Raw genomic sequence first — 57,671 nt, 5'->3', positions numbered from 1 at the left:
CATCACGGTGACGACCAACGGCCTGTCGATGACCAGCAGGATTTCCCCATCAAAGGGATGACCTGTCGCCACAGCCAGAACTGCCGGAGAGGGAAGCCCCTCGATCACCTGCGCCATGGGTAGGTAATCCAACTGCTGAAACGAGGCCTCACAGACCGCGTAGGTCATGTCAGGCAGCATCACGGACATGTTGGCCACCAACCGTTCTCCGATGATGTCGAGCATCGGCAGGCGATCAAAAGTGAAATCCGACAGCCGAATGATCTCATCAATCAAACTGACGTTTTCGGGACTGATACTCTGAGCAGAGAGGCGCTTGTTCACAACATCAATCCCTATTGCAAAATCAGTTCTTTGATCAGGATCTCCTGCGGCAGGTCATTCCCGACCGCAGCGCGTGCGCGTTTCAGCAGTTCCGCCTTGATGTAGAGGATGCCCGCCATCCCCTGCACATCAGACGCCGTCAAACCGCGCAGATAGGCATTGAACAGATCCCGCATAAATGGCTCGCGCTGCTCGATCAGCTCACTTGCGCCGGGTTCGGTCCGGTAGGCCATGACGATGTTCACCTTGAGGAAGGATTTGACCGGCCTGCCGAAACTGTCAAAACCGTCCACGTTTGTGATCAGGTCGCCGAACTCCATCAACCCTTTCTCACCATCATTCTTGCCCTTGGCCTTGTCGTCCTTTTTGCCGTGACCATCATCCTTGTCCGCCTTGGCGTGGTCATCCCCGCCGCCATGGCCATCATCGGCGTAGTCGTCCTTGGCCTTGTCCTTGCCACCGTGGTCATCACCGTGACCGTCATCGGCCATCTTCTCCGTCTGCTCTTCACCGTCCTTGTATTCGACCTCGAACGCTTCGCTGTCTTCGACGTAAGCCATACGCGCCAGAAAAAAGCCGCCGCCAAGGGAAGCGATGCACAGGCCAACTGCCATCAGGATCATCTTGCGGGAGCCGCCGGATTTCTTCTCCGCGTCGCCGCCGTCGTCCTTCTTGGGCTTTGGATTCTCTTTGGGTTTCTTGGCCATATCTCTTCCGAGGTGATCACTTAAGAATAATCCGCAAAAAAGTAAGAAAACACAAGATTAGTTTTGATCAATACTTGCGTTTCTTCTTCCGAATGTGATGTATTGAGTCAAATATCGGAGAACATGGTGCAAGAACTGTTTGAGAACTTCAAGAATCTTGGGCGGCAAAGGTTACTTATCCTTGGCGGCACAACATTTGGGGTGCTTCTGGCGATGCTGCTGGGGATTGGCGCGGTGACGCGCCCGGACTATGCGCCGATCTATTCCAACCTCTCCGTCTCGTCCGCATCCTCGATTGAAGCCGCGCTGACCTCTGCCGGGTTCAACGTTCAGGTGGGGCCCGACGGCACCACCATCTCTGTCCCGCAATCCGACAAGGCGCGCGCGCGCATGGTTCTGGCGGAAACCGGAATGCCCATTGATGGCGATCCGGGTTGGGAGCTGTTTGACCAGCAAGGTGGGATGGCGATGAATTCCTTCCTGCAAAAGATCAACCGGGTCCGGGCCATGGAAGGCGAGCTTGCCCGGTCGATCCAGACACTGGACGGGATCGCCTCTGCGCGGGTGCATCTGGTCCTGCCGGATCGGGAGCCCTTCACCCGCGAAGCACCGACCCCCCGCGCATCCGTCATCCTGCGCCCGCAGGCCGGTCGCGCCGTCAGCCGCAAGGAAGCGATTGCTGTGCGCAATCTGGTCGCCTCAGCCGTTGCTGAGCTGGACCTGACCCGTGTGACCGTCTTGTCCGCCAGCGGTGAAACGATCCTGTCCGAAGACCCCGGCGGGCCGGGTCAGGGCAACATGCAAACCGCCAAATCCGCAATCGAAGACCGCCTCTCCCGCGAGATCGAGAATATCCTGACCGCCCGCGTCGGGGCGGGGAACGCGCGGGTACACGTGAACGTCGAACTGACCACACAGCGCGAAGTGATTGTTGAGCAGTCCTATAACCCCGATCAGCAGGTTGTCCGCTCCACCGAAACCAAGACCGAGGATCAGACCGACACAGGTGAACAAGGCAATGTGGGCGTCGAAAACAACATTCCCGCAGCACTTGCCGACCCGGAAGGTGGATCAACGTCAAACCGCAGTGAAGCGGATGAAATCGTCCAGTATGAGATTGGCAACACCCGCCGGGAGATTGTCCGCGAAGCCGGTGAAGTGCGCCGCATGACCGTCGCTGTCCTGGTGAACGGGATCTACGCCGTCGAAGACACCGCCGTGAACTATTCAGAGCGCACACCAGAAGAAATGGATCGACTTGCTGAACTGGTGAAATCCGCGGTGGGCTTTCAGGAAGCGCGCGGTGATACCATCTCTGTCGATAGCATGCGGTTCATGGATTACTCCATGGATCTGGGCAGCCCGATTGAACAGAGCATGACAGACCGGCTGGCAGAAAGCGCCGTGCCCATCATCCGTGGCCTGCTGGCGCTGCTGATTGTGGGTCTGGTGATGATCCTGGGCGTGCGCCCCCTGCTGAAGCGTTTGAGCGAACCTGCCGCCATCGCGCAAGACGATGAAGCACCCGTACCGGCCCTGCCCGATGGCGAAACGCCATCTGCCATCCCGCAACCATTGGGCCAGCAACCGAACCCCATGCCCGCACCCGTCCCCGCAAGCACCTTTGCTCCGAACCAGCCCCCGATGTTCGAGGCGGAAGAAGTTGAGTACATCCAGAAGCAGGGCATTCGCGGCAATCTCCACAAGCGCAAGATCGACAACATCCAAAAACTTGCGGATGACAAGCCGGACGAAGTTCTGCGCGTCCTGCGGTCATGGTTGCGGGTTGAGGCCGAAGCATGACCGATCTGTTTCAACGCAATTTCGACGCAGAGATGAACGGCCTTGTCAGTCACGCCGATACCCCCTCTGCACGCTCGGATATTGAGCTCCAGCTGTTGATCGAAGAAGCCCGCCGCGAAGGGGTGGAGATCGGCAAAGCCGAAGGACGCCGGGAGGCCGAAGCCGCCTTTCAGCAAACACTCGCGGCAAGCGCATCCCAGGAACGCGCCGCCATTCAGGAACAGCTGAAAATCCTGCTGAGCAAGGAAACACACACCCGCGCCCAGATGGAACGCGACATCATTGAGATGTTCCTTGGCATCTCGGAACGTCTGATCCCCGAACTGCTGGACCGCTACGGCCCCGATCTGGCGGTTGAGACCATCCGCCAGAGCATCGAACGCACGCGCAGCGCACAGGTTCTTACCGTGCGCGCCAGTCCTGAGGTCACAGACGTTCTGGCACGGGAGAAAGTCGATTGGCTCTATGAGGACGCGCGCGGCGTCGACATCAACATCGTCAGCGACACCAGCATGGTTCGCGGCGCCGTGGAGGTCGCATGGGATGGTGGGCGCCTTGAGTACAACCTTGAAGCCGCCTGCGATGCCATTTTCGCAGCCCTCCAGGATGCGGCTGACGCTTTGAACGAAACCCACAGTGAGGCGAAATAGATGGACGAACCAGAACATGACGTCGCGGACGCTGATCAGGAACAGATGATCCCAGCAGGCAGCGAGCCTGTGCCGAAAGACCCAAAGCAAAAGGCAGCAGCCGACACCGACGCAAAGAGCATGGATGCGATCTTTGGCGTCAAACTCAATGTGCGCGTGGTGCTGGGTACAAGCCGGATGCAGATCTCTGAACTGCTGAACCTGACCAAAGGGTCGGTGATTGAGCTGGACCGCCGCGTCGGCGAACCCGTTGAGATTATGATCAACGACCGTACCGTCGCCCGTGGCGATCTTGTGCGCGTTCAGGAAGACATGCTGGGCGTTGCCCTGCGCGAAATCATCAAAGACTTCGTCTCCGAAAGCTGAACCAGAATGCTGCGCCGTCCCCCTTTCCGGTTTGCGGTATGGCTGCCTGCCCTTGCAGGGGTGTTGGTGCTGATCGCACAACCCGGCGCAGCGCAGGACCTGGATGTTGGCGGGCTGATCCGGGATCTGTCCACCCAGTTTGGCGATGTAGAACCCGGAAGCGACCAAAGCGCGACCCTCTCCAGCCGTCTGATCCAGCTTTTTGCGATCATCACACTGCTTGGTGTGGCGCCGGGATTGCTGGTGGTGATGACCAGCTTCACCCGCTTTGTCATCGTCTTTTCCATGCTTCGCCTTGCATTGGGCCTGAACCAGACGCCGCCCAACATCGTGCTCAACGCGATGGCGATCTTCATGACGTTTTTTGTCATGCAGCCGGTGTTTGAGGATGCGTGGGATTCTGGTGTGAAACCGTTGATGGACAATTCCATCACCGAAGAGCAGGCCGTCACGGCAATCTCAGAACCCTTCCGGACATTCATGTTGGTCAACACACGCGACAAGGACCTGCAATTGTTTCAGGACATAGCCGCAGAAACCGATGCGGCCCCGGCCGATGTGGATGCCGAACCCAGCTGGCGCGTGCTGGTGCCTGCTTTCATGATTTCCGAACTTCGCCGGGCTTTCACCATCGGGTTCCTGATCTACCTGCCCTTTGTTGCGATCGATCTGATCGTCGCATCCGTTTTGATGAGCGCCGGTATGATGATGTTGCCACCTGTTCTGGTGTCTTTGCCCTTCAAGGTGATCTTCTTTGTGTTGATCGACGGCTGGTACATGCTGGCCGGGTCGCTCATTCAATCCTATCTTTCGGGATAAAGATCAAAATGTCGATATTCTTGTATTAACACAGCTTAAAACCATCTATCCTTGCTACCATAGACCAACAGGCAAATCACACCGCAATCCATGAACCAATTCGTTCCCTTCAAGAAGAACCGCCGCCTGACCGGGGCGCAGAAGTCAGCGATCCTGTTTCTGTGTATCGGGGAAGAGCGCGGCGGTGCGCTGATGCAGCAGCTGGACGTTGCGGAAATTCGCAAAATTACCTCTGCCATCACCACCATGGGCGAAATTGACGCCAAGGTTGTCGAAGACATCATGGAAGAATTCGACATCAAGGTAAATTCACCCAGCGGCGTTTTCGGCAACATCGAAGCCGCGAAGGGGCTGCTCCAGAAGTTTCTGCCAGAGGAACGGGTGACAGAAATCCTTGCGGAGATTGACGGTCATACCACCGACAACGTCTGGGACGACGTCTCGAAGCTGGATGAAAAGCAACTGACTGAAATCCTGCGCAAGGAACGCAATCAGACCGTCGCGGTGATCCTCACGCGCATCAGTTCCGACGCAGCCGCAAAGGTGCTCCCGCTTTTGGGTCCTGAACGTGCAGCCGAAGTTGTGGCGCGGGTGATGGAGATTGACAGCCTGCCGACAGACGCGATCAACAACATCGAAAACTCCCTGCGGGACGATGTCCTTGGCAAAGTCGGACGCGGGTCCGAAGGGCGCGTTGAAGGGCAGTTGGTTTCGATCTTCAACAAGTTGGATGAGGATCTGTTCAGCAGCATTTCCCGCGATCTGGAACAACGCGATCCGGAACGGTTCGGGGCGATCAAGCAAAAGATGTTCGTCTTTGATGATCTGATGAAGTTCAAGGAAAACATGCTTGCCAAGATTATGCGCGAAGTCGGCGGTACAACCCTGCCGCTCGCATTGAGAGGCGCAAAAAAGGAAGTGCGGGAGCATTTCCTCGGCTCCCTCCCCTCCCGTTCCCGCGACATGTTGCAGGAAGAGATGGATCAGATGGGACCGGTCCGGTCAAAGGACGTCAGACAAGCGCAATCCGAATTGGTCGAGGCCGCATTGCGGCTGCTTGCAGATGGCACTGTTGAATTGCCTCTGGAAGATGAGGATCTGCTTGAAGATTAGGGTCAGGACCCATTAATCCTGCACCACTGGTTTGACAGATTTTTCTCGTGACGAGGCGCGGCTGCGCAGGAACTCTTGTTGAATTTCAAGCAGATGCAACGAAGCTCACGGGGAAAATCCGTCAAATCCTACGGACGACAAAACCGCTTCATTTCAGAGGCTTGAGCCATTTGCAATTAACCCGTTAGTCGCTGCATGTCTCAAACCACTGAACTTTCGCGGTTTTGACGCCAGTGGCGCAGGATTAAAGGGTCCTGACCCCAGGTCAGCGGTACAGCGATGCCGCTGAAAATGTGACCGAGGGCACGTTCAATGCAATCGGCACGAACTGGGCACCGAAACTTGCAGAACTCAGGATGTTCAGCGCCGCACTTGATGCCAGCGCCTGTTGCGGGTTCTGGACCTCGGACAGCGCGATAAACCGGGAGACGAGGTCTTCACGCACTGCCGGATCGGACAGTGTTTCAAGGTCGAACTTCTCTGACATGCGGCGTTGCTGAACTTCGACATCCAGACCCGACAAAGCCGACGGCAACCCAAGGGCAATCTGGAAAAACTGCGTCAATTCAGGGTTCCGCAGAACCTGGAACCAGTTCTCAAGATCTTCCGCAGCATCCCGAAACTCCAGAACGCGACCCACGGCCACGTTCTCTGCCTCATATCCGGAAATGAACTGTCTGTTGTAGAACCGATTAACGATGTCTTCGGCAAACTCTTCGGTCGTGAAATCAGGCGTCTGCGGGCCCTCTGTTGTGGTGAAACCCAGGGCCAGGTGCATCTCTCGAAACCGGATATCCGTCAGCCGGTTCAGCAAGGACGATGGTTCTTCCGGATCGCTTTCAAGGATTTTCCGGATCATGCCCTTGCCGAATATCTGGTCCTCAAGATCAAAAGCCCGCATCACGAAGCTGTAGACTTCGAAATCAGCGATCAGTTCTTCGGGCGTGGTGATGCCGCCAATCCGCTCGCGGAAGGCTTCCTCACCACGCTGGTTCTGTGCATCACTGCGCAACAGCTCCATCTGGCGGTCCCGCGTTGCATCCACAACGCGCAACGCAATTTGCCCACCAAGTCCCGATACACTGATCATCGTCCTGCTCCCTACTCCGCAGCCGTCACGACCTGCCGACTGTTGAGCATGTCAAAAAGCTTGGCTTCATAGTCCATCAGCGGCCGCAGAGCGCGCATCGCCTTGTAGAAGTCTTCATGCGACACATGCGACGCCGCTTCAAAGATGTGCTGAGACATTTCATCATGAAAAACGGGAACAAGCTGCCCCAGTTTCTTTTGGATGATCGGCACAAGCTTCTCTCTGACGCCACTGTCCAGAAGGGCTGTCTGAATGAAGAAATAGACTTCCTTAACAGGGGTACGGGCCTCTGAATCGTTCAGAAGATCGCGCTGCCGCACGATATCACCTTGGCTTTCGATCAGAATGGTCTGGCGTCGATCTGAATTTCGGATCACACACCCGTTGATCAAAACCACTTCGTTGGGTTTTAGGGTAAGATTAAGTGGCATATCGAACTACTCCACCGCGCTGTAGGCTTGACCAGCAAGCCCATCAATGATGCTCCGGTTGACGTCGATCAGCGGGCGGATGTTCTTGCCCCCTGACATGACACCTTGCGAGTGGTTCTCCACCCAGAATGCCAAAGACACCAGCGCACCGCGCAGTGTTTCAGGCAAGCCATTCTCCTTTTCAAGGAGATCGGATTTGAAGGTCATCCAGACCATCTGGTTTTTCCAGACAGTATGGCGCAGACCATTCGCCAAAAGCTCCAGCCGCTCAATCCGGCGGTCGCTTTTGTCAAAATCTTCGAACTTCTGTTCTAGTTCGGCCGTCACTTGCACAAGAATACGACGCTCAATCTGTCTTGGCGCCTCTGTGTGCGAGATCGTCCGCTTGTACGCGGTTACGCTCATTCTCGTCACCTGTATGTTTTTTCTGCCTCGCAACAGACATTACAGAGACCCGGTTAACGCCCGTTTAACGATTTTTAATAAGTGGATAATGAGAGAAAATTTGGTCGCTTCACACGCAACAGTTGCCAAAGCGCAACAAGTATCAGGAGCAGATCAGATTATAACACTCTGATCTTACTAAATATTACAGATGCCGATTCTCTTGAAACAATTACGTCAGTTGATGGGGGTTTGCTGTAGCGCGCGCCCTGTTGATGTCGCAGAAATCAGGGGTTTCGGAAGGTCAGCAGGCGCTTTGGCCCCTGAATCCATCATCGAAAGCTCAAGCAGGATACGGCCAACGGTACGTCCCAGCTCTTCTGTTGATCCACGGGTCTCACCGGGGCTGCTAATGCGTTCAACCAACACCACGGTCGTCTCGTCGATCTCGATTCCCATTTCTTCCAGAAGCACGTCAGCCAGACTGGCGCCAGGGAGGATTTCATACCCGCCATAGCTGACAAAGGGCTCGGATCGCGCGGTTGAGGACGTATCAACCAGAGACAGTACCGGAGCTGCAAGCAAAGACGTCAACAGATACGAAATCGGGGACCCGTTCAGGTTGGTCCGCTCTTCCAAAGCGTCGCTCCATATCTGCTCAAGTAGGGTATCCATTATCTGATAGTCCTTGCTTCTTTTTTTGTTTCTCAGCGCGCGAACAGCCCACCCGCTACAATCACAGGTTAGTAATTGGTTAAGCTAAGGGAAACGAAAGAATTGTTAATTATTGGATTCTCTCCAATGGGTGCAAGGACAGGACTCTGCATAGCTTTTGCGGACGGCACCCGACAACTCTCTCGATAACTTCCCGGTATTTATGTCATTTTTGGGGCAACATGTTGTGGCACGTTAAACCAATCTTCCACCATATGGTCACTCGCCCGAAATATGGGGGCACTTATCCACCGGACGCGTTTACAAATCTTCCCTTCAGGTTAAAGAATGGGGCAAAGCGCGTTTTGACGACCCAACGTCAGCCTGACTGCAATCACAGGTAGTTGGTCGATCTGCCGAAAGTTTGGATCAGTCATCCACGGAAGAGAACAGGTTGGAACCGTTGGTCGACAGCCGATATCCACGCGACCGAATGGTTGCAACCGTCAGGTTTGACCCAAACGCCGCAAGCAGTTTCTTGCGAATCTTCGCCATGTGGACATCAAATTTTCGGTCGCCATGTCGCCAGGGACGCGCGTCCAACGCCAAGCTCAACTCATCCCGCGTCACGATACGGCCGTCCTTCGCCATCAGGATCCGGACAATCTGCGCTTCAGCCGTCGTCAAATCCGCGAGGTCCGCCACATAAGACTCAGCCTCCCAATCGGCAGACAAATCAATTGTCCTGGATGGATCCCACTTATGTCCAAGATGGTGTCGCAACCTCAGCGCGATCTCTTTCAGGTCGGCCGGCCAATGTACAACGTCCGCGGCGCCAGCCTCGTACATCTGCGCGCCCAGGTCTGGAAGATCCTTGAGCACCGCAATGACGAGTGTCGGCATCCCTTTGTCCCGCACAGCTGACACTTGCGACAACGCAGACTGGTTGTGAGGATCAGCATAGGCAAAAAACACATCTGGCGCGGGTGCGAAATACGGTTCTAGATCCACAAACGCATCGTCCGTTTCCGTGACGACCTTGCAGTCACACTGCAACACCACCCGCAACAGGTAGCCCAGCGACGTCACAACCGCCGGATCATGCGACAGAATCACACAAGAACAACTACAAGGATTCACTGACATAATGCTGGCCAAACGAGGAGGCTTTTCTCCGAAACAATCGAAGATGAGCCATTCAGAACCAAAGCATATCCATGTTTACAATGGTTAACAACTGGTTCAAGATGATAAAATTATTGGGAAATATCCAGCATTTCTCTCGCCTTACCCACGAACTCTCACAAAAAACCACACCTCAGCCCATTCATTTACAATAATTTAAACTTGGCTGACTATCTATGGTTTTGAGTTAAGCAGAAAGCTTGACCAAGTATAAGTTGAGTTAGCAGGCAAGATGGCATCTACAAACCACCCGAACACATCACGAAATATCGCCTTTGAGGCGGCAGTTCGGCTCGATTCGCTCGTGCGTCAGGACGCACTCGATCCCTACTCCCGTGCCATTTTGGAAAGCGCCCATTCTTTCCTTCAGGAACAGGATTTCATCCAACAGCCCCGACCAGACGACGACAAGGACAAGATGACAAACGACCAGTTGTGCAAACTTCTGTCGTGACAAAACCAGGGGCACGTCCAACACGGGAACCACCAATCTTGTCAAAAGTAAGCGCTTTTTCGCTAACCATGCGCGCCATGGTCGAAATTTCGCCGATACAACAACTAACAGACCTTTCTTCTTGTCATTGAGGATTTTCGTCTCAATAGTCGCTCCAGATCATGAATAGTGCATATCTCATGACGCCTCTGTTTATGTTTCGCACTTGTAGTTGAACGAGGAAGTAAAGATGAAGAATGTTGCTCAGTCAGCGATGTCAGAAGCGATGATACGCATCGTATCAGCCTATGCGTCTCGGGAAAGCGCGACGGTCAAGGATATCCTTGAACTCATCCGAAGCCTCGATGGTCATGTTGAACAGGATCTCGGCAGTGCCACCTTGATCGACATGGCCGCAGGGTCACAATCTGCGAAACCGCTTACCATTACACCCGCTGTTCCGATCGAAGACTCAGTCACAGACGAAACCGTGGTCTGCCTGTGCTGTGGTCGGTCATTCACCATGTTGAAACGGCACCTGAAAGCGGAACATGGGCTCACCGAAGAGCAGTATCGTCTCAAGCTCGGCCTTCCCGAAGACCATCCGCTTGTTGCGCCCAACTATTCTGTGCGTAAGGCAGAATATGCCAAGCGTATTGGTCTGGGCCGCTACACACGCGCTGCTGGCGTGACCGAAGCGGACAGCTCGTCCGCCTGAAAACTGCGTCACACTAAAATCACAATCCAGCCCTCCAGCAAACGCAATCCATCGCAATAACTTGCCTAAACCGGTGCTGCAGAAGCGCGCCGAATGAACGATCGATAGATTCGACGGACATGAGGCAGAGCAGATGGCAGCAGCAGAGCAGCCGAAGATTTTCAAGAAGGTCGAAGTCATTGAGGGCGGCGGTCACCATGGTGGTGGCTGGAAAGTTGCCTATGCGGACTTCATGACCGCGATGATGGCGTTCTTCCTCTTGATGTGGATCCTGGCCAGCTCTGACGAGCAGGCGCTTAAGGGGATCGCACAATACTTTACAGATGCAACGCTTCCAGGCGGAAGTGGTGTCCTTGATGGCGCAACCATCGGACCGCCAGGCACCCTGTCTGCGTCAAATGGATCAATCGTTGCGCGCGGCTCAGAGCTGGGCGCGATTGACGATCCGACGCCCGCAACCTGGGAAATCCGGGATGTCACACCAAATGACGAGCCAAATGAAGCCGCGGCGACCAGCCATGATGGCGTGAAACAGGCGCCCTCCGCTGGCAGCACGCAGGAAACAGACCAAAAGATGGAAGATGCGGTTGAAGGCATGTCAGGTGCCGCCGCAGGCCAGTCGGAAGACAGCATAGACGGTGCTGAATCGCTGCATGCCGCCGATGACGCCAAATTCGAAGAGCTTCAGAACGAGATCTTGCAAGCCATTCAAGCCAGTCCTGAGCTGGATCAGTTGCAGCAAAGCGTGATTTTCGAGGAAACCCCCGAAGGCCTGCACATCCAGATCATCGATCAGGAAGGGCAACCAATGTTCCAGAGCGGGCGCGCCGAAATGATTGGCAGCACAGAAGTACTGATGACCAACCTTGGTGAGTCGCTTGCCGATCTGCCGAACAAGATCGTCATTTCAGGCCATACGGATGCTGTGCCCTTCGCCGACAGCACTGCCTATGACAACTGGGATCTGTCGTCGGACCGCGCAAATGCGACGCGGCGGGTATTTCTGGGGACGGGCGTCACGCAAGACCGCATCGTGCGCGTGTCTGGCCTTGCCGATACTGATTTGCTTGTACCGGATGACCCAAAGGACCCATCAAACCGCCGCATCTCCATCATGGTGCAGTACAACACATCCGCAAACAGCGGCCCGGTGGCTGAAGACACGGCGATGGCAACGGAAGAACCCGCAACTGAGGCACAAGCTGTTGATATAAAAACGGAAAAGACAGTCTCGACTGAAACTGAAGTGAAAATCGAAACCGCTCCGGCTGTCGTGCCAACCGCTGACAAGGAGGTCTTCAACAACCTCCGCAACGCGCTCCGCTAAGCGAAAGGTTATCCAGTCAATGCTGCAAAACCCACCTTCCGCACCGATGCGAACTTCGCCCGCTTTGCATTCTCGGCAGAGCGGCGCAGGAAATCCGGCACAACCGGTCGTCGACCGGTCTTGGTCAACACTTCCTGAACTTCATCGCTCAGCGGGGCGTCCTCCGAAGGCGCGTCGTGGCCAAGCATCCGCAGCGGATCCAACCCTTCCTCCAGCGCATAGGTGTAGTTCACCGCGTAGTCATGCGCCTCTTCCAGGATATCGGGATTGCAGCTTACCAAAGCCATCAACCGCCGTTCGTCGGAATAGAGGAACTGCCGCGTTTCAAATCCATCAACGCGGGGGACAAAGAGCGTCTCCTCCGTTGGCCAGCCAAGCACCGCAATCAGATGCCTGGCAATGGCGGGACGCTCCTGCCGGTGAAACACCACCATGGAGCAATCGCCGGACGGGTCCAGACAGACAGCAAGGCAGATATCCTGGGGCCAGGACGCGAAGATGTGCTTCACGTCCGTCCCATCCACCAAAACAACAAGTCTACTGCCTGACTTATCCATGTTGTCACATCCCCAAATCAACAACTGATTGCATTTTAGTCCCAAACCCCAAAATTAGAAGCGGTTTTTCATTTGTAAGTTGATTTTTATACTTCACCTACACAGAATTACCGAAAAACGAGCACAAAAAGCAAGAGCAGCAGGAAACACCGAAAATGACGATTCTTATTGGATTTGCCGTCGTAATGGGCATGGTTTTTGGCGGCTATATGCTGTCAGGCGGCGAGATGGGCATCATCATGCACGCCTTGCCTTTCGAAGGCATGATGATCGGCGGCGCCGCCCTTGGCTCCTTCATCGCGGCAAACTCATTTGCCAATATTCTGGGCGCTGGCAAGTCGTTGCTGAAGGCCTTCAAAGGCCCCAAGTGGAAGAGCAAAGACTACATCGATCTGTTGAACCTGATGTTCACTCTGGCAAAGATCTACCGGACAGATGGCATGCTTGCCTTGGATGAACACATTGAAAATCCGACGGAAAGCTCGATTTTCTCGGAATACCCGAAGATTCAGAAGGATCACTTTGCAATCGATCTGATCACCGATAGCTTCCGTTTGCTGGCCTTGCAGTTTGACGACCCCTACCAGTTCGAAGATGTCATCAACCGCAAGCTCAAAAAGCACCATCACGAAGCGCTGGTCGCACCGCATGGTCTGACCGTTGTCGGTGACGCGCTTCCGGCGATCGGGATTGTTGCGGCCGTTTTGGGCGTGATCAAAACGATGGCCTCCATTGATAAACCCCCTGCCGTTCTGGGCCTGATGATCGGGGGCGCGCTTGTGGGTACTTTCCTTGGCGTTTTCCTTGCCTATCTTTTTGTCGCACCCATTGCGAACCGGCTGGAAGCCATTGAAGAGCAGGACGGCATCTTCTACGCTGTGATCCGCGACATCTTCATCGCGATCCTGCACAATCATTCGCCCACAATCTGCACAGAGATCGGGCGTGGCTCTATCCCGACGCTGTTGCAGCCTTCCTTCTATGAGATGGAAGAAGCGCGGCAGTCCATCCCTCAGGCGGCGTAACCTATGTCTTCAACCCGGCGGCTCGCATCTCTCAATCTGGTCCACCGGGTGAAGACCCATACGCTTGAAACCATTGGCGCCGAATTGTCCGAACTGCGTGCGCAGCAGGCGGATATCACGGCAGAACAATCCGCCTTGTCAGAACAGGTGGCATTCGAGGCGGCAAACACCACCTCGGACAGCTACGCCTTCCTGTCCGGCTACCTCCAGTCAGCGGACCGTCGCCAGCAACACCTGGCAGCACAGCTCGCTGAGCTGGAGGACAGGGCAAGCGCGATAGAGGGACAGCTGCTTGAGGCGTTCAGAGACGTCAAGACGAATGAAGCGGTGAAGGGCCAGACCGTTCAGGAGATCAAGCAACACGCAGAGCGGAGCGAAGTTCAGGAATTGGATGACGCCAACCGCGCGCTCTATCTGCTTAAGAAGTCCGGCAAGACCTGAAGCACCTGACCCGCGACAGAGCCATCACATCCTCCAGCGTATTTTTGAACATGCCGTTGTGGGATGGTGAAGCAGCATCTTTGTCCAACCTCTGGCGTCAGGACGCACGGCGCGCGCTGCGTCCTCCTCCACTTGAGAATTTTGATACCACGCCGGCCGCGGATTTCGCAGCTTCATGGCGTTGAACAAATACGGTCAGCGGCCAGCTTTCCGGGAAACCACGGCCTTTGATCGGAGCAAGCAGCGTGACAGACGCATCATTCATCAGGCCATATTTTGCGATGGCATCACCCTTCTTGGCCATGCCGGTATCCTTTGAAAAGACATGGTTTGCCACCGCAGGTTTGTTCTGCTTTTTCAGGATTTCCGCGAGTTCATAGTCATCTGTGACGCTGAGCACGGATATCTTTTCAGCGCTCTTGCGCACGATCAGATCGTCACAATCCGCGATCCAGGCTCCAAGCGTATCAGACGCGGTGACAAACGCCCCCTTTGGCCCGTTGGGATTGGAGAACTCCACAATCGCAATTTCGCAATTCTCCATGTCGCCGTTTTCAAGCAGTTGGGACAAGAGCCCCCGATCCTGCATGTTGATCCAGTTGAGCACGGTGGAATTGCCCATCACACCTTTCCCGTTGGCGACCTGCTGCGCGGTAATGTGGTTCTGCTCTACCTTAACGTCGTCGGCTGCATCACCGAGCCTTGCAACCAGACGTTCAATCGCTGTCTTCGGAATGGTGGAAGCCGCAGAGACAACCTCAGGCACCATCTGAATTGCATTTGCGGACGGCAGGACATCCCCGTTGGCTGTGCGTGGGATCGGGATTACCTCTTCGCCTTCAACCTTTGGCAGATCCACAAAGAACTCGGTGCCTTCACCTTCGACACTGTTGAAATGCACATCCCCCTGATGGCTCTCAACAATCAGTTTGACGATGGACAGACCCAGACCGGTACCGCCTTTTGCCCGCGTGTCAGAGCTGTCTGCCTGCGTGAACTTGTCGAAGATCTGTGCCTGCGCCGCTTCCGGAATGCCGCTGCCTGTGTCGCGGATGCTGATCCGCAACCGGTCGTCCATCTCCTCTAGCCCCACGTGGACAACTTCGCCCTTTTCAGAGAATTTTGCGGCGTTCGACATCAGATTGTCCATCACCTGCGTCAGACGCATCCGGTCCCCGAACGTCATGTAGTTCGTCCCACCGGGTTTTTCTTCGCGCGCAACAGTGACGCCAAGTGTGTCCGCATAATACTGGTTGGATTCCAGCGCCGTTTCCACAAGTTCGTTCAGGTCAAAATTGGACATCGTGAATGTCATCTTGCCCGCTTCGATCTTTTCAAGGTCGAGAATGTCATTGATCAGCGTGATCAAGCGGTCGCAGTTTGTGGATGCAATGCCCACCAGCCCTTTCATCTTTTCCGGCACATCCCCGACCATGCCAGAGGTCACCAGACCAAAGGCGCCTTTCATGGAGGTCAGCGGCGTGCGCAATTCATGGCTGATGGTCGCAATGAACTCCGTCTTGGCTTTCTCGATCAACTTCCGCTCAGAGATGTCGCGATAGATCGCAATCAACCGGGGCTCATCATCCTCCGGCTGCACGTATTCAAGGCTGATCTCAAACGTGACGTCGTTCTTGGCTTCCGCTTCCCATGTCACGCGCCGCTGCGGCCCTTCGATCACCGCTTCACAACAAAGTTTCAGCGAGTCGTAGTCTTCCTCAGTGATGAAGTCTTTCGCGGTCTTGCCCTTCCAATCCTTCCCGAACCGGTTCCAGAACAAGGTGTTGGATGCTGCGACATTTGCATAGAGGATATCAAGCGTCTCCGGCCGCAGAACAACAACCTGATCTTCCGACAGCTCCAGCGCATTGTTGAAACGTTCCTCCGAAACACCTGAACGGGTTTCCGTCACATCGGAGGCAACGATTGCAATCTCGCTCAGTTTGTCAGAGGCGCTGGTGACGGGAATAAACGTACATTGAACCCAAGCCGCGCTGCCATCCCCCTTGGTTAGCTGCAATGCCCCTTGCCATGGGACGCAGGAATTCATGGATTTCATGATTTCCTGCTCAAGCTGCTCATGCTCTGTATCCCGCAGGATTTCCGTCAGGGGGCGTTTCACCAGCCCCGTCCGATCCCGGCCCAGCGTATCCAGCATCCGCTGATTGACGTGTGAAATATTACCGTCCTGCGTCAGCATGCAGAACACCGTGTGGTCCTCAACCGCATTGCGGTAGAACTGCTTTGAGCGAACCTCGGACTTCAGAACATCCTTGCGCGCTTCGGCCAGTTTGGCGTTGCGGCGCAGCTCAAACACCAGGAAAACCAATGAGAAAAAGAGCACGGCACCAAGGCCAATGAACGGCCATCTGTAGGCGTTGAAAATCCGCGCCGCGGCCTGGCGCAGATAGTTTTCATAAGGACGTGCACGCAATGAGATCAGCAATTCATGCACCGCCTGATAGTTCTGCGGGGCTTGCCAGACTTTCCCGCCCGTCGCCTGCACTTCAGGGCTTGTGACATCCAGATCAAGGTAGGCGTTGATGACAAGGGCCAAAGCCTCATCCGGCACATTTGGCATCGCGGCCAAGGCCCAATCGGGGTAAAGCGGTGTGCTGACCATGAACGGAAAATCGACATGCGACATCGGCGCGACAGCACGGAATTCCGCGAGGTCGACAACACCGGCTACCGCGAGCCGTTCCAGCAGACCTGCGCGGACCACGCCTGCATCCACCAAGCCTTCCTGCACGGCATAAACAACTTCCCGCTGGTTCCCGCCAGAAAACATGAGATCTGACAGAGCGCTTGACGGCTCCATCCGGTACTTGCGAAATTCCTGTTTGGCGACTTTCCACCCTGTCAGTTCATTCTCATCAACGGCCATCAAACTTTTGCCACGCAGGTCTTCGATGGACCGGATGGCACTGTCAGCGCGGGTAAAGATCAGCGCACCGGTCTGATCATAGCTCCGCCCTTCCCACATGTGTGCCATCGACAGAATGGCCCGCGCCCCTTCTTCGACCTCAGCAGCGACAAAGGATGCCGGATCACCCACGAAGATATCAATCCGGCCATCCGACAGATGTTGCAAAAACGCGGTATCCGCGATCGGTGTCATGCTGAAGCGATAAGGCACACCTTGGGCGGCGGCATTTTCATTCAGGACCGCCACCATGGGCGACCAATCCTCCAGCGTGCGGGTCACACCTTCCTCGGACATGATGCCGAACTGAATGTTCTCGACCGTTTGCGTCTCAGCGGTCTGGGCCATCGGCAACGTCACAAAGAACGCTGTCGCGACAACCTGCAAAAGCAATCGCGGCAACCACTCTGTCGAGGTACTTATGAAGGACCGGAACGCCATTTCAGATCAGGCAGCCGCCAGTCTTTCCTCGATCTGGTCGAGGAGAAGCACAAGGTAGGCTTCGACGTTTTCAGTATCCAGCGGGCCCTGGGCCTCGATCACCAGATCTGCCTGCTCCTCAAGCTTGGCCGCGATCTGCCCAAGCTCCGCAAACCCAAAACAACCGGCCTGACCATGCAGCTTATGCGCAATATTGCGGATGCCGGTCACGGGCTCTTTGAAGTCCTCATTCTCGTACAGATCATCCAGCAAACCATCAAGCTCTGACACACGTTCGGGAAGCTGCGCAATGAACCTGTCACGGATGCGCGCGATACCGGCTTCAAAGGAATGCGCCGCTTCGTCACTCTTGGTGAATTCACTCATTTTCGTCTCCAACCTCTTGTCTTTAGTTTTTAAGCCGTTGTCCCGGCCTTTTTCTTTTTGAATTTCCTGCGTCAGGGGGTTTGGCGTTTCGCCAGCCTCCCCTTACCGCCGCGTGTCGTCGGCGCCTGTATCCTCTGCCAAAGCCCGCGTCGCTTGCTCTGCGTCGAAGGGGTCTGGGGGGGATTGCTGAACTGCATCACAAACAGTTTCGACAGCTTGGCTGATCTCTCACCATGCTGCTGTTTCATCTTTTTCAGGGCGCGGTCGGCGAATTGCGGGTCCCCTGCCAGCGAGCGGGGCTTTGGCGTCTCATAGGGATGGACCACAACAAGACGATCACGGCGCAGATCCTGCTGCCAGTGCCGATCCCCCATGCGCAGCGCATCTGCCAGCTCACTTTGCAAGTCCTCAGGCGCAAGGGTCCGTTCGGCGTCACACAGGCACAGGAATTGCCCGTCCCCGACGTAAGAGACAACAGCCTGCGTCCCGATCAGGGATTCAAAAAGGATCTCCGCAACATCGCCCAGCGCCGTTTCAAATTCCGCTGGCGTTAGCCGATCAAACAGATCGCGCAAAGCGCCTACCGTGATCGCCACAGCGACCGCCGAAAACGCCCCTTGGGACTGTACCACTCTGGCGTAGTTCAGCAGGGCCTGCCGGTCGACAAACCCGCTGATCTTGCGGTTGAGGATCTTGGGGTCTCCGAATGTTGCCGCGACGGGCACAGGCACCTTGCCAGTGGTGGGAAGCACCGTGGCAGGCTGTTCTGCACGGCGCACTTGCGCGATAAGCGCGCGAACATCAAAGGGTTTGGTCGTGTAGTCGGTCGCACCCGCGACAAACGCAGCTTCGATGTATGTCATGTCGGTCATGGCGGTGATCATGATGATCGGCGTCTTCGCATACCCCGGCAGACCACGCACCTGGCGACACAGCTCAATCCCGTCCAGCACAGGCATCTGTATATCCAGCAGCAGGAAATCAAACCGCTGCGGGCTTTTCTCAATCGCGCGCAGGGCTTCTGCACCATTGGACGTCAGGACAATATCTTCGAAGCCATAGGCCACGAAAATCTCAACCAACAGATCAAGAATGATCGGATCGTCGTCAGCGATCAGCAGTTTCATGGATGCTCCGGCCTCTTGCCGAAAATACCCCTTCCGAAAGCTGTGGTGGGGTATGTTACGTTCGCCTTCTGGCGAAAGTGCCGCAGCACAAAAGCAGCGGACTTCGGATTTTTCCAACCTCATGGCTACGCGACCAATTGGAATTGTTCAACAAATCCTTCCGGATGCCTGTGTTTTGTTTCCCAGATGCAGACAATGCTGCAACACTTGGTATCGAAGGTCCCTTGAATAAAGGTCTTTCAGGTCTTGCTAAACCTTCAAGACCTTGATCATTTTCTTGGCCGCCTTGCGCCCGCTGTTCAGGGCCCCATCCACCAATGCAGACCGCGATCCGCCCATCGCCTCACCTGCGAAAAAGACTTTCTCTGCGATCGGCCTTGCCAGTTTCTTCCGCACCCCATGGGTGCCGGGACGGATCGCAGCATAGGCGCCATGGGTCAGCGGGTTCGTCGCCCAATCCGTGGCCAACCCTTTGACAAAGTGCTTGCGCACAGCGCTGCCAAGCTGTTTTTCCATCTCTTCCAGCGCGAAGGCAACTGTGGCGTCCGGTCCTTCCCGCGACAATTCCCAGCCGAAGGCACCCCCGATATTGCCAAAGACATAATCATACCCGAAGGGCCAGGAGATCAGGAAACACGCCCGTGTCGGAGACGTATCCGGGATGTCATAGCTCATCCACTCGTTCTCCTTCAGCCCAAGGCGTGCGCCATCAAAAAGCAGGGGCACTTTTACCAGCAATCCCATCGGCAGATCATGAACCGCCTGTTGTTTCTCGACCGGCAGTTCAGGAATGAAACTGATCCCCCCTGCGGCCAAGACACCGGTGGAAACAGTCACCAGACACGCCCGCGCCCGGATCGTGCCCTTGCTGGTTTCAACCGAAACGCCCGATCCACTGTAGTCCACCCTATGCACTTTTGAATTCAAGGCGATCGGGATGCCCTCCGCCAATGTCGCAACGACAGTTCCAAGCCCCTCTGCCACGATGTAGCTGGGCTGATCATTGGCGGACAGGTAGTCATCGAGGGTTGAGATATCCTCAAAATCCATGCCGTAATCCATCGGCCCCATCCACGCTTTTGCCGCACCAAGAAAGGGCAGACCTTTGGGGAGCACGGTGCTTCCGGGCACGTCATGCCCCTTCTTGCCGGCCTTGTTCATCGCCTTTTCGACCTGTTCACCTGCGCGCTCATAAGCGTAAAGTTCCGCCGGCGTGGCCTTCCTGCCCTCTATGAAAAGCGCCGTGTCCGCTTCCGTATGATCAACCAGACTAAATCCACGGTTCCGGGCGATTTTGGTGAATTTGTTCTTATTAGAGCCTGATATCCAGGAACACCCCATGTCCACGGGAACACCGAAACTGTCCGATTGCGTCCATGCACGCCCGCCCACCCGGTTTGCCGCTTCAACGATCAGAACGGAGTGACCGCCTTTCATCAGACGCCGTGCCGCGCCAAGTCCGGCCGCACCTGCACCAATGATGACGACGTCGGGATTTGACGGGAAAGGGGGCTGTGTGGTCATGGTAATCTCCGAACCGTGGGATCAAGCGGCGGGCGGCCGACAGGAAGACACCAAAAGCCGCGTGCCAGCGCTGACCGACCACGAAAGGCTGTGTCCCGGCGACAGATAAAAGCTCTCACCTGCCACAAACCTGTGCGCAGGATCGTCAGAGAACGCCACATCACCTGCCACCACATGCACGATCTGACGATCGGCAGACGGCGCTGGCCCCTGCGAACCTTTCGGGAAAGTCTCTGTATAGACAGACATTCTGGCGTCATGGTTCAGAAAGTGCACCTCCCGCGATGACACCGCAGGTGTTGCTGTGCGCGCTGTGTCGGTCAGATCTTCTTTGGTCAGCTTCGTAATGCGCGACAGGGAGGGGTTGTTGGCCGTGCCGGGTGCCGCGCCATCAAGGATCATGAAGATCTTGCGCACGGTTTCGGGCATCTTCCACTGACACTCAAACCCTTTGGGAATAACAAATGCCTCACCAGCGGAAACGACAACCTCTTCCCCCTCCGGCATGACCATCACAACCGTCCCTTCGAGAAGCAGCATGAATTCATCGACAGAGTAGGGCCCCGGCTTGTCATCAAACGCGGTGCAATCCCAGACACCGGCAGAGTAGTCCTCTCCCGCATCTTCGTCATATAGATGCCCTTTCTGAACCGGCGCACCAGCGGCCAGGTCAGCAGGGTTCATTTCGGGCCATAGGGTGAGCCCATGACCCTCCGGCCCATTCGTTTCGATTCGTTTCAGGGCAGAAAAATCGCTCATTCTGATGGCTCCTTAAAGTTTGCTTTGCTATCCAGCAAGTAGTTTCCAGACTTTTAATACTTACCATTCAATATCTTAGAGGAAATCAGGACATCCACGGCCTGCAGATTTCTGAAGAACACATTGGCAGGAGCTTGACGTGCAAAGCGACCATGCGCAATTGTGAATGAATGCTTGTTCAGCGGATTTCTTGTCTTAACGTCGATGTCACACGGCAAGGTGCCGATGTGCTTGACCGATTGGTATGGCTGACATGGCGCGACGACTCTCCTATCATCCCTAAAAATGACTAGGAGAATACAATGAGCGCGCAGCAAGCCCAGAAACAACCCCGCACAGCGCCAAAGGAAGTACGTCAACAGCAACTGATCGATGCCACGATCAACGTCCTTGCGGAAAAGAGCATTTCAGGCACGACCATGGCAGACGTCACCGGTCATGCAGGCTTGTCGATGGGGATTGTCAGCCTGCACTTCAAATCCAAGGACAACCTGCTGACGTCCTCGCTCAGACACCTTGCAATGGAATTGCGGGACGCCTGGCTCGTGATCTTTCGCGATCCAACACTGACCGTCCCGCAAAAGCTGATGGGCATCGCGACCGCCAGCTTCGATCCCGAGATTTGCTCGCCCAAGAAAATAGCCGTCTGGTTCGCCTTCTTCGGCGAAGCCAGATACCGCAAAGTCTACCGCGAAATGGCTGAAGAGTTTGATGACGAACGCTCAGACGCCCTCGAAGAACTCTGCACGGCGCTGATTGAGGAAGGCGGATACACGGATGTCCGCGCCGAAGATCTCGCCACCACCATGGAATGCCTCTGCGATGGGATGTGGCTGAACATGATCCTCTATCCTGAATGGATCACGCCGGACTATGCCGAGGCGCAGATGACCAATCTGCTGGTTCGGCATTTCCCCAAACACTTCGACGCGCCCCGGCATCTGCCAAAACCGTGTGGGCCGACATGAACCACAGAAAACCCTGGCGGCACGACGTTCTGGCGGACATGACCGCAACACGTGCATCATCCCGCAAAACACAAGCAGGCCCCCTTGGCGACCGCGTGGCACGCGGTCTGAACGACGCATTGTGCAACGCAAGGCATCAAGACAAACGCAAGGTTGACCCATGACAAAACAAGACAGCAGCATCCGCCCCGGCGCGCGCGATCCCCGTTATGATGTGCTGTTTGAACCTGTCAAAATCGGCCCTGTTACGGCCCGAAACCGCTTTTATCAGGTGCCCCACTGCAACGGCATGGGCCATCAATACCCGTCTTCGATGGCGGAAATGCGCGGGGTCAAAGCCGAAGGCGGCTGGGGTGTGGTCTGCACCGAACAGGTAGAGATCCACCATTCGTCCGAGCTGAGCCCCGTGATCGAAGGCCGCCTCTGGGACGACGCTGATCTGCCCACATTCCAGCGCATGACCGACAAGATCCACGAACACGGCGGTCTGGCCGGGATCGAACCCTGCTATGACGGCCTCGCCACGCCCAACCGCTACAGCCGCGAGATCCCCATGGCGCCTTCCGCGCGCCCGGTCGCCTATATGGACCCGGTGCAGGCCCGCGTCATGGACAAGACCGACATCCGCAATGTGCGTCGGTGGTACGTTAACGCTGCCAAACGCGCAAAACAGGCTGGGTTCGACATCATTTATGTCTATGCCGGACATGACCTGAACGCCCTGTCCCACTTCCTCTCCCGCCGCTGGAACACCCGTGGCGATGAATACGGCGGCAGCCTTGAGAACCGCGTGCGCCTGCTGCGCGAAGTGCTGATCGACACCAAGGAAGCCGTTGGCGACACCTGCGGCATCGCGATCCGCTTTGGCGTTGAGGAACTGCAAGGCAAGGACGGCCTGACGTCCGACGGAGAGGGCCGCGACGTGGTCGAAATGCTCGCCGACATCCCCGACCTCTGGGATGTGAACGTCAGCGATTGGGACAACGATTCCATGACGTCCCGCTTCGCCGATGAGGGATTTCAGGACAGCCATGTCGCCTTTGTCAAAAAGGTTACGAACAAACCCGTGGTTGGCGTGGGCCGCTACACCTCTCCCGACAACATGGTGCGGCTGATCAAATCCGGGCAGCTGGATCTCATCGGCGCCGCGCGTCCCTCCATCGCGGATCCCTTCCTGCCCAAGAAGATCGAGGAAGGCCGCATTGAGGACATCCGCGAGTGCATCGGCTGCAACATCTGCGTCACCGCCGATTTCACCATGACCCCCCTGCGCTGCACGCAGAACCCGACGATGGGAGAGGAATGGCGCAAGGGCTGGCATCCTGAGCGGATCGACGCGAAACACGCCGATGAAAGCGTGCTGATCGTCGGCGCAGGCCCTGCCGGGCTGGAAGCCGCCCGCGCCTTGGGTCAACGCGGCTATGACGTGACACTGGCGGAAGCGACCGGCGCAGTCGGTGGACGTGTGGCCCGCGAAGGCGCGCTGCCCGGCCTCGCTGCATGGCGGCGTGTGGCTGACTACCGCAGCTATCAAATCAGCCAAATGCCCAATGTAGAGACGTATCTGGAAAGCAATCTGACCGCCGATCAGGTGCTGGAATTCGGCGCCGATCACGTGGTTATCGCCACGGGCGCCACATGGTGCGACAGCGGCGTCGGCCGCGAGAACTTCGCGCCAATCCCCCGCGACAAAGGCGCGCCCGTGATGACCGTCGACGGCATCATGGCCGGGGAAGAAACCAAAGGCCCCGTTGTCATCTTCGACGACGATCATTTCTACATGGGTGGTGTGCTGGCGGAGCTGATCCGCGGCAAAGGCCATTACGTGACCCTTGTCACCCCTGCCGCTGACGTCTCCCATTGGACCCACAACACCCTTGAACAGACCCGCATTCAAAAACGCCTGATGGAGATGGACGTCAAGATTGTGCCCCTGCACAACGTCAGTCATATCGGCACGGACAGTGTCACGCTTGAGTGCGGCTACACTGAGCGCGAACATGACATCCCCTGCGGCACCTTCATTCCCGTCACCATGCGGCAGACCGTTGATGGCCTTTTCCATGGCGTGCAGAAGCTGATCACCGACACCGGCCCCAGTCTCACCCGCATCGGCGATTGCTTCGGCCCGGGCACCATCGCCGCCGCTGTCTACGCCGGGCACCGTTACGCCCGTGAGCTGGGCACTGAACCCACCGACGCCACCCCGTTCCGCCGCGAACTGCCGCAACTTGCCCCGCGTTAGAGCCTGTTTGGAGACCCCTGAATGACCCGCGATCCCCGCTACGACATCCTGTTCGACCCTGTCAAAATCGGCCCCGTAACAGCAAAGAACCGGTTCTTTCAGGTCCCCCACTGCACTGGCATGGGCTATCTGCGGCCCAACACCCTTGCCGCCATGCGCGGGGTCAAGGCAGAGGGCGGTTGGGGCGTGGTCTGTACCGAATACAACTCCATCCACCCCACGTCCGACGACGCACCCGGCGTGCACGCCACCCTCTGGGATGAAAGTGACATCCGTGCAAATCGCCTGATGACCGACAAGGTCCACGAACACGGCGCGCTTGCGGGTGCCGAACTCTGGTACGGCGGCGCGCGCAGCCCAAACCTCTATTCCCGCATGCCCGCGATGGACCTGGGCCACCTGCCCAACCTCGCCGGACACCCGTTCCAGACGCGCGCCATGGACAAGACCGACATCCGCAACCTACGCCGCTGGCACCGCAACGCCGCGATCCGCGCAAAGAAGGCCGGGTTCGACGTGGTCTATGTCTATGCGACCCACGGCTACCTCCTCGCCAATTTTCTCGATCCCACGATCAATACCAGAACTGACGAATACGGCGGCAGTCTGGAAAACCGCACGCGGCTGGTGCGGGAATTGATCGAGGAAACCAAAGAAGCCGTGGGCGACACATGCGCTGTCGCCGTGCGCTTCAAGGCGGATGAGACCATCGGCGAAGACGGTGTGCCTGAACATGGCGAGCGGCGTGAGATGTTCGAGATGATGGCGAACATGCCAGACCTCTGGGACATCAACATTGCCGATTACACACTTGAAATGGGCATGTCCCGTTTCGTCAAAGAAGCCGCGTTAGAGCCTTATATGAGCTGGGTGAAGTCCGTCACCGACGTGCCTGTCGTCACCGTTGGCCGCTTCACGTCGCCCGACACAATGGTCAGCCAGATCAAACGCGGCATCACTGATTTCATCGGTGCCGCCCGCCCCTCCATCGCCGACCCCTACATTCCCAACAAGATCATGGAAGGCCGCCCCGAGGACATCCGCGAGTGTATCGGCTGCAACATCTGCTACTCTGGCGATAGTCTTGGCGTGCCGATCCGCTGCACCCAGAACCCGACAATGGGAGAAGAATGGCGCAAGGGCTGGCATCCGGAGAAGGTCGCTGAAAACGGCTCTGACACGCGCGTTCTGATCGTTGGCGCTGGCCCTTCCGGCTTGGAAGCCGCCCGTGCAGCAGGGCGCCGCGGTTATGACGTCATGCTCGCCGAGGCCACCCGCGAATTGGGCGGTCGCGTCACCCGCGAAGCAACCCTGCCGGGGATGAGCGAATACATCCGCGTGCGCGACTACCGCGAAGGCCAGTTGCACAAACTACCCAACGTGGAGGTTTTCCGCGAAAGCAGGCTCACTGCCGAAGATGTCTTTGCCACCGAAGCCGATCACGTCGCCATCGCGACCGGGGCCACATGGAAGCGCGAGCGGTTTGACGGCAAAACATTCGTGCCCGTGACCACCGGGAACGCAACCGTGCTGACCCCCGATGACATCATGTCAGGCGATCTGCCCACCGGGTCCTGCGTCGTCTTTGACGGGGACAACTACTACATGGGTGGGCTGATGGCCGAAACGCTGGCGGATGCCGGATGCGACGTCACCTATGTCACGGAGGAAGACAGTGTCTCCGCCTGGGCCGGCAACACCTCAGAACGCTGGCGCATCCGCACGCAGATGATGGAAAAGGGCGTGAAGATCATCACCGCACACGCCCTGACCGCCTTTGACGGCACGACGGCAACGCTTACATGCAGCTACACAGGTCAAACGCAGGACATCGTCTCTAACAACGCTGTTCTGGCCACCCAGCGCACCCCGAACGATGGGCTCTACCACGATATCCTCGCCACTGTTGACGGTGATGCCAGCAAACTGCCTTTCACCCTGACCCGCATCGGCGATTGCGAAGCCCCCTCCATCGTTGCGGCCGCCGTCTATGCCGGTCACCTCTACGCGACGGAGATCGACGAAGCGCAGACCAAGGATCTTGATGAACCGCTGACATTCGACCGCATGGACGTTGGTGCCGCTCTGCCCGTGACCTTCACCATGGAGGATCCTGCAAATCAGGCGCAGCCCGATCCCGCATATCTCAAAACCCTGCTGGACTACTATGAAGAGGAAATCGGCGGTGTCGCCTATTACGAAGCGCTGGCCGATCTTTGCACAACGCCCGAACACAAGGAAAAGATGATCCTGCTGGCCCGTGTCGAACAACACACCGCCGACATCGTCAAACCGCTGATCGACCGCTACGGCATGACACCGCGCGATGCCGATATCCTCTGCGCCGAAGGGATCGCCGTCGCCCGCAAGGGACCGCAGGACTACGATGGCATGATCGCCGAAATGCGCCGCATTTTCCCCGGCTACATCGCCGATTTTGAACGGCTTGAACGCATGGCCCCGCCGCAAGACATGCCGATCCTCAAACGCATGACCGAACATGAGGTGGTCGCCGTGGCCTTCCTCGAACTCGAAGCAAAGGGCGATTCTGACGCGTTAGAGCCGCTTTATCGTTTCCTCGCCGCACCTGCGGCCACCACACAGGCCGCCTGACGCTGATGATCCAGAACGAACGCAAACCCCTTGCTGACAGCCTCTGGATCGCGACGGCAAACCCATCACCCGTGCGCCCTGCGCTCTCCGGGCAAGCAGAAGCCGACACCGTCATCATCGGTGGCGGGTTTACCGGCCTGTCCGCTGCCGTGCATCTGGCCGAAACCGGGCAATCCGTCATCCTGCTCGAAGCTGAAACCCCCGGCTGGGGTGCATCCGGGCGCAACGGCGGGCAAGTCAATCCCGGCCTCAAGGCCAACCCCGAAGAGACCGAAGCACGCTTCGGCGATGATCTGGGCAAACGCATGGTGGCCCTGTCGGGTGGTGCGGGCAAACTGGTTTTCGATCTGATCGCCAAGCACAACATCCAGTGCGATGCCGCGAACTGCGGCTGGATCCGGTCAGCCACCAACGCCAAGACCCTGCGCGACTTGCAGATCATCGGCCGCCAGTGGCGCGCCCGCGATCATGCGGTGGATGAGGTCAGCGCCGAGGAAATGGCGCATCTGCTGGGATATGACGGATACGTCGGCGGCCTCATCGACCGGCGCGGCGGTAACATCCATCCGCTGAACTTCGCCCTGGGTCTTGCGGCTGCCGCCGAAAAGGCGGGCGCGCGCATCCATGGCAACAGCCGCGTTACAGGTGTCGATGCAACGCCGGACCATGTCACTGTTTCAACCATGGGCGGACAGGTCACGGCCAGGCGCGCGATGATCTGCACCAACGCCTACACCGGCGATCTGGAGAACCCGCTGGGCAAGACGGTTGTACCCGTCACCTCAGTTCAGGTGGCAACAGAACCGCTTTCTCAAAACGTCGCGAAATCCATTCTGCCCGAAGGCCATTCCCCCACAGACACCCGCCGCCTGATCTTTTACTTCCGCAAAGACGCCGCAGGCCGATTCATCATGGGCGGGCGTGGTGCGATGGGCGACGGTGGTATCCTCAAACGGCAGGCGGGCCTGCGCGCGGCGGCGCGCAAAATCTACCCTCAGATCGGCGATGCCGCATGGACCCACGCCTGGGGTGGCAATGTCGCCATGACCCGTGACCATGCGCCGGGCCTGCACCAGATCGCACCCAATGTCGTCGCCGCCCTTGGCTACAACGGGCGCGGGGTGGGGATGGCCACCGCCATGGGCACCGTTCTGGCCAAATCGGCCGACGGCTGTCCCGAGGCAGAGCTTGATTTCCCCATGACGCCCGCCACACCAATCCCGTTCCACCGCTTCCGCAACCTTGGCGTTGGCACCACGGTGGCAACCTTCCGGGTACTGGATCGTCTGGGCCTCTGACCCCGCCGGCACCAGATTGTGCCAATGACCCTGCGTCGCTTTGCGGCTCAAAGGGCTTGCGCCATTGGCACGCCCCGCATTCCTGCTACTCTGCCCCCAACACAAAAATCGGGAGCACGCGATGAGCACGGAAAACACCCCCATGGAAATGAACAACCTCCAGATGTCGGAAAAGGCGCGCCCCCTTCTGGCGGCTGTCATCAAACACATCCGGGAAAACGTCGATCCCATCACCGATGAATTCTACGCCCTCGGCGAAGGCCGGGAGGATCGGTGGTCCTATGCCCCCGGTCAATTGGAACTGCTGGACGGCGCCAAACAGAAGGCACGTGATGCGGGTCTGTGGAACTTCTTCCTGCCCAATGCGGAAACCGGCGAAGGGCTGGCGAACCTCGACTACGCCTATATCGCCGCCGAGCTGGGCAAGAACCCTTTGGCGTCTGAAACGCTGAACTGCTCCGCCCCCGACACCGGCAACATGGAAGTTCTCGAACGGATCGGCACGCCAGAGCAGAAGGAGCAATGGCTCAAACCCCTGCTGGCTGGTGAAATTCGTTCCGCTTTCGCCATGACAGAGCCTGATGTGGCCTCTTCCGACGCCAAGAACATCTCCACTTCCGCCGTTCTGGAAAACGGCGAATGGGTCATCAACGGTGAGAAATTCTATATCTCCGGCGCGGGTGACCCACGTTGCAAGATCATGATCGTGATGGTCAAAACCTCCCCCGAGGCGGAATCCTTCCGCCAGCAAAGCCAGATCCTTGTCCCCATGGACGCACCGGGTGTCGAAATCCTCGGCCCCATGCACGTCTTCGGCCACGACGACGCCCCGCATGGCCACATGCACATCCGTTTCACAGATGTCCGCGTGCCCGAAAGCAACATCCTCTGGGGCGAAGGGCGCGGGTTCGAGATCAGCCAGGTTCGCCTTGGACCGGGGCGCATCCATCACTGCATGCGCTCCATCGGGCAGGCGGAAAAGGCGCTGGACCTGATGATCGAACGCGGGTTGGAGCGTGAAGCCTTCGGCAAGAAGATCGTTGCCTTGGGCAAGAACATGGAAACGATCAGCCGCGCCAAGATCGAGATCGAAGCGATGCGCCTGATGGTCCTGAAGGCCGCCAAAGCCATGGATGTGCTGGGCAACAAGGAGGCGCGCATCTGGGTCAGCATGATCAAGGCCAAAGTGCCGGAGCAGGTGTGCAACATCATCGATGACGCGATGCAGATCTTTGGCGCTGCCGGCATCAGCCAATGGTCGCCCCTCTCGGGTATGTATACCGCCCAGCGCACCCTGCGTTATGCCGATGGCCCGGATGAAGTGCACCACCACGTCATTGCCCGCGCCGAAGTGCAGGCGTTTCAGGCGTCCAACACCCGTGGATCAAAATCCGGCACCGCAGGCAAACCGCGCGGTGGGCAATGAGCCTGTTTGATCTGACTGGCAAAACCGCGCTGCTGACCGGGGCGTCGCGCGGCATGGGCCTCGCCATGGCCACGGCGCTGGCTGATCACGGCGCAACCGTTGTGATCTCCGCCCGTGGGCAGGACGCGCTGGATGAGGCTGCCGCTGGCATCAACGCACGCGGCAAGGGCAAGGCCTATGCCTTTGCCGCCAACGTCGGCGAGAAGGCACAATTGGAAGAACTGGTGACGAAGGCCCGCAACCATGCAGGCCCCATCGACATCCTGTTCGGCAACGCGGGCGTCAATCCGCACTACGGCCCCACGATGGAAATCCCCGACGCGGCGTATGAGAAAACCATGTCCGCCAACGTGCAATCCAATCTCTGGCTCGCGCGGCTCTGTGCGCCTGATATGGCAGAACGGGGCGGTGGGTCGATGGTGTTCACCTCCTCCATCGGGGCCTTCAAATCCACCGAAGTGCTGGGCACCTACGGGGTCTCGAAACTCGCTCTGATCGGGCTGGTCCGCAACCTTGCCACTGAACTGGGACCATCAGGCATCCGCGTCAATGCGCTCTGCCCCGGTCTGGTGCGCACCGAATTCGCCCGCGCCCTGTGGGACAACCCCGAAGCCGAAGCCCGCGCAAAGAAGGACATCCCCCTGCGCCGTCTGGGCGAAGCGGATGACTTCGAAGGCATCGCCGTGTTCCTTGCCTCCGGCGCAAGCACATACATGACTGGGCAGGCTTTGACCGTCTGCGGTGGCTCCAGCATGTGGGCCTGACTGACCCATCCCACTTGCCCGAATGGCGCCGCAGATGAACCAACATTCCGCCGCAGTTCCATGCCAAGCCCGTTTGTATGGAACAGAACGCAGATCCTTTCATGCAAGGCGCGCCGCAACTCTTCAATAAATGGGGGTTCTGGGCATTGCTCTTCGGTGCCACGGCGCTGATCCTCGTCTTCGCGCAGATGGCCCTTCCGATGTTTGAGGCAAAACCCTCAGCCGGAGCGCAGATCGGTGAGATCGCCGGAGACATCAAACGCTCCGCCTGGCGCACCTTCCTTGGACTGCCCAAACCGGAACCTGAGGTCGTCGCAACACCGATCTGGGCCTATCTCGCGATGGCCGCGCCGGTGATGGGCATCCTCGCCATTTGCCTTTCTGTGATCTCTGCGATCCTGCGGGAAAACTGGCGCTTTGCCACCTATGCAACGTCATTTGGCGTCGCAGCCATCGTGTTCCAGATGTTCTGGTGGGTCGCACTTTTGATCGCGGGTGTCGCACTGCTTGTCTCCATCATTGAGAACATGGGCGACATCTTCAGCTTTTAGGTCAACGCCCCGTGCACCAGCGCCTTGAGCTGCGGACGGTTGGGATAGGAGCTGCTGGGCGATAGCTGTGTGAAGAACACCACGCTCAAGTCTTCCACCGGATCAACCCAGAAAAACGTCGATGCCATCCCGCCCCAGCCGAAATCGCCCACCGACCCCGGACAGCGCGCAATCGCCGGGTCCAGCACCACCGCACCGCCAATGCCAAACCCCATCCCGTCCATCGGCAGTTCGGCAAAGCTGCTTGGCCCCATGGAGGCGATGTCCCCCGGCAGATGGTTGCGCATCATGAACGAAAGCGTTGAGGGCGATACCAGCCCCGCGCCGCCTGACCGCAGCGCCTCGGCAAACTTCATGTAGTCGTCGATTGTACCCACCAGACCACCGCCGCCTGAGTGCATCTGCGTGGTCAGAAAAGGCGACGTGCCCGGCGCATCATCCAGCCGCAGGGTGTCATCGCCAAACCCGGTGCCGTTCAAATCAAACGAGTTACCGGCCAGCGGTGTATAAAGCGCCGCAAACCGATCCCGCGCGCCCTCCGGCACGGCAAAGTGTATGTCGTCCATCCCCAAAGGCCCGAGGATCTCATCAACCAGAAACGCCTCCAGCGTCTTGCCTGACGCCACCTCGATCACCCGCCCGATCACGTCGATCCCGACGGAATACTCCCACCGCTCTCCCGGCGCGAAGGCCAGCGGCAGCGCCGCCACCTGATCCACCTGATCGGCCAACACCCGCTTGCCCGGTCCGAACACCAACCGCTGCTCCGCCATCGCGGCGCCCAGCACGCCGGGATTGAACGGATAGCTCAAACCGGAAGTATGGGTCAGCAGCTGGTGCAACGTCGGCACTGCACAGGGCGCGGTCTGCGTAATGTCCTCCGCCCCCGGCACCAGACAGCGCGCATCGGCAAAGCCGGGGATGAACGCGGAAACAGGCGTGTCCAAATGGAACAGCCCCCGCTCCACCAGCATCATCAACGCAAGCGAGGTGATGGGTTTGGTCATGGAATAGATCCGCGCCACCGTATCGCGCTCCCACGGCGCACCCGTCGCCAGATCCCGCAAGCCGCACTGCTGGTAGTAAACCTCAGTCCCGCCCTGCCGGATCAGCGTCGCACAGCCCGCAAAACGCCGCGCTTCGATATGGCTTTCCATCCATGTCGTGATCCGTTTCAGGCGGTCGTTGTCCATGTCTCAGCCCCTTTTCAGGGCGTCCAGCCCGTGCTGCGCAAAAACAGGCACGTACTGCCCCAACTGCTTCGCACGCTCAGGGTTGGAGGCATTGCCATCCAGCGCCCGTTTCAACACCCCCTGAATGATCGCCGCCATGCGGAAGAAACAGAACGCCAGATAATAGCCGAAGTGGTCAATCTCGCTCAGCCCCCGCCGCGCGCAATAAGCCTCGATAAAGGCGCGGTCACTGGGCAATCCCAGCGCCTCACGGTCCAGCCCTCCCATGCCGCGCCCTTCGTCCCCCGCAGGCATCTGCCACTGCATGATCACCGCAGCCAGATCGGCAAAGGGATGGCCCGTGGTCGACAATTCCCAGTCCAACACCGCCCGGCACGCCGTGCTTTCCGCGTCAAAGATCATGTTGTCGATCCGGTAATCCCCATGCACCAGCGTGCGCTGCCCGTCATCCTCAGGCCGCTCCGCCACCAGCGCCTCCATCAGCTTGTCCATCGCCGGGATCGAAACCGTTTCCGACGCGCGATACTGTTTGGACCAGCGCCCGACCTGCCGCTCGAAATAATTCCCTTCCGGCCCGTAATCGGACAGGCCGACAGCGCCGATATCGACACTATGCAAGGCCGCGAGCACACGGTTCATCTCATCAATCACCGCACCCCGGTCAGCGGGGGTCAAACCCGGCATCGACGGATCACCAAAATTCCGCCCCGGCACATGGTCCATGACATAGAACATCGACCCGATCACATCGTCGTCTTCACACAACAGGTGCATCTTGGCGACAGGCACGTCACTCCCCGCCAGTGCGCTTTGCACCCGAAATTCGCGATCCACCGCATGAGCAGATTTCAGCAACACACCGGGTGGCTTGCGCCGGAGCACGTAGGCATGCGTGGGAGTCTTCAGCAGAAACGTCGGATTCGACTGCCCCGTCTGGAACTTGGTGACCTCCATCGGGCCTTCAAACCCCGGCAGATGTGTTTCTAAATAGGCGGATACCGCCGCTTCATCCAGTGTCTGTGTATCCGCGCTCATGCCATCACCTCACGAAAATTCAGCGGCCAGTTTTCGACCAGCGGCCAGATATTCCTTCTCCATCCGGTCCACGATGGCTCCCGCTGGCCCTACGGACTTCACCGCGCCAATGCCCTGACCAGAGCCCCAGATCGTCTTCCACGCCTTCGGCTTTGACGACCCGTCCGAGAAGTTCATCGACGACGCATCCGCCTGCGGCAGGTTATCCGGGTCCATCCCCGCATTGCGCACCGACCCTTTCAGGTAGTTGCCCCAAACCCCGGTGAACAGCGAGGAATAGACGATGTCATCCGCCCCGCTCTCCACGATCATGTCCTTGTACCCCTGATCCGCGTTCGCCTCGTCCGTCGCGATGAAGGGCGAGCCGGTATAGCCCAGATCAGCCCCCATCGCGCGCGCGGCCAGCAAGGCCTCTCCTGTGGCAATCGACCCGGATAGGGCAATCGGCCCGTCGAACCATTCGCGGATTTCACCGACCAGAGCAAAAGGCGACTGCTGCCCCGCATGCCCGCCTGCACCGGCAGCCACGGCCACCAGCCCATCGGCACCCTTTTCGATCGCCTTTCGGGCGAATGTGTTGTTGATGATGTCGTGCAGCACGATGCCCCCGCAAGAATGCGCCGCTTCGTTCACCTCCACCCGCGCACCCAGCGAGGTGATCCAGATCGGCACCTCATGTTTCACGCAAATTTCCAGATCCCGCTCCAGCCGTCCATTCGACCGATGCACAATCTGGTTCACCGCGAAAGGTGCGGCAGGGCGGTCCGGGTGAGCCTGATTGTGGCGATCAAGCTCTTCCTTGATCTGGGTCAGCCAGGTGTCCAGCAGCGGATGCTCCCCTTCACCCTCCCGCGCATTCAACGCAGGAAATGAGCCGACAATCCCCGCCTTGCACTGCGCAATGACCAATTCAGGCACGGATATGATGAAGAGAGGAGAAGCAATCATCGGCAGGCGCAAACCCTGAAGGGCCGATGGAAGATGGCTGTCGTCGCGCATGAAACGTCCTTTTGTCTGTGTTTGGCTCGTGGAGGCTTACCCCATGGCGCCTTCGAAGATATTGGGTGCCGCGACCACGTTCAGGCCACCCGACACCGGAATCACGGCCCCGGTCACATAGGCCCCGCCGCGCCCGCTCAGAAACAGCACGCAGCCCGCGATATCCTCATCCCGGCCCACCCGTTTCAGCGGCACATGTTTGGCCACTTGTTCCCGGTTGTCCTCCGCATGGGTGGCAAAAGCGGTCATCCGCGACACAAACGGTCCCGGCGCCAGCGCATTGACGGTCACATGATGCCCGGCCAATTCCTTACCCATGATCTTGCTCAGATGGATCACCGCCGCCTTGGACGCGGAATAGCTATAGGCCCCATCACCAATCTCCCGCTCTCCCATCAGGGAAGCGACATTGATCACCCGCGCGGGATCATCCACCGTCCCGCCCGCGACCAGCATCGGTAACAGCTTCTGCGTCAGGTCAAACAGCCCCGCCACATTCACGTCCATCACCTTCTGCCAGGCCTCGAAGGGAAACTTGCCCATCGGCGCGCCCCAGGTGGTGCCCGCATTGTTCATCAGGATATCGAGCCTGTCGGTATGTTCCCTGACCGACGCCACCAGCGCATCGACGCCGGCCTCCGTCCCCACATCTCCGGCAAACCCGGTCGCACGCCCCGACGCGCCCAGCGCGTTCAACTCTGCCGCGACCGCTTCACAAGCCTCGCCCTTGCGGCTGGCCAGCAGTACATGCGCACCGGCGCGCACAAGCGCCTCTGCCGCCATGCGCCCAATCCCGGTTGCTCCGCCTGTGACCAGCGCCACCTTGCCTTCAAGCCCGAAAAGCGTCTCTAAATCCATCAAAAGCCCCTGTATCTGGCCACTTGTTCGGCGTGATAGCTGTAGTCCCCCAGCCATTCCGCCCCGACCCGCGCGCGTTTCATGTAGAACCCCATGTCATAGGCATCCGTCATGCCGATCCCGCCGTGCATCTGCACACCTTCCTGCACCGCCAGTTGCGCCGTCTGCGTGGCTTTCGCCTTGGCCAGCGACACCGCCATCGCGGCATCTTCGAGTGCGCTGTCCAACAGCCGCCCTGCATTGAGGATCGCCGAAGACGTCACCTCAACCTCGCACCACAAATGCGCCGCGCGGTGTTGCAGCGCCTGAAAGCGGCCAATCTCAACTCCGAACTGCTTGCGTTCTTTCAGATAATCGACAGTCATCGCAAAAGCGCCTGCGGCCAGCCCTGTCATCTCCGCCGCCAGCGCCGCCTGTCCGGCTTGCAAAGCGGGCCGCAGCACGTCCATCGCATGATCCACCTGTCCCAGCACATCGGCACCCGTGGCCTCCACATCCTCAAACGTGATCCTCGCGGCATCCCGCGCGTCGATCATCGCCCGCGCGTCACGGCTGACCCCGGCGGCGCCTGCATCCAGGTCAAACAGCGTCAGACCCTCCGCCGTCCGCGCCAACACCAGCAACCGATCCGCCAACGCACCATCGACAACAAACTGCTTCGTGCCGTTCAGCCGAAACCCGTTTCCATCCGCCTCAGCCGTCATTTCCACCTTGTTAGGGTCGAATTTCGCACTCTCATCAACCGCCAACGCATAGGTCACCTCACCGCCGGCAATTCGCGCCAACGCTGCCTCCGCCCGCGCATCTCCAATCTGCCGCAAGGCCGTCGCTGCAATCACAGCCGTCGACAGGAACGGAGAAGTCACTAGCGTCTTGCCCATCTCCTGCGCAATCACATTTGCCGCTGCATACCCCATGTCAGAGCCGCCTTGCGCCTCAAGCACCAGCACCCCGGCCCAGCCCATGCGTGCCATCTCAGCCCACAGGGCCGGGTCATGCGTCTCTCCCGCATCCCGCAGGGCGCGCAAATGCGATACCGGGGCTGCATCATCCAAAAACCCGCGCGCCATATCGGCGAGCATGACTTCCTCTTCGGCCTGAACCAGCTTCACACTCATGCCGGCAACCCCAGCACACGGCGCGAGATGATCGACAGCATCACCTCACTTGTGCCCCCTTCGATGGAATTCGCCTTGGTCCGAAGCCAGTCCGCCGGGCGGTCGCCCCACTCCAGCGCGTCCGATCCGTCGGCCATCATCATCAACTCATGCCGCTGCTTGTTCAGCTCTGTACCGAGATACTTCAGCATGGCGGAGGCATCGCCAGCCCCCTGCCCGGCTTCCGCCATGTCCCGGTAGCGCTCCAGCGTCAGACCCATCGCCAGCTGATCCACCTCGCACCGCATCGCCGCCGCTCGCAGCGTCGCATCCTCCAGCCCCGCGTCGCCTTCGGCCAGCACCGCGCCCAAGGGCCGCCCACCCGCCTGCAACATGCCAGAGCCGGAGATCATCTCCCGCTCATGGGTCAGCAGATACTTCGCCACATCCCAGCCCCGGTTCACATCGCCCACAATCTGCTCTTTGGGCACTTTCACATCCGTGAAAAACGTCTCGCAAAACGGCGACGCGCCAGAGATCAACTTGATCGGCCGTGTGTCAACACCGGGATCGTTCATATCGATCAGCAGAAAGGAAATACCCTTGTGCTTGGGCGCTTCCCGATCCGTGCGCACCAATGCGAAAATCCAGTCGGCCTTATCCGCATAAGACGTCCAGATTTTCTGCCCGTTCACGACCCAATGATCGCCCGCATCCGCACCAAAGGTCTGAACGGAGGCCAGATCAGACCCTGCACCGGGCTCTGAATACCCCTGACACCACCGCACCTCACCGCGCGCAATGGGCGGCAGATAATGCAGTTTCTGCTCATGTGTCCCGAAATGCAGCAAGGCTGGCCCCAGCATCCAGATGCCGAAACTCTGCAACGGGAACCGTGCGCCGATCCGCGCAATCTCCTCGTCGAAAATCTTCTGTTGATCCCGGTTCAGCCCCGCACCACCGTATTCTTTCGGCCATGTCGGCACAGTGTAGCCTTCGGCAACGCAGGCATTCAGCCATTCACGCTGCGCGTCACTGCTGAAAACCCAATCCTTGCCGCCCCAGCAAATTGTCTCCTCCGAGGCAGCCCCATCGCGCATTTCGGCGGGGCAATACGCTTCCAGCCAATCGCGCAGGTCTTTGCGAAAATCTGTCATGGTGTCAGTCACAGCCCATCCTCCCCCGATTGACCAGCGGGACGCTGCGTCACCCCGCGAAAGGCAAGGATTGCACGGCACTATGGCGTTGACAATGCCGCCCCGCACACCGCCCTATCAGGATCACACAGACAGGAGAAACCCCGTGAAAGCCATGCTCAGCGAAGCCCCCGGCGGCCCCGAAACCCTTGTGCTCAAGGATCACACCCTGCCCGAGCCGAACAAGCGGCAGGTGCGCATCCGAGTGCGGGCTGCGGGGCTGAACTTTCCCGACACGCTGATCATCCGTGACATGTACCAGATGCGCCCGCCGCGCCCCTTTGCCCCCGGTGGCGAGGTGGCTGGAGAGATTGAAGCCGTTGGTGAAGGCGTCACCGGCTTCGCCATTGGCGACCGCGTGCTGGCTTTGACGGGTTTCGGCGGTTTCGCCACCCATGTGCTCGCTGACGCCACCAGCACCAGCAAGATCCCCGACGCGATGCCCTATGAGGACGCGGCCTGTTTCATCTTCACCTACGGCACGTCGCATCATGCGCTCAAAGACCGGGCGAAACTGCAACCCGGCGAAAGCGTGCTGGTCCTTGGCGCCGCTGGCGGCGTGGGTGTTGCTGCAATCGAACTTGCCAAAGCGGCAGGTGCCAAGGTGATCGCTGCCGTATCGTCCGACGAAAAAGCAGCCTTCTGCAAAGACTGCGGCGCGGACGAAACAATAGTCTATCCAAGGGAAATGGACCGCGACGCGCAGAAAGAGTTCTCTGCCCAGATCAAGAAACTGGCAGGTGGTCAGGGCGTGAATGTGGTCTATGACTCGGTCGGCGGCGACTACGCCGAACCCACCCTGCGTGCCATGGCGTGGGAGGGACGCTTCCTCGTCGTCGGTTTCCCTGCTGGCATCCCCAAAATCCCGCTGAACCTCACCCTGCTGAAAGGCAGCCAGATCGTCGGTGTTTTCTGGGGCGCCTCCGTCATGCGTGACCCTGCGGGCCATGCGGCGAACATGGGCGAGTTGTTCGACATGTACGCCAACGGCCAGATCAAACCGCGTATCTCCGCCCGCTTCCCGCTGGAAGACGCGCCCAAGGCCCTGAAATTGATGCAGGACCGCAAGGTGCTGGGCAAGGTTGTGCTGAACGTAGACTAGGGCAGATGCGCCACGTCATTGAAGCCACGCAAAATCATGCGGTCCCGCGCCACCACCAACCGGCTGATCGACCCGTTGTTGGCCCCGTTGAACGCAAAGGGGCGCGACCCGGTTGCCAGCGCCATGGCCGCGCCGACAACACCACCATGCACCACGACCGCGACCATCTGATCCGCATGGGCCGCCGCAATGCGCCACAGACCGAGCGAGACCCGTTTGTGCAAAGCTGCGGTCGTCTCTGCACCGGGGATTTCGCCCCATTCCTCGCGCTCCCGTGCACGCACAAACGCGGGGTCATTGGCGGCAGCGCGGAAGCGGTACTCGCCGCCGTCCCAGTCCCCCAGAAACACCTCTCGCAGATCGGGCTCAATCCGGGGTGCATGCCCCAAAGCCGCCGCCAAAGGTCTGGCGGTTTGATGGGTCCGCTGCATGGTTGTCACGTAAATCGCCGCAATAGGCTCTGTTTTCAGCCGCTCCGCCACAGCCAGCGCCTGCGCTTCCCCTTCGGCCCGCAACGGCGGGTCGCCCTGCCCGTCCACCATGGGAAACATCTCTCCGCGCACGGCGGCCTGCGTCTCTCCATGCCGGATCAGCAGGATGTCACACGCCCCTTGCGGCAGCTTGAACCGATGCTGTCGCGCTTCATCTTTCATGCCATTCCCTTCCCCTGACAGGAGCCCCCATGACCAACCGCCAGATTGTCATCGCAGAACTGCCCACCGCCGCCCTGACGCCAGCGCATTTCAACCTCATCGAAACACCCATGCCCGAGCCGGGCGATGGAGAGCTTCTCCTGCGAGTGATCCTCATGTCGATTGATGCCGCAAACCGGTCCTGGATGAAAGGTGCGACCTACCGTGCTGCGGTGAATGCCGGTGATCCGATGCCCACCTACGCCATCTGCGAAGTGATGACCTCCCACAGTCCAGGATTCTCCCCCGGCGACATTGTCGCGGCAGAAGCAACATGGTCAGACCACATCATCATCCCCGCCCACCGGGTGATGAAACTCCCCAAGATAGAGCCGCTATCCCATCATATGTCCGTCTACGGCATTGCCGGAAAGACCGCCTATCACGGCCTGATGACCATCGGCCAGCCGATGCCGGGGGAAACAGTGCTCGTCTCTGCTGCGGCGGGATCCGTGGGGGGCTATGTCGGCCAGATCGCCCGCGCCATGGGTTGCCGTGTTGTTGGCATCGCAGGCGGGCCCGAAAAATGCGCTTGGGTCACTGAAACGATGGGGTTTGATGCCTGCCTTGACTACCGCGATCCGGGCTTTGGCAAGGCCCTCGCTGCCGCCTGCCCGGATGGGGTGGACGTCTATTTCGACAACGTCGGCGGCCGTATCCTTGAACGCGCATTGAACCTGATGAACGAACGCGGCCGCGTGGTGTGCTGTGGCGCGATCAGCCAATACGACACTGACAACGTCACCGGGCCACGCAACTTGCCGGGGGTGGTCGTGGTCAAGCGCCTGCGCATGGAAGGCTTCATCGTCACCGATCATACCCGCGACGACCCCCGCGCGCTGCGTGCACTGCGCCATTGGGTCAATGCAGGCCAGATCGTTGTGACCGAAGACATCGTGGAAGGGTTGGAGAACGCCCCCCATGCCTTGATCGGGCTGCTGTCGGGTGACAACAAAGGCAAACGTATGGTGCGGGTCAGCGCTGATCCCGGCTGATGTGGCGATACATCAGGTGTTAATGCTTTGCTGCGACGTTCTGATCAAACTTTGATCCGGAGAATCGCACGTGTCTATTGTAAAACGCATCTATCTTGGGATGGGCGCCATGATCGCCTTGATCGTGATCGCAGGGTCCTATTCGATCTATCAGGCCACGCGGATTTCGCAGAATTTTTCTGAGTTTAAGGAAATCTCCACAACCGCAGCCATTGCTGATTCCATGACGTCGAGCCTTATTGACGCGCGGTTGGCTTCGTTTCAGTTCCGGACCGGATCAGGTACCGAAGCCGCGGATATTCTCATTGCCTCCTTCGACGACATCTTTGCCAAAAAGATCCTCTTGTCCGACCGTTTGAAAGGCACCTCCCTGAATGACACGATCACCGACGCCGTCGATCAATTGCAGATATACAAGGCAATCGTTGAGGAGCTTGTCACGCTCAGGCTTGCAATCGATGAAGAGCTGCTGGAACTCCGGGCGCTGGGTACACAGGCCCGCCAAAGCCTGTCACGGGCATCCGAATCTGCTTACGAACAACAGCAGTACAACGCAACATTTCGTGCCGCCCAGTCAAACGTGAATCTTCTGCTGAGCAGAGCCTACTTCGAGCGCTTCTTGCTCACCAACAACTTAGAGTATTACGAGCGTGCAAAAAAGGAAACCGAAGGCGCGTTGCTGAAAATGACCTGGCTGGAAGGCTCGGTGGAAGGAACCGAAACCGGCGCGCTGGTATCAGATGCAATCGCCGCGCTGAATTCGTTTGCCGATCTTCAAACAAAAGCCAGCCAAGATTGGAACGCCAAATTGGCCAGATATGCCGAGATGGACAGGCTCGACCCTGACATCATGAGCAAAATCGTACAGATCTCCAACGCCCTCGACCAAGGCCGGGCCGCAACCGGGGAAGCGGGATCAGCGGTCGCCGAATACGCCATCCGGATTGTCAGTTTGATCGTTGCCTTCGGCGTGCTCATTGGGGCCACCTTGGCTTTCGTCACCGGCCGCAGCGTATCCCGCAGCCTGACAAAAGCCACCGGTACGATGCGTACATTGGCCACCGGCGATCTGGATGTCGAGATTGAGAAAAGCGATGCGGAAACCGAAGTTGCCCAGATCAACAATGCTCTCATCGTCTTCCGCGACAATGCCCTCTCGGCCCGGAAAATGGATGCGGAGATAAAGGAAAAGCAGGCGCTTGAAACCGCGCGGGAAGCAAAGGAACAGGAAGACAAGGCACAGCGGGAAGCGGAAGAGCGTAAACGGCAAGCGGCCGAACGCGCGGCAGAGCAGGAACGCCTCGAAACGCTGGTCGGCTTTCAAAGAAACGTCGAAGAGGTTCTGGATGCAGCCGCCTCGGGGAATTTCTCAAACCGGATGCCGACCAATCAGGATGATCCCAGCCTCAAAGGCCTGTCCGACATCATCAACCGTCTTCTTGTTGCAACTGAAAACAACATCAACGACATGATGACCAGCATTGGCGAGTTGTCCAATGGCAACCTCCAGGTCCGGATTGAGGGGGAAAGACTGGGCGCATTCAACCGCATGCAGGAGGATTTCAACACCGCGCTGCAATCGGTCGAAGACACCATTTCATCCGTCGTGCAAAGCGGACAAAGCGTCAGCGCAACCTCTTCCGAACTGGAAACCTCCTCACACGGGATGGCCAAACGCGCGGAGACAAGTGCCGCGTCTATCGAAGAAACCTCCGCCGCGGTGGAGGAGATTACCGCCAGCATCCGCCAGGTTGTCGCCAGCGCAAAAAGCGCCGAAGACGCGACGCTGCGGGTGCGCGACAGCGCTTACAAGACCCAGGAAGCCGCGAATGAGACCGAAGCCTCGATCAACCAGATGACCGAAGCCTCTGCCGAGATCAACCGCGTCATCAACGTGATCGAAGACATCGCCTTTCAGATCAACCTGCTCGCTCTGAATGCCGGCGTCGAAGCGGCCCGCGCAGGCGAAGCCGGGCGCGGCTTTTCCGTCGTCGCGTCCGAAGTCCGCGCGCTTGCCCAGCGGTCCAAGGACGCCGTGCAGGAGATCAACGATGTGATCCAGCGCAACAACAAGACCGTCGAAGAAGGCGTCACCAAGGTCACGCAGTCGCGCACCGCCGTTGAAGGGATCATTTCAGAGGTGGAAGTTGTATCTGGCCAGATATCGGAAATCGCCCTTGCCGTCGAACAGCAATCCCATGGCATCGAGGAAGTGAATACCGCCATCCAATCCATCGATTCCGCCTCGCAGGTCAACGCCGCAACTCTGGAGGAAATGACCGCCGCCAGCGTATCACTCAGCGGCGAAGCAAAGTCCCTGGATGAAGCGCTGAGCCATTTCCACACAAGCGCTCGCGCCGCGCACCACGGTCACATTGACCATGATGCAGAGGCTGCGGCATGACATGTTACGAATAAGAGGACCGCGTGAACAATCAGTAACATTTAGCTTGTCACACCCCTGATCATTGCCTATTCTGACCCCTCAAAGGGAGTTCAGAACATGCAGGCATTCATCTGTGACGCGCAGCGCACAGCCATTGGGAGATTTGGCGGTGCTCTGGCCTCCGTGCGCGCCGATGATCTGGCTGCGGCACCCATTGCCGCCTTGATGGCGCGTCACCCGGATCTGGATTGGGCCCGCGTGGATGATGTGTTCATGGGCTGCGCCAATCAGGCTGGCGAAGACAATCGCAACGTCGCGCGAATGGCGGCTTTGCTGGCCGGTCTTCCGGTGGATGTGCCCGGCATGACCATCAACCGCCTCTGCGCCTCTGGCATGGATGCGGTGGGCGCGGCCGCCCGCGCGATCCGCGCCGGTGACATGGATCTGGCCATCGCAGGCGGTGTCGAAAGCATGACCCGCGCCCCTTTCGTGATGCCAAAGGCTGAAGCGGCCTTCTCCCGCGCCAATGCGGTTTACGACACCACCATCGGCTGGCGGTTCGTGAATCCCAAGATGAAGGCGCAATACGGCACCGATTCCATGCCAGAAACAGCCGACAACGTGGCCGAGGATCACGACGTCAACCGCGCAGATCAGGACGCCTTCGCCCAGCGCAGCCAATACCGCTGGGCCGCTGCACAGGCCGCTGGCATCTTCAAAGACGAAATCGCCCCGGTCACCATTCCGCAGCGCAAGGGCGATCCGATCATCGTCGACACGGATGAACACCCCCGTCCAAGCACCACCGCAGAACAACTCGCCAAATTGCGCCCGATCAACGGCCCTGACCTGACCGTGACTGCCGGCAATGCCTCCGGCGTGAACGACGGTGCAGCCGCCATGCTGATTGCCTCTGAACAGGCCGCCACCGAACATAACCTCACCCCCATCGCCCGTGTCGTCGGCATCGCCGCCGCAGGCGTCGAACCCCGCGTCATGGGCATCGGCCCTGTGCCCGCCACGCAAAAGGTGCTGGCCCGCGCGGGTCTGACCATCGACCAGATGGATGTGATCGAACTAAACGAAGCCTTCGCCGCTCAGGGCATCGCCACCCTGCGCGCGCTCGGCGTCCCGGACGACGCGCCCCACGTCAACGCCAACGGTGGCGCCATTGCCATCGGGCATCCGCTGGGCATGTCTGGCGCACGGCTGGTGATGACCGCAGCACTACAACTCAAACGCACCTCCGGCCGCTACGCGCTTTGCACCATGTGTGTCGGCGTTGGGCAGGGTGTCGCACTCATTCTTGAAAGGACCTGAACCATGTATGCACAGATGATCAAGTCTACCGGTCAGGGCGTCAAATCCCTGGATGAAATGGACCCCGACGAACGCGCCTTTCAGGAGCGGATCAACGCAGGCGGCAAGATTGAGCCAAAGGACTGGATGCCGGACGGCTACCGAAAGAACCTGATCCGCCAGATCGGCCAGCACGCCCATTCTGAAATCGTCGGTCAGCTGCCCGAAGGCAACTGGATCACCCGCGCCCCCACGCTGGAGCGTAAGGCGATCCTGCTGGCCAAAGTGCAGGACGAAGCGGGCCATGGCCTCTACCTCTACTGCGCCGCCGAAACCCTCGGCGTGACCCGCGATGATCTGACCCGCGACCTGCTGTCGGGCAAGATGAAATACTCCTCCATCTTCAATTATCCGACCCTGACATGGGCAGACATGGGGGCCGTCGGCTGGCTGGTCGATGGGGCCGCGATCATGAACCAGGTGCCGTTGCAGCGCACCTCCTACGGCCCCTACGCCCGCGCAATGGTGCGTATCTGCAAGGAAGAGTCCTTCCACCAGCGTCAGGGCTTCGACATCATGATGAAGATGGCCAACGGGACGGAGGCCCAGCGCAAAATGGCGCAGGATGCGCTCAACCGCTTCTGGTATCCGTCGCTGATGATGTTCGGCCCCTCCGACAAGGAATCCGTGCATTCCGCCCAATCCATGGCGTGGAAGATAAAAATGAACACCAACGATGAACTGCGTCAGAAGTTCGTCGATCAGACCGTACCGCAGGCTGAATACCTCGGCCTGACGGTGCCCGATGAGCACCTCAAGTGGAACGAAGAAACCGGCCACTACGACTTCTCCGAACCCGATTGGGAGGAGTTCTTTGACGTGCTCAAAGGCAACGGCCCCTGCAACACCGAACGGTTGGAAGCCCGCAACAAGGCCTGGGACGAAGGCCGCTGGGTGCGCGAAGGGCTGCTGGCCAATGCCCAGAAGAAACAAGCGGCCAAACTCGCGGCGGAGTGACCAAATTCCTTCGAAGGAATTTGCCAAGAGTTTTCAAAACTTTTGCACCCCCCAGCACAGACGGAGAGACACATGAGCAGCCCTGAATCCAGCCCTTACAAAGACAGCCAGGCCAGCGAGCATACCGAAACCCGCGCCACCGAATGGCCCCTGTGGGAAATCTTCATCCGCGGTCAACACGGGCTCAGCCACCGCCATGTCGGATCGCTCCATGCGCCAGACGCTGAAATGGCGATCAAAAACGCCCGCGATGTCTATACCCGCCGCAACGAAGGCGTCAGCATCTGGGCCGTCGAAGCCCACCACATCGCCGCGTCTTCTCCGGAAGAAAAGGGATCGCTTTATGAGCCGTCCAACGACAAGGTCTATCGCCATCCAACCTTCTTCGACATTCCTGACGAAGTAGGTGCGATGTGAGCGATCCGCTGTTCGAATACCTCTGCCGGTTGGGCGACAACACGCTGGTCTTGGGCCACCGCGTTTCCGAATGGTGCGGCGTCGCCCCGGTGATTGAAGAAGACATCGCGCTCGCCAACACCGCACTTGACCTCATTGGGCAAACGCAACTCTGGCTCGGCCTCGCCGGTGAGGTCGAAGGCAAGGGTCGCGATGCGGACAAGCTCGCCTATCACCGCGACGTCTGGGATTTCCGCAATCTGTTGCTGTGTGAACAGCCCAACGGCGACTTCGGCCAGACCATGATGCGGCAGTTCCTGTTCGACAGCTGGCACGTGATGCACCTCAAGGGGCTGATGGCGTCTTCCAACGACCAGATTGCCGCGATCGCGGAAAAATCGGTGAAGGAAGTGACCTACCACGTTGAACGCTCCACCGACACGGTGATCGGCCTTGGCGATGGCACCGAAGAAAGCCACAGCCGGATGCAGAACGGACTGAACAAACTCTACCCATTTGTGGGAGAGATGTTCCTGTCCGACGATGTGGACACGGCGATGGCCGATGCGGGCATCGCCCCCGATCCCGCCAGTCACCGCGCCGGATATGACGCACATCTGGACGACGTGTTGACCGAAGCGACCCTGACCAAACCCGAAGACGATTTTGCGCACAAGGGCGGGAAATCAGGCACGCGGCACACCGAACATCTGGGGCACATGCTGACCCAGATGCAGTGGCTGCAACGCGCCTATCCTGATGCGACATGGTAAGACCTGCGCCACAACCTGTTCCGGGCGTGGTGCGCGCACCGCATGTCCCGGCTGAGAAATCGGCGGGAAAGCCCAGGTTAGAGACGGTTTGGGAATGGCTTTCCGCCATCCCCGATCCTGAAATCCCGGTGATCACCCTCACCGATCTGGGCATCATCCGCGATGTGCAATGGCAAGGCGACACGCTCGAAGTCACGGTCACGCCCACCTATTCCGGTTGCCCGGCGACCAGCATCATCAACCTCGACATCGAAACCGCCCTGCGCGGCCACGGGATCGAGAAGCTGACGCTGAAACGCCAACTCTCCCCCGCCTGGACAACCGACTGGCTGACCGACGCGGGCCGCGCGAAGCTCGAAGAATACGGCATCGCCCCGCCCCAACCCGCAGGTGGCCCACAGCACTGTCCGCACTGCAAATCCACCCAGGTGGAGAAAATCAGCCAGTTCGGCTCGACCCCCTGCAAGGCACAATGGCGCTGCCAATCCTGCCGTGAACCCTTCGACTATTTCAAATGTATCTGAGGCCCAGATGAGCCAGTTTCACCTCCTCACCGTGACCGACATCCACCACACCATCCGCGACGCGGTGGTGCTGACGCTGGAACCGGACAATCCCGATGCCTTCGACTTCACGCAGGGCCAATATCTGACCTTCAAGCAGGACTTCGACGGGACGGAGTTGCGCCGCAACTACTCGATCTGCGCAGGGCTTGATGACGGCAAACTGCAAGTCGGCATCAAACGGGTCGATGGCGGCGCATTCTCCACCTTCGCCAACACGGAACTGCAAGTCGGCGACACGCTGCACGCCATGCCTCCGCAGGGCAAATTCTTCACCCCGCTGGAGCCGGAACGCGCCAAGAATTACCTTGGGTTTGCAGGCGGCTCCGGCATCACGCCCGTGCTGTCGATCCTCAAAACCGTGCTGAAACGCGAACCCGCGTCCACCTTCACCCTCGTCTACGCCAACCGCGCCGTGAACACGATCATGTTCCGCGAGGAGCTGGAGGATCTGAAAAACACCTACATGGGCCGCGTGACGATCATCCATATGCTCGAATCCGGTCAGGACATCGACCTGTTCACCGGCCGTGTCGATCAGGAGAAATGCGCACAGCTTTTCTCCAACTGGATCGACATCAAATCCATCGACACCGCGTTCATCTGCGGGCCGGAACCGATGATGCTCGCCATCTCTGACAGCCTCAAAACCCACGGGTTAGAGCCTGATCAGATCAAATTCGAACTCTTCAGCGAAAGCCAGCAAGGCCAGCTTGCCAAACAGGAAATGGCCAAGCGGAGCGAAGGACAAGCCGGCACCGAAGTGACCGTGATCATCGACGGCGCCCAGCGCACTTTTGAGATGCCCAAGGGCCAATCGGTGCTGGAAGCAGCGCTGGAGGCCGGACAGGACGCCCCCTTTGCCTGCAAGGCCGGGGTCTGCTCCACCTGCATGTGCAAGGTGCTCGAAGGCGAGGTCGAGATGATCTCGAACCACGCGCTTGAAGACTACGAAGTCGAACGTGGCTATGTCCTGTCGTGCCAGTCCTACCCGCTCACCGATAAACTCGTCATCGACTACGACACACATTAAGGAAGCCCCATGATCGACGTCCAAAGTTTCGCCGCCGGTCAATGGACCAATCCCGGCGCCGGCGCCCGCAACATCGCCAGCGCGATTACCGGAGAGGTGATTGCACAGGCCGGCAACGACGCGCTGGATGTGCAAGCGATGCTCTCCTACGCCCGCGACATTGGCGGCCCCGCCTTACGCAAGCTCACGTTCCATGACCGCGCGCGGATGCTGAAAGCGGTAGCGCTCCATCTGATGGAGCATAAGCAAACGCTCTACGACCTCAGCTATGACACCGGCGCGACCCTCAGCGATCACAAGATCGACGTCGACGGCGGGATCGGCACAATGCTGGTCTTCGCCTCCAAAGGGCGTCGTGAGATGCCGGATGGGCATGCCTACCTGGACGGCGCGCCAGAACAACTGGGCCGCGACGGACAGTTCCTGGGCCGTCACATCTGCACGCCCTTGCTTGGCGTCGCCGTCCACATCAACGCTTTCAACTTCCCCGTTTGGGGGATGCTCGAAAAACTCGCCCCCACCCTGCTGGCGGGCGTCCCGGCGATCGTCAAACCCGCGACCGCAACCTGCTATGTGACAGAGGCTTGCGTGCGTCTGATGCTGCAATCCGGCCTCCTGCCTGACGGCGCGGTGCAACTGGTGTCCGGCGGGCTCGGCGACATGCTCGACCATCTCGACTGTCAGGATGCCGTGGCCTTTACCGGCTCTGCCGACACTGCGCTGAAACTCCGCAGCAATCCGCTGCTGCTGGAACGCTCCGTCCGTTTTGCATCTGAGCAAGACAGCCTCAACGCCTCCCTCCTTGGCCCCGACGCGACACCCGGCACGCCGGAATTCGACCTCTTCATCAAAGAAGTCAGCCGTGAAATGACCGCCAAAGCCGGTCAGAAATGCACCGCCATCCGCCGTATCATGGTGCCGGAACCGCAAATCGACGCGGTGTTCGACGCGCTGTCCAACCGCTTGGCCAAAACCACCATCGGCGATCCTCGGCTGGAAACCACCCGCATGGGCGCGGTGGTTTCCGCCAGCCAGAAACGCGATGTGCTGGAAAAAGCGGCTCTAATAGGGGCAGAAGCGGAACGCGTCTTCGGCAATCCGGATGATTTCACCGTGGAGGGTGCTGACAAGAACAAGGGCGCATTCGTCCCCCCGATGCTCTTTCATTGCGCCGCGCCCGATCTGGCAGAGCGTGTGCACGACACCGAAGCCTTCGGCCCCGTCTCCACCCTCATGCCCTACCGTGACCTGCCTCATGCGGTAAAGCTGCTGAACAAGGGCAACGGATCGCTTGTCGCCTCCGTCATCACCAACGATCCCGACACCGCCCGCGAAATCACCTTTGGTGCCGCTGCCTTCCACGGACGCCTCTACTTCAATAACCGCCAAAGCATGGCCGAAGCCACGGGCCACGGCTCGCCACTGCCCCACATGGTCCACGGCGGACCGGGCCGCGCGGGCGGGGGCGAGGAGCTTGGCGGTATCCGCGGCGTCATGCACTACATGCAGCGGACCGCCGTGCAAGGCAGCCCCGACATCCTCAGCGCCATCAGCCAACAATGGGTCCCCGGCAGCGACACGATCACCGATCGCGCGCACCCCTTCACCCGCACCTTCACGGAAGTCGCGCTGGGCGAAACCTTCCACTCCCCCGCCCGCGAAGTGACGTTGGAAGACATCGAAACCTTCGCCCATTTCACCGGTGACACCTTCTACGCCCACATGGACGAAGAAGCCGCCAAGGCGAACCCCTTCTTCCCCGGTCGCGTCGCCCACGGCTATCTGCTGCTCAGCTTCGCTGCGGGCCTCTTCGTCCAACCCGACCCCGGCCCCGTCCTTGCCAACACCGGCCTTGATAACCTGCGCTTCATGGAACACGTGGTCGCCGGTGACAGCATCAAGGTGCGCCTCACGGTCAAACACAAAACCCCGCGCAATGACGAATATGGCGAGGTCCGCTGGCACGTCACCCTCACCAACCAAAACGATCAGGCTGTGGCTGAATATGAGCTACTGACGATGAATGCCCTCTGAACTGGACTTCACTCAAGCCACCGCCGGACTGCGCACGCTGGGCGGGCAGCGGGTGTGGTCACTGATGGTGTCGCTGTTCGGGGATCTTGCGCAGGACGAAGGGCAGGCCATCGACGGTCCGGTTCTCTCTGCGATGATGGCCCTCTTGCAGGTCAAACCCGAAGCCACCCGTGTCGCCCTGCACCGCCTGCGCAACGACGGCTGGATCGCCAGCCAGAAGAGCGGCCGCATCAGCCGTCACAGCCTGACGGCGCAGGGCCGCGCCGAAACCGTCGCCGCCAGCCCGCGCATCTACGCAAACCCGGACAGCGGTCCTGCCGACTGGCAGCTGATCCTGCTGGAAAAACCCGGCCGCAATCTGGAGCAGTTGGGCTTCGTTCAGGTCCAGCCGCGCCTCTACGTTGGGGGCGGCGACCTGCATCCGCCCGAAGGCGCGATGCCGCTGACCGCCGAAACCGCGCCCGACTGGCTCAAGGCCCAAGCCGCGCCGGAAGACCTGCGCGTGCCTTATACCGCCCTTTTGGCCACGTTAGAGACACTTGAAAGCGCCCTTCCCCGCGACACCCGCCTCTCCCCACTGGAAACCGCCGTGCTGCGCGGGCTGATCGTGCACAACTGGCGCAGACTGGTCCTGAAACACCCTGCCCTGCCCCAGCCGCTCATTGCCCAAGACTGGCCCGGGCGCCGCTGTCACCATCATATCGCGGCCCTGCTCACCCGCTTCCCCCGCCCCGCGCTGAGCGAGATTGAGCCGCCCCGCGCCGCCGCCTGAACATCGTCGTAATTCCTGCGCTTTCCGAACACCATCAAGCGCGATATAGAGGCGGCTATGACAAACCACGTATATCAAAATGACCTGCCCGACGGCCTCGATCTGGGCCCGATGGTTGCCATCGACTGTGAAACCATGGGCCTGCATCCGCACCGCGACCGGCTCTGCGTCGTGCAGCTCTCAGGTGGGGACGGGAACGCCCATCTGGTGCAAATCGCCAAGGGCCAGACAGCGGCACCGAACCTCTGCGCGCTTCTGGAAAACCCGCATGTGCTGAAGCTCTTCCACTTTGGCCGCTTTGACATCGCCGCGATGCTGAACGCCTTTGGCGCGGTCACCGCACCCGTCTATTGCACCAAGATCGCCAGCCGCCTGATCCGCACCTACACGGACCGCCACGGGTTGGCGAAGCTGCTTCAAGAACTCCTGCAAATCGACATTTCCAAACAACAGCAATCCAGCGATTGGGGCGCGGAAACGTTGACCGATGCACAGGTGGAATATGCCGCCTCTGACGTGCTCTACCTGCACAAGTTGCGCGACAAGCTGAACCAGATGCTGATCCGCGAGGGCCGCATGGAAATGGCGCAGGCCTGTTTTGATTTCCTGCCCATGCGCGCGCAGCTTGACCTTGCCGGCTGGCCCGACACTGACATTTTCGCCCATTCATGAGCACACCTTTCCTCGATACCGCGCGCCGGGTGATTGAAACCGAAGCCGACGCCCTGCGTGCCCTCGCCGCCAGCCTTGATGACAGCTTTCGTGCCGCCATCGACCTGATGCGGGACACCAAGGGCCGCGTGATCATAACCGGCATCGGCAAATCCGGCCACATCGCCAACAAGATCGCCGCGACCCTGGCCAGCACCGGCACGCCCGCGCAATTCGTGCACCCGGCAGAGGCGTCTCACGGCGATCTCGGCATGATCACCGCCAGCGACGTGGTGCTCGCCATCTCCAACTCCGGCGAAGCGCCGGAACTGGCCAACCTCATCGCCTATTCCCGGCGCTTTGACATTCCCCTGATCGGAATGACCAGCCGCCCCGACAGCAGCCTTGGCAGCCAGTCTGACGTCATCCTCACCCTGCCCGCCCTTGGCGAAGCCTGCGGCACCGGCATTGTGCCGACCTCTTCCACAACAATGACACTGGCCATGGGCGACGCCCTCGCCGTCGCATTGATGGAGCATCGCGCCTTTACCCCCGAACATTTCCGCAACTTCCACCCCGGCGGCAAGCTGGGCGCAAAGCTGAGCCATGTCAGCGACCTGATGCACACCGGCGATGCCATCCCCATGGTGCACACCGATGCCGCCATGTCCGATGCGCTGTCTCAGATCGGTGAGAAAGGGTTCGGCGTCACCATCGTCACCGACGATCAGGGCGTCATGGCCGGCATCATCACAAACGGTGACATCAGCCGCCATATGGACGGCCTTGCCACGCTCAGCGCCCGCGACGTGATGACCACTGGCCCCGTGACCATCGAACCCGATGCGCTGGCCGAAAAGGCCGTGGGCATCATGAACGCCCGCAAAATCACCTGCCTTGTGGTGGTTGACCCGGCTGGCCCCGCCAAACCCGCAGGCCTTCTGCACATCCACGACTGCCTGCGCGTCGGGCTGGGATGACGCGAGGTGGAGACAGACCGTTATACCCGCATGGTGTTCTGGCTGAAGATCCTCTTCCCGCTCAGCTCGCTCGGTATCCTCTCGACCCTTTTCCTGCTGTCCCGCTCCGTCGATCCTGAAACGGCGATCCCTTTTGCCGATAAGGAAGTGCAGGACCGCCTGCGCGATCAACAGGTGACCGGCCCGTTCTTTTCCGGCGCTACAGCGGACGGGGATGAGATTTCATTCTCCGCCGATGTGCTGGTCACGCCCCAAGGCGAAACCGGCGCCAACCGCGCCGAAGAGGTCAAGGTCGCCATGGATCTGGCCAGCGGCGGGCGCATCACGATGGACGCGGATGAGGCTCAATTGAACCTTTCAGAGAACTTCGCCGAACTCACCGGAGAGGTGACGATTATCACCTCCACAGGCTACCGTATTGAAAGCGATATGTTGCGCGCAACCCTGACAGAGATTGAGATTTCTTCCCCCGGACCGGTCCATGCGACCGGCCCCGGCGGCACGCTGGACGCAGGCGCAATGGACATCCTTGCACAAGATGGCGAGAACCCGACCCAATTGGTTTTCAAAAATGGCGTGAAACTGATATATGACCCCAAACAAATTGAAGAGCGACCTGAAGAGTGACGTACCTGACCCCTTTGCGATCCCTTTTGCTGTGCCTGATCCTGGTCCTGCCCGTCACACCTGCCTTTGCCCAGGGCACCAACGTGGCGTTTGGCACGATCCGTCAGGACACCAATCAACCTGTTGAAGTCACGGCAGATAATCTTGCCGTGGATCAGGATTCCGGCACCGCGGTCTTTACCGGCAACGTTATGATCGGTCAGGGAGAGATGCGCCTGTCTGCTGCGCGGGTGCTGGTGGTGTACCGCGCAGAAAACAAGGGCATCGCGCGGCTTGAGGCAACCGGCGGCGTGACACTTGTCTCCGGCCCCGACGCGGCAGAGGCGGAGCGGGCCGATTACAACATCGACGATGGCACCATCGTGATGACCGGCAACGTCCTGCTGGCGCAGGGTGCCAGCGCCCTTTCCGCCGACCGGATGAGCGTGCGTTTGTCTGATGGCACGGCTCAGATGTCAGGCCGGGTGAAAACAATCCTGCAAACAGGCAACGACAACTGATGGCCAAACCTCATTTGAAGGTCGCAGAGGGCTCTGCCGGGCTGGTCATCGACCATCTGCGCAAATCCTACCGCAAGAAAACCGTGATCCGCGATTTCTCCATGGAATTGGGACGGGGTGAAGTTGTGGCCCTGCTTGGCCCGAACGGGTCGGGCAAAACCACCACCTTCTATGCCGTGGCTGGCCTGGTGACCCCAGAAGGCGGCACCGTCAAAGTCGACGGCAAGGATGTGACAACCCTGCCCATGTACCGCCGTGCGCAACTGGGCATCGGATACCTGCCGCAGGAGATGAGCATTTTTCGCGGCCTCAGCGTGCAGGACAACATCAGCGCCATCCTCGACATCACCCTCGATGACCGCCACAAACGGCGCGAGCGGCTCGAAGAGCTGCTGTCGGAATTCTCCATCGAACATCTGCGCCGCGCGCCCGCCATGGCGCTGTCAGGTGGGGAGCGTCGCCGGGTGGAGATCGCCCGCTGCCTTGCCGCCGATCCCAAATACCTGCTGCTGGATGAACCCTTTGCCGGGGTTGATCCCATCTCTGTGGGCGACATCCGGCATCTTGTGGCGGACCTCAAGAACCGCGGCATCGGCGTGCTGATCACCGACCATAACGTGCGGGAAACACTTGAGATCGTGGACCGCGCGTACATCCTGCACGAAGGCAAGGTGCTCATGTCCGGCACCCCGGATGAGGTTATCCAGAATGAAAACGTGCGCCGCGTCTACCTGGGTGACAATTTCCGTATTTCCTAAAATGCGGTAAATTTGTGCCGGGTTTTTCTGGTGCCAAACGCCCTCCCAACCATTGACTTTGAACCGTTTTTTGGGCGTCATAGGGGTATGGTGACACCACGTTCCCAACGGAGACTGCATCGGCCTATCCGCCAGGGCATTTTCCAGTTCAATCCGAACACTTCCGGGAACGTCGTCACCGCATTCCGCATCTAGCACGCCTGCCAGCCACACCCTGTGGCGCAATGGGCCTGCCCGATGACACATGACAAGGAGAAAGCATGCGGTATCAAATCAGCGGTAAACAGATCGACATTGGCGACGCCCTTCAGACCCACGTGAAGACAGAACTGGATGTATCCGTTCAGAAATACGCCGAACGCCCGACGGACGCTCAGGTCGTGTTTTCCAAGTCAGGGCATGAATTTGTCTGCGAAGCCACAGTTCATCTGTCCACCGGTCTGACCGCATCCGCCAAGGCCCATAACCCTGAGATTTACGCCGCTTTCGACTCCTGCGCTGAGAAGATGGAAAAGCAGCTGCGCCGCTACAAGCGACGGTTGAAAGATCATCACAAAGATCGGGCCGAACCGGTTGAATTGTTCGGTGCCTCCTCGTATATCCTCGCCTCAGAAAGCGATTCTGACGCGCAGGAACCTGAAACTCTCCAACCCATGATCATCGCGGAAATGCAGACAAAGATTGCCACCTTGTCTGTCGGCGAAGCGGTCATGCAAATGGAACTGGCAGGCGCCCCCGTGTTGGTGTTTCGTAACGAAGGCAAGGAAGGGTTGAACGTGGTGTATCGCCGGGATGACGGCAACATCGGCTGGATCGATCCTTAAGGGACAAGCTGCGGACACCCATCCGCGTAAAAGCAGAGCGTTAAAAATGGAATTTGCGAGACTTCTCAAGCCTGAGGCTGTGAAAGTTGTGACCGCCGCGTCCAGCAAGAAACGCCTGATGCAGGCTTTTGGTGAATTGGCGCAATCCGCCTATGATCTGGATGCCGACAAGGTTGTCGACGCGCTGACCGAACGCGAATCTCTGGGACCAACGGGTGTGGGCCACGGCGTGGCCCTGCCCCATGCCCGCCTTGAGGGTCTGGATGAAGTTGTGGGCGCCTTTGTCCTGATGGAAAAACCGATTGATTTTTCCTCTGTTGACCGCCAGCCCGTAGATCTGGCCTTTGCGCTCTTTGCGCCCATTGATGCCGGCGTGGAACACCTCAAGGCGCTGGCATTGGTCGCGCGTACCCTGCGTGACCCCTCCTTTTGCACAAAACTGCGCGCCAACCGCGACCCCGGCACGTTGTTCACGATCCTGACCGAAGGCCGGTCGGATCAGGCCGCCTGAGCCCGCTCACCCCCAGTCAGAAAACCCAAAGCTCATGTAATCGCGCTGATACGCATCGCGCGCCAGCTTCTCAATCTCACCATCGTAGATGTCCGCTAGGGCAAAGGGCGCATCCTCTGCCCCGCCCTCTGGCACAGCCGGGGCGCCGTCACATCCCGCAGCGCGCGCCAACGTGGGCAAAGCCGCTGCCATCTCATCTTCACGGACCAGCTGATCGGGCAGGGACAATTCGCCAAATCCCGTGATCGCCTGCGATTGCGTGCACCATGACGGATCCACCCGGATCGCCGTCTGCCCTTGCAGATTCCCTTTCAGAAACACCAGAAACGCACCAAAGGCCTTCCGGTGCGCCGCCGGATCATACCCCGCATCCGGGCCATCCTCTGGCAGCGGCATCGCATAGCGCCGCATCAGAGTCTTGCGCAGTTGCAGATAGCTGCCCTTGCCCGTGCTCAGGATATGCCTGCAAAACGCATCATGCGCCCGTGCCACCGGATGCCTCAGCACGGTAAAGCTCCGATGCCCCGGATGCTGCCGTTTCCACTGGCGCAGGTCTTTCTGGTTCATCTTGGTCAGCAGCGCATCTTCGTCCACACCATCCACCGCTGCCATCCACGCCGTCACCTGCGCCATCGGACCCGACCGCAACGGCAAATACAACAGCCCCGATTTTGCCGCCGCCACATAGGACGGCACATTCGGCCCCCGGCGTGGCTCGAAATTCGGCGTGCGGGTCAGGTCAAACCGGTCCAGCCGGCCCAGCGCCATCAACATCTCTTCATAGTTGCTGACCTTGGCCGAGATCGGGCTGGGGTTTTGCTTTTTCAGCTTCTGATCCAACCCTTCCAGGGTCGCATCGACACCCAGATACCGCGCCAGACCGTTCATCACCTCAACGCTTTGCAGGTCTTCATAGGCCACATAAAATGCGGTCTGCCCGGCGGTCTGCAACCGGTTCAGCAAGGTGATCTGAAACTGCTGCAAGTCATCCAGATGCCGCTCGAACTCCCGCGCATTGAACCGCGCCTGCGCAGCCTTGTGCGCCTTCATGTCTGTCAGCTTCCACTGCCCGGTTTCCTTGGCGATCTTCCAGCTAACATAGCTTTCCACCGGATTGCGGGTCAGCACGATCTTGGCGCAGCTGCGATCCTCTATGATCGCGTCAAACACCCGTGGATCATGGTCGTGGAAATACCGAAACCCGCTCAACTGCATCGCATCCTCCTGCACGGCCCGCAACAGCGCAAGCGGGTCCTTGTCCCGCGTCGCCAGATCCACACCAAGGATCGGTTCGTTGTTCGGGTACCCAATGAAATGCGGGTTGAACGCCTCCCCATGGCAGGCAATGCCGTCAAAGGCATTCAGGTTGGTTTCAAGAAAATTGGAGCCCGTGCGCATCTCCGCAAAGACCACGAAGCTTTGAAAAGCGCCGGTCATGTCATCTCACCAAATAGGGTTTACGGGGTTTTTCCTGCGGCGTCTCAAAGCCGTGCTCAACCGGGAAATCGCCCATCATATAGGGGTGCATCCCCTGGTTCTTGAGGTTCTGCAAGAACTGACCAAAGCCCGACAGATCCACCATGCGCGGCGCTTCTGACAGGCGGCGCAGCTTGGTGCGGCCAATCTCATCCAGAATGCCCTGCAACGGCTCCATCGGCGCTTCGATAAATTCCGCCATGGTCCAGATGCGAATGCGCGCCTTGGCATAGGTTGAGCGCAGCACATCCATGTGGTCGCTTTCGTTCTTCTGAAGCTGCGCCGCGATAGAACGGATGTCAGCAAAGTTGAAATTCGACTTGAACAGCGGAATGGCCCAGGCCCCGGTGATCACCGAAATCTGCGCGTTGGGATCCTTGGCCACCCGCCAGTTGATGCGCTGATTGTCATCCGGGCCAAACTGAAAACACTGCCGCTCCCCGCGTGTGTTCCAGATGAGGTTGGTCAGAAACGCCTCCGGGTTATAATCGCGCAAGGTCGGGCTGTCGGACAATGCCCCGTTGATCGCACTCTGCCCCTCGGCAAACTCCACCCGGTCGGGCGCAAAAAGATGCCCGTGCACACGCGCACCTGTTGCCCGCGCCAGCCATGTCTCGAAATCCTCAAACAGCTCGGTAAAGCCCTGAAACATCGAATAAGGCGCCGCTGTCACGCCGTTCTCCCAATCCTCATTGGGAAAGCGGCTCTGCATATACAGGCCCGCACGGCCCCTGATGCGCCGCTCCACCGCCTTGGAGAAGATCCGGTCGATTTTCCCCGGATTAGGCTCTGTTTTCTTCATCGCGCCCGCGGCATCGGTCAGAAACGCCTCATAGAGCCGGTCCGCATGGGGCCAGATCTTGCGCGCG

General features: G+C 59.0%; 57 protein-coding genes (2 of these 57 running past the window's edge). 35 read left to right on the top strand and 22 right to left on the bottom strand.

All coding sequences use genetic code 11. The annotated features are described in order from the left end of the window. Together Q1A91_RS12570 and fliL are read right to left on the bottom strand one after the other, a co-directional pair. Positions 1–324, bottom strand: partial view of a flagellar motor switch protein FliM gene (locus Q1A91_RS12570; RefSeq protein ID WP_299877585.1) — the start only. 630 nt of this gene lie to the left of the window's left edge; only the first 324 of its 954 coding nucleotides appear in the window; it begins with the start codon at positions 322–324; the stop codon falls past the left edge of the window. A gap of 11 nt (positions 325–335) precedes the next feature. Beyond that, positions 336–1,031: a flagellar basal body-associated protein FliL gene (gene fliL, locus Q1A91_RS12565; protein WP_299877581.1), complete on the bottom strand. Its 696-nt coding sequence runs from the start codon at positions 1,029–1,031 to the stop codon at positions 336–338. Between the two features lie 102 nt (positions 1,032–1,133). On the opposite strand from fliL, the gene fliF reads away from it, so the two are divergent. The 5 genes from fliF to Q1A91_RS12540 all read left to right on the top strand — a co-directional run bounded on the left by fliF (position 1,134) and on the right by Q1A91_RS12540 (position 5,782). Then, the gene (gene fliF / locus Q1A91_RS12560; protein WP_299877578.1) at positions 1,134–2,834 is read left to right on the top strand and encodes a flagellar basal-body MS-ring/collar protein FliF; all 1,701 of its coding nucleotides are present in this window, start codon (positions 1,134–1,136) and stop codon (positions 2,832–2,834) included. Continuing rightward, positions 2,831–3,484: a FliH/SctL family protein gene (locus Q1A91_RS12555; RefSeq protein ID WP_299877575.1), complete on the top strand. Its 654-nt coding sequence runs from the start codon at positions 2,831–2,833 to the stop codon at positions 3,482–3,484. The genes fliF and Q1A91_RS12555 overlap by 4 nt, the downstream gene beginning before the upstream one ends. Continuing rightward, on the top strand, positions 3,485–3,850 hold the full coding sequence (locus tag Q1A91_RS12550; protein WP_299877573.1) for a FliM/FliN family flagellar motor switch protein: 366 nt from the start codon (positions 3,485–3,487) through the stop codon (positions 3,848–3,850). 6 nt (positions 3,851–3,856) lie between these two features. Then, positions 3,857–4,669, top strand: a complete 813-nt coding sequence (fliP, locus tag Q1A91_RS12545; protein ID WP_299877570.1) for a flagellar type III secretion system pore protein FliP — start codon at positions 3,857–3,859, stop codon at positions 4,667–4,669. Positions 4,670–4,759: 90 nt separating this feature from the next. Then, entirely contained in the window at positions 4,760–5,782 is a 1,023-nt protein-coding gene (locus Q1A91_RS12540; RefSeq protein WP_299877567.1) for a flagellar motor switch protein FliG, read from the top strand. A gap of 265 nt (positions 5,783–6,047) precedes the next feature. Here Q1A91_RS12540 and Q1A91_RS12535 read toward each other — a convergent pair whose 3' ends face one another. The 5 genes from Q1A91_RS12535 to Q1A91_RS12515 form a co-directional block, all read right to left on the bottom strand. Next, positions 6,048–6,872: a DUF1217 domain-containing protein gene (locus tag Q1A91_RS12535; RefSeq protein ID WP_299877564.1), complete on the bottom strand. Its 825-nt coding sequence runs from the start codon at positions 6,870–6,872 to the stop codon at positions 6,048–6,050. An 11-nt stretch (positions 6,873–6,883) separates the two neighbouring features. Next, complete coding sequence (locus Q1A91_RS12530) at positions 6,884–7,303, bottom strand: flagellar biosynthesis repressor FlbT (protein WP_299877561.1); 420 nt, start codon at positions 7,301–7,303, stop codon at positions 6,884–6,886. A gap of 6 nt (positions 7,304–7,309) precedes the next feature. Beyond that, positions 7,310–7,708, bottom strand: a complete 399-nt coding sequence (locus Q1A91_RS12525) for a flagellar biosynthesis regulator FlaF (RefSeq protein ID WP_299877558.1) — start codon at positions 7,706–7,708, stop codon at positions 7,310–7,312. A gap of 216 nt (positions 7,709–7,924) precedes the next feature. Next, entirely contained in the window at positions 7,925–8,362 is a 438-nt protein-coding gene (locus tag Q1A91_RS12520) for a hypothetical protein (protein ID WP_299877555.1), read from the bottom strand. Between the two features lie 408 nt (positions 8,363–8,770). Further along, the gene (locus tag Q1A91_RS12515) at positions 8,771–9,499 is read right to left on the bottom strand and encodes a winged helix-turn-helix domain-containing protein (RefSeq protein WP_299877553.1); all 729 of its coding nucleotides are present in this window, start codon (positions 9,497–9,499) and stop codon (positions 8,771–8,773) included. 259 nt (positions 9,500–9,758) lie between these two features. Between Q1A91_RS12515 and Q1A91_RS12510 the strand changes: the two genes are divergently transcribed. The 3 genes from Q1A91_RS12510 to Q1A91_RS12500 all read left to right on the top strand — a co-directional run bounded on the left by Q1A91_RS12510 (position 9,759) and on the right by Q1A91_RS12500 (position 12,004). Further along, positions 9,759–9,980 carry a hypothetical protein gene (locus Q1A91_RS12510; RefSeq protein ID WP_299877550.1) on the top strand — a complete coding sequence of 74 codons (222 nt, stop codon included), beginning with the start codon at positions 9,759–9,761 and terminating at the stop codon, positions 9,978–9,980. A 229-nt stretch (positions 9,981–10,209) separates the two neighbouring features. Then, positions 10,210–10,677 carry a MucR family transcriptional regulator gene (locus Q1A91_RS12505; protein ID WP_299877547.1) on the top strand — a complete coding sequence of 156 codons (468 nt, stop codon included), beginning with the start codon at positions 10,210–10,212 and terminating at the stop codon, positions 10,675–10,677. Positions 10,678–10,810: 133 nt separating this feature from the next. Next, complete coding sequence (locus tag Q1A91_RS12500; RefSeq protein ID WP_299877544.1) at positions 10,811–12,004, top strand: flagellar motor protein MotB; 1,194 nt, start codon at positions 10,811–10,813, stop codon at positions 12,002–12,004. Positions 12,005–12,012: 8 nt separating this feature from the next. Here the strand turns inward: Q1A91_RS12500 and Q1A91_RS12495 are convergent, their stop codons facing one another. Then, positions 12,013–12,561: a flagellar motor protein gene (locus Q1A91_RS12495; RefSeq protein WP_299877541.1), complete on the bottom strand. Its 549-nt coding sequence runs from the start codon at positions 12,559–12,561 to the stop codon at positions 12,013–12,015. A gap of 155 nt (positions 12,562–12,716) precedes the next feature. Between Q1A91_RS12495 and motA the strand changes: the two genes are divergently transcribed. Continuing rightward, positions 12,717–13,586: a flagellar motor stator protein MotA gene (motA, locus tag Q1A91_RS12490; RefSeq protein WP_299877538.1), complete on the top strand. Its 870-nt coding sequence runs from the start codon at positions 12,717–12,719 to the stop codon at positions 13,584–13,586. 3 nt (positions 13,587–13,589) lie between these two features. Beyond that, complete coding sequence (locus Q1A91_RS12485) at positions 13,590–14,027, top strand: hypothetical protein (protein ID WP_299877535.1); 438 nt, start codon at positions 13,590–13,592, stop codon at positions 14,025–14,027. Positions 14,028–14,124: 97 nt separating this feature from the next. On the opposite strand, the gene Q1A91_RS12480 is transcribed toward Q1A91_RS12485, so the two are convergent. The 5 genes from Q1A91_RS12480 to Q1A91_RS12460 form a co-directional block, all read right to left on the bottom strand. Beyond that, positions 14,125–17,301 carry a PhnD/SsuA/transferrin family substrate-binding protein gene (locus Q1A91_RS12480; protein ID WP_299877532.1) on the bottom strand — a complete coding sequence of 1,059 codons (3,177 nt, stop codon included), beginning with the start codon at positions 17,299–17,301 and terminating at the stop codon, positions 14,125–14,127. A 99-nt stretch (positions 17,302–17,400) separates the two neighbouring features. After that, positions 17,401–17,760, bottom strand: coding sequence for an Hpt domain-containing protein (locus tag Q1A91_RS12475; protein ID WP_299877529.1), 360 nt, complete (start codon positions 17,758–17,760; stop codon positions 17,401–17,403). 71 nt (positions 17,761–17,831) lie between these two features. Further along, a complete protein-coding gene (locus tag Q1A91_RS12470; protein ID WP_299877526.1) occupies positions 17,832–18,887 on the bottom strand; it encodes a response regulator in 1,056 nt (351 codons plus the stop codon). Positions 18,888–19,136: 249 nt separating this feature from the next. Next, the gene (locus tag Q1A91_RS12465; RefSeq protein WP_299877523.1) at positions 19,137–20,411 is read right to left on the bottom strand and encodes an NAD(P)/FAD-dependent oxidoreductase; all 1,275 of its coding nucleotides are present in this window, start codon (positions 20,409–20,411) and stop codon (positions 19,137–19,139) included. Between the two features lie 21 nt (positions 20,412–20,432). Further along, entirely contained in the window at positions 20,433–21,170 is a 738-nt protein-coding gene (locus tag Q1A91_RS12460; RefSeq protein WP_299877520.1) for a cupin domain-containing protein, read from the bottom strand. Between the two features lie 302 nt (positions 21,171–21,472). On the opposite strand from Q1A91_RS12460, the gene Q1A91_RS12455 reads away from it, so the two are divergent. The 7 genes from Q1A91_RS12455 (at position 21,473) to Q1A91_RS12425 (ending at position 31,035) form a co-directional block, all read left to right on the top strand. Then, complete coding sequence (locus Q1A91_RS12455) at positions 21,473–22,138, top strand: TetR family transcriptional regulator C-terminal domain-containing protein (protein WP_299877518.1); 666 nt, start codon at positions 21,473–21,475, stop codon at positions 22,136–22,138. 160 nt (positions 22,139–22,298) lie between these two features. After that, on the top strand, positions 22,299–24,383 hold the full coding sequence (locus Q1A91_RS12450; RefSeq protein ID WP_299877515.1) for an FAD-dependent oxidoreductase: 2,085 nt from the start codon (positions 22,299–22,301) through the stop codon (positions 24,381–24,383). A 21-nt stretch (positions 24,384–24,404) separates the two neighbouring features. Continuing rightward, entirely contained in the window at positions 24,405–26,996 is a 2,592-nt protein-coding gene (locus Q1A91_RS12445; RefSeq protein ID WP_367278674.1) for an FAD-dependent oxidoreductase, read from the top strand. 5 nt (positions 26,997–27,001) lie between these two features. After that, positions 27,002–28,294 (top strand): FAD-binding oxidoreductase, encoded by a 1,293-nt coding sequence (locus Q1A91_RS12440; RefSeq protein WP_299877512.1) that lies wholly within the window; start codon positions 27,002–27,004, stop codon positions 28,292–28,294. Positions 28,295–28,442: 148 nt separating this feature from the next. After that, complete coding sequence (locus Q1A91_RS12435) at positions 28,443–29,720, top strand: acyl-CoA dehydrogenase family protein (RefSeq protein WP_299877765.1); 1,278 nt, start codon at positions 28,443–28,445, stop codon at positions 29,718–29,720. After that, entirely contained in the window at positions 29,717–30,484 is a 768-nt protein-coding gene (locus tag Q1A91_RS12430) for an SDR family NAD(P)-dependent oxidoreductase (protein WP_299877509.1), read from the top strand. The genes Q1A91_RS12435 and Q1A91_RS12430 overlap by 4 nt, the downstream gene beginning before the upstream one ends. A 77-nt stretch (positions 30,485–30,561) precedes the next feature. Then, positions 30,562–31,035 carry a hypothetical protein gene (locus Q1A91_RS12425; protein ID WP_299877506.1) on the top strand — a complete coding sequence of 158 codons (474 nt, stop codon included), beginning with the start codon at positions 30,562–30,564 and terminating at the stop codon, positions 31,033–31,035. Here the strand turns inward: Q1A91_RS12425 and Q1A91_RS12420 are convergent. The 6 genes from Q1A91_RS12420 to Q1A91_RS12395 are packed head-to-tail and all read right to left on the bottom strand — an operon-like array spanning position 31,032 to position 37,374. Further along, positions 31,032–32,228, bottom strand: coding sequence for a serine hydrolase (locus Q1A91_RS12420; RefSeq protein ID WP_299877503.1), 1,197 nt, complete (start codon positions 32,226–32,228; stop codon positions 31,032–31,034). The genes Q1A91_RS12425 and Q1A91_RS12420 overlap by 4 nt on opposite strands. Positions 32,229–32,231: 3 nt before the next feature. Then, positions 32,232–33,263 carry a phosphotransferase family protein gene (locus tag Q1A91_RS12415; RefSeq protein ID WP_299877500.1) on the bottom strand — a complete coding sequence of 344 codons (1,032 nt, stop codon included), beginning with the start codon at positions 33,261–33,263 and terminating at the stop codon, positions 32,232–32,234. Between the two features lie 9 nt (positions 33,264–33,272). Next, on the bottom strand, positions 33,273–34,262 hold the full coding sequence (locus Q1A91_RS12410; RefSeq protein ID WP_299877497.1) for a nitronate monooxygenase family protein: 990 nt from the start codon (positions 34,260–34,262) through the stop codon (positions 33,273–33,275). A 36-nt stretch (positions 34,263–34,298) separates the two neighbouring features. Beyond that, entirely contained in the window at positions 34,299–35,120 is an 822-nt protein-coding gene (locus Q1A91_RS12405; RefSeq protein ID WP_299877495.1) for an SDR family NAD(P)-dependent oxidoreductase, read from the bottom strand. Then, positions 35,120–36,238: an acyl-CoA dehydrogenase gene (locus Q1A91_RS12400; RefSeq protein ID WP_299877493.1), complete on the bottom strand. Its 1,119-nt coding sequence runs from the start codon at positions 36,236–36,238 to the stop codon at positions 35,120–35,122. Before Q1A91_RS12400 ends, Q1A91_RS12405 begins: the two co-directional genes overlap by 1 nt. Then, the gene (locus Q1A91_RS12395; RefSeq protein WP_299877490.1) at positions 36,235–37,374 is read right to left on the bottom strand and encodes an acyl-CoA dehydrogenase family protein; all 1,140 of its coding nucleotides are present in this window, start codon (positions 37,372–37,374) and stop codon (positions 36,235–36,237) included. Before Q1A91_RS12395 ends, Q1A91_RS12400 begins: the two co-directional genes overlap by 4 nt. A gap of 145 nt (positions 37,375–37,519) precedes the next feature. On the opposite strand from Q1A91_RS12395, the gene Q1A91_RS12390 reads away from it, so the two are divergent. Beyond that, a complete protein-coding gene (locus tag Q1A91_RS12390) occupies positions 37,520–38,515 on the top strand; it encodes an NADPH:quinone oxidoreductase family protein (protein WP_299877485.1) in 996 nt (331 codons plus the stop codon). Here Q1A91_RS12390 and Q1A91_RS12385 read toward each other — a convergent pair. Beyond that, positions 38,512–39,168 carry a histidine phosphatase family protein gene (locus Q1A91_RS12385; RefSeq protein WP_299877482.1) on the bottom strand — a complete coding sequence of 219 codons (657 nt, stop codon included), beginning with the start codon at positions 39,166–39,168 and terminating at the stop codon, positions 38,512–38,514. The two genes, Q1A91_RS12390 and Q1A91_RS12385, sit on opposite strands and share 4 nt — an antisense overlap. A 29-nt stretch (positions 39,169–39,197) precedes the next feature. On the opposite strand from Q1A91_RS12385, the gene Q1A91_RS12380 reads away from it, so the two are divergent. The 17 genes from Q1A91_RS12380 (at position 39,198) to Q1A91_RS12300 (ending at position 55,326) form a co-directional block, all read left to right on the top strand. After that, the gene (locus tag Q1A91_RS12380; protein WP_299877479.1) at positions 39,198–40,202 is read left to right on the top strand and encodes an NADP-dependent oxidoreductase; all 1,005 of its coding nucleotides are present in this window, start codon (positions 39,198–39,200) and stop codon (positions 40,200–40,202) included. Positions 40,203–40,272: 70 nt separating this feature from the next. After that, complete coding sequence (locus Q1A91_RS12375; protein ID WP_299877476.1) at positions 40,273–42,606, top strand: methyl-accepting chemotaxis protein; 2,334 nt, start codon at positions 40,273–40,275, stop codon at positions 42,604–42,606. Positions 42,607–42,705: 99 nt separating this feature from the next. Next, positions 42,706–43,908 (top strand): 3-oxoadipyl-CoA thiolase, encoded by a 1,203-nt coding sequence (gene pcaF, locus Q1A91_RS12370; RefSeq protein WP_299877473.1) that lies wholly within the window; start codon positions 42,706–42,708, stop codon positions 43,906–43,908. A 3-nt stretch (positions 43,909–43,911) separates the two neighbouring features. Continuing rightward, positions 43,912–44,904, top strand: a complete 993-nt coding sequence (paaA, locus tag Q1A91_RS12365; RefSeq protein WP_299877471.1) for a 1,2-phenylacetyl-CoA epoxidase subunit PaaA — start codon at positions 43,912–43,914, stop codon at positions 44,902–44,904. Between the two features lie 72 nt (positions 44,905–44,976). Continuing rightward, the gene (gene paaB, locus Q1A91_RS12360) at positions 44,977–45,321 is read left to right on the top strand and encodes a 1,2-phenylacetyl-CoA epoxidase subunit PaaB (protein WP_299877469.1); all 345 of its coding nucleotides are present in this window, start codon (positions 44,977–44,979) and stop codon (positions 45,319–45,321) included. Continuing rightward, positions 45,318–46,073, top strand: a complete 756-nt coding sequence (gene paaC / locus Q1A91_RS12355; protein WP_299877466.1) for a 1,2-phenylacetyl-CoA epoxidase subunit PaaC — start codon at positions 45,318–45,320, stop codon at positions 46,071–46,073. The genes paaB and paaC overlap by 4 nt, the downstream gene beginning before the upstream one ends. Positions 46,074–46,102: 29 nt before the next feature. After that, a complete protein-coding gene (gene paaD, locus Q1A91_RS12350) occupies positions 46,103–46,597 on the top strand; it encodes a 1,2-phenylacetyl-CoA epoxidase subunit PaaD (RefSeq protein WP_299877463.1) in 495 nt (164 codons plus the stop codon). 7 nt (positions 46,598–46,604) lie between these two features. After that, entirely contained in the window at positions 46,605–47,669 is a 1,065-nt protein-coding gene (locus tag Q1A91_RS12345; RefSeq protein ID WP_299877461.1) for a 2Fe-2S iron-sulfur cluster-binding protein, read from the top strand. A 9-nt stretch (positions 47,670–47,678) separates the two neighbouring features. Beyond that, positions 47,679–49,703 carry a phenylacetic acid degradation bifunctional protein PaaZ gene (gene paaZ, locus Q1A91_RS12340; protein WP_299877458.1) on the top strand — a complete coding sequence of 675 codons (2,025 nt, stop codon included), beginning with the start codon at positions 47,679–47,681 and terminating at the stop codon, positions 49,701–49,703. After that, positions 49,693–50,475 (top strand): PaaX family transcriptional regulator C-terminal domain-containing protein, encoded by a 783-nt coding sequence (locus tag Q1A91_RS12335; protein WP_299877455.1) that lies wholly within the window; start codon positions 49,693–49,695, stop codon positions 50,473–50,475. Before paaZ ends, Q1A91_RS12335 begins: the two co-directional genes overlap by 11 nt. Before the next feature lie 57 nt (positions 50,476–50,532). Beyond that, a complete protein-coding gene (locus tag Q1A91_RS12330) occupies positions 50,533–51,147 on the top strand; it encodes a ribonuclease D (RefSeq protein ID WP_299877453.1) in 615 nt (204 codons plus the stop codon). Continuing rightward, positions 51,144–52,106 (top strand): SIS domain-containing protein, encoded by a 963-nt coding sequence (locus Q1A91_RS12325; protein WP_299877450.1) that lies wholly within the window; start codon positions 51,144–51,146, stop codon positions 52,104–52,106. The genes Q1A91_RS12330 and Q1A91_RS12325 overlap by 4 nt, the downstream gene beginning before the upstream one ends. A 6-nt stretch (positions 52,107–52,112) precedes the next feature. Further along, complete coding sequence (gene lptC, locus Q1A91_RS12320) at positions 52,113–52,733, top strand: LPS export ABC transporter periplasmic protein LptC (RefSeq protein WP_299877448.1); 621 nt, start codon at positions 52,113–52,115, stop codon at positions 52,731–52,733. Positions 52,734–52,738: 5 nt separating this feature from the next. After that, a complete protein-coding gene (gene lptA, locus Q1A91_RS12315) occupies positions 52,739–53,233 on the top strand; it encodes a lipopolysaccharide transport periplasmic protein LptA (RefSeq protein WP_299877762.1) in 495 nt (164 codons plus the stop codon). Then, positions 53,233–53,991: an LPS export ABC transporter ATP-binding protein gene (gene lptB / locus Q1A91_RS12310; protein WP_299877445.1), complete on the top strand. Its 759-nt coding sequence runs from the start codon at positions 53,233–53,235 to the stop codon at positions 53,989–53,991. The genes lptA and lptB overlap by 1 nt, the downstream gene beginning before the upstream one ends. Positions 53,992–54,251: 260 nt before the next feature. Beyond that, entirely contained in the window at positions 54,252–54,815 is a 564-nt protein-coding gene (gene raiA / locus Q1A91_RS12305) for a ribosome-associated translation inhibitor RaiA (RefSeq protein WP_299877442.1), read from the top strand. A 46-nt stretch (positions 54,816–54,861) separates the two neighbouring features. Beyond that, on the top strand, positions 54,862–55,326 hold the full coding sequence (locus Q1A91_RS12300; protein WP_299877439.1) for a PTS sugar transporter subunit IIA: 465 nt from the start codon (positions 54,862–54,864) through the stop codon (positions 55,324–55,326). A gap of 6 nt (positions 55,327–55,332) precedes the next feature. On the opposite strand, the gene Q1A91_RS12295 is transcribed toward Q1A91_RS12300, so the two are convergent. Both Q1A91_RS12295 and Q1A91_RS12290 read right to left on the bottom strand, forming a co-directional pair. Beyond that, positions 55,333–56,763, bottom strand: coding sequence for a nodulation protein NodH (locus Q1A91_RS12295; protein ID WP_299877434.1), 1,431 nt, complete (start codon positions 56,761–56,763; stop codon positions 55,333–55,335). A 1-nt stretch (position 56,764) separates the two neighbouring features. Then, positions 56,765–57,671: the 3' portion of a beta-1,6-N-acetylglucosaminyltransferase gene (locus Q1A91_RS12290; protein WP_299877432.1), read on the bottom strand. Its footprint extends 791 nt past the window's final position; 907 of the gene's 1,698 nt are visible here — the last part of the coding sequence; its start codon lies off the right edge, out of view; it ends in the stop codon at positions 56,765–56,767.

Source organism: uncultured Sulfitobacter sp., assembly GCF_947500075.1.
GTDB lineage: Bacteria > Pseudomonadota > Alphaproteobacteria > Rhodobacterales > Rhodobacteraceae > Sulfitobacter.
Note: the sequence above shows the minus strand (reverse complement) of the source record. Positions and strands in the feature narration are given on the sequence as shown.

Coding starts and splice junctions, on each gene's coding strand:
- fliL (WP_299877581.1), bottom strand. CDS start 1,031: ATGGCCAAGAAACCCAAAGAGAATCCAAAGCCCAAGAAGGACGACGGC.
- Q1A91_RS12555 (WP_299877575.1), top strand. CDS start 2,831: ATGACCGATCTGTTTCAACGCAATTTCGACGCAGAGATGAACGGCCTT.
- Q1A91_RS12550 (WP_299877573.1), top strand. CDS start 3,485: ATGGACGAACCAGAACATGACGTCGCGGACGCTGATCAGGAACAGATG.
- fliP (WP_299877570.1), top strand. CDS start 3,857: ATGCTGCGCCGTCCCCCTTTCCGGTTTGCGGTATGGCTGCCTGCCCTT.
- Q1A91_RS12540 (WP_299877567.1), top strand. CDS start 4,760: ATGAACCAATTCGTTCCCTTCAAGAAGAACCGCCGCCTGACCGGGGCG.
- Q1A91_RS12535 (WP_299877564.1), bottom strand. CDS start 6,872: ATGATCAGTGTATCGGGACTTGGTGGGCAAATTGCGTTGCGCGTTGTG.
- Q1A91_RS12530 (WP_299877561.1), bottom strand. CDS start 7,303: ATGCCACTTAATCTTACCCTAAAACCCAACGAAGTGGTTTTGATCAAC.
- Q1A91_RS12525 (WP_299877558.1), bottom strand. CDS start 7,708: ATGAGCGTAACCGCGTACAAGCGGACGATCTCGCACACAGAGGCGCCA.
- Q1A91_RS12520 (WP_299877555.1), bottom strand. CDS start 8,362: ATGGATACCCTACTTGAGCAGATATGGAGCGACGCTTTGGAAGAGCGG.
- Q1A91_RS12510 (WP_299877550.1), top strand. CDS start 9,759: ATGGCATCTACAAACCACCCGAACACATCACGAAATATCGCCTTTGAG.
- Q1A91_RS12505 (WP_299877547.1), top strand. CDS start 10,210: ATGAAGAATGTTGCTCAGTCAGCGATGTCAGAAGCGATGATACGCATC.
- Q1A91_RS12500 (WP_299877544.1), top strand. CDS start 10,811: ATGGCAGCAGCAGAGCAGCCGAAGATTTTCAAGAAGGTCGAAGTCATT.
- Q1A91_RS12495 (WP_299877541.1), bottom strand. CDS start 12,561: ATGGATAAGTCAGGCAGTAGACTTGTTGTTTTGGTGGATGGGACGGAC.
- motA (WP_299877538.1), top strand. CDS start 12,717: ATGACGATTCTTATTGGATTTGCCGTCGTAATGGGCATGGTTTTTGGC.
- Q1A91_RS12485 (WP_299877535.1), top strand. CDS start 13,590: ATGTCTTCAACCCGGCGGCTCGCATCTCTCAATCTGGTCCACCGGGTG.
- Q1A91_RS12480 (WP_299877532.1), bottom strand. CDS start 17,301: ATGGCCCAGACCGCTGAGACGCAAACGGTCGAGAACATTCAGTTCGGC.
- Q1A91_RS12475 (WP_299877529.1), bottom strand. CDS start 17,760: ATGAGTGAATTCACCAAGAGTGACGAAGCGGCGCATTCCTTTGAAGCC.
- Q1A91_RS12470 (WP_299877526.1), bottom strand. CDS start 18,887: ATGAAACTGCTGATCGCTGACGACGATCCGATCATTCTTGATCTGTTG.
- Q1A91_RS12465 (WP_299877523.1), bottom strand. CDS start 20,411: ATGACCACACAGCCCCCTTTCCCGTCAAATCCCGACGTCGTCATCATT.
- Q1A91_RS12460 (WP_299877520.1), bottom strand. CDS start 21,170: ATGAGCGATTTTTCTGCCCTGAAACGAATCGAAACGAATGGGCCGGAG.
- Q1A91_RS12455 (WP_299877518.1), top strand. CDS start 21,473: ATGAGCGCGCAGCAAGCCCAGAAACAACCCCGCACAGCGCCAAAGGAA.
- Q1A91_RS12450 (WP_299877515.1), top strand. CDS start 22,299: ATGACAAAACAAGACAGCAGCATCCGCCCCGGCGCGCGCGATCCCCGT.
- Q1A91_RS12445 (WP_367278674.1), top strand. CDS start 24,405: ATGACCCGCGATCCCCGCTACGACATCCTGTTCGACCCTGTCAAAATC.
- Q1A91_RS12440 (WP_299877512.1), top strand. CDS start 27,002: ATGATCCAGAACGAACGCAAACCCCTTGCTGACAGCCTCTGGATCGCG.
- Q1A91_RS12435 (WP_299877765.1), top strand. CDS start 28,443: ATGAACAACCTCCAGATGTCGGAAAAGGCGCGCCCCCTTCTGGCGGCT.
- Q1A91_RS12430 (WP_299877509.1), top strand. CDS start 29,717: ATGAGCCTGTTTGATCTGACTGGCAAAACCGCGCTGCTGACCGGGGCG.
- Q1A91_RS12425 (WP_299877506.1), top strand. CDS start 30,562: ATGGAACAGAACGCAGATCCTTTCATGCAAGGCGCGCCGCAACTCTTC.
- Q1A91_RS12420 (WP_299877503.1), bottom strand. CDS start 32,228: ATGGACAACGACCGCCTGAAACGGATCACGACATGGATGGAAAGCCAT.
- Q1A91_RS12415 (WP_299877500.1), bottom strand. CDS start 33,263: ATGAGCGCGGATACACAGACACTGGATGAAGCGGCGGTATCCGCCTAT.
- Q1A91_RS12410 (WP_299877497.1), bottom strand. CDS start 34,262: ATGCGCGACGACAGCCATCTTCCATCGGCCCTTCAGGGTTTGCGCCTG.
- Q1A91_RS12405 (WP_299877495.1), bottom strand. CDS start 35,120: ATGGATTTAGAGACGCTTTTCGGGCTTGAAGGCAAGGTGGCGCTGGTC.
- Q1A91_RS12400 (WP_299877493.1), bottom strand. CDS start 36,238: ATGAGTGTGAAGCTGGTTCAGGCCGAAGAGGAAGTCATGCTCGCCGAT.
- Q1A91_RS12395 (WP_299877490.1), bottom strand. CDS start 37,374: ATGACAGATTTTCGCAAAGACCTGCGCGATTGGCTGGAAGCGTATTGC.
- Q1A91_RS12385 (WP_299877482.1), bottom strand. CDS start 39,168: ATGAAAGATGAAGCGCGACAGCATCGGTTCAAGCTGCCGCAAGGGGCG.
- Q1A91_RS12380 (WP_299877479.1), top strand. CDS start 39,198: ATGACCAACCGCCAGATTGTCATCGCAGAACTGCCCACCGCCGCCCTG.
- pcaF (WP_299877473.1), top strand. CDS start 42,706: ATGCAGGCATTCATCTGTGACGCGCAGCGCACAGCCATTGGGAGATTT.
- paaA (WP_299877471.1), top strand. CDS start 43,912: ATGTATGCACAGATGATCAAGTCTACCGGTCAGGGCGTCAAATCCCTG.
- paaB (WP_299877469.1), top strand. CDS start 44,977: ATGAGCAGCCCTGAATCCAGCCCTTACAAAGACAGCCAGGCCAGCGAG.
- Q1A91_RS12345 (WP_299877461.1), top strand. CDS start 46,605: ATGAGCCAGTTTCACCTCCTCACCGTGACCGACATCCACCACACCATC.
- paaZ (WP_299877458.1), top strand. CDS start 47,679: ATGATCGACGTCCAAAGTTTCGCCGCCGGTCAATGGACCAATCCCGGC.
- Q1A91_RS12335 (WP_299877455.1), top strand. CDS start 49,693: ATGCCCTCTGAACTGGACTTCACTCAAGCCACCGCCGGACTGCGCACG.
- Q1A91_RS12330 (WP_299877453.1), top strand. CDS start 50,533: ATGACAAACCACGTATATCAAAATGACCTGCCCGACGGCCTCGATCTG.
- Q1A91_RS12325 (WP_299877450.1), top strand. CDS start 51,144: ATGAGCACACCTTTCCTCGATACCGCGCGCCGGGTGATTGAAACCGAA.
- lptB (WP_299877445.1), top strand. CDS start 53,233: ATGGCCAAACCTCATTTGAAGGTCGCAGAGGGCTCTGCCGGGCTGGTC.
- raiA (WP_299877442.1), top strand. CDS start 54,252: ATGCGGTATCAAATCAGCGGTAAACAGATCGACATTGGCGACGCCCTT.
- Q1A91_RS12300 (WP_299877439.1), top strand. CDS start 54,862: ATGGAATTTGCGAGACTTCTCAAGCCTGAGGCTGTGAAAGTTGTGACC.
- Q1A91_RS12295 (WP_299877434.1), bottom strand. CDS start 56,763: ATGACCGGCGCTTTTCAAAGCTTCGTGGTCTTTGCGGAGATGCGCACG.